This is a genomic window from Aliikangiella maris, assembly GCF_040719265.1.
GTDB classification, from domain to species: Bacteria; Pseudomonadota; Gammaproteobacteria; order Enterobacterales; family Kangiellaceae; genus Aliikangiella; species Aliikangiella maris.
In genome coordinates, this window is sequence record NZ_JBFDAH010000018.1 from 57,672 (window position 1) to 105,785 (window position 48,114).

32 protein-coding genes and 2 tRNA genes are annotated in these 48,114 nt (G+C 39.6%); 3 read left to right on the top strand and 31 right to left on the bottom strand.

Annotated elements, in window-relative coordinates:
* Positions 1–216: 216 nt before the first annotated feature.
* The 6 genes from ABVT42_RS15435 to ABVT42_RS15460 all read right to left on the bottom strand — a co-directional run bounded on the left by ABVT42_RS15435 (position 217) and on the right by ABVT42_RS15460 (position 4,870).
* The gene (locus ABVT42_RS15435) at positions 217–1,383 is read right to left on the bottom strand and encodes a lipase family protein (RefSeq protein ID WP_353896553.1); all 1,167 of its coding nucleotides are present in this window, start codon (positions 1,381–1,383) and stop codon (positions 217–219) included.
* Between the two features lie 27 nt (positions 1,384–1,410).
* The gene (locus tag ABVT42_RS15440; RefSeq protein ID WP_353896554.1) at positions 1,411–1,872 is read right to left on the bottom strand and encodes a DUF6795 domain-containing protein; all 462 of its coding nucleotides are present in this window, start codon (positions 1,870–1,872) and stop codon (positions 1,411–1,413) included.
* Positions 1,873–1,879: 7 nt separating this feature from the next.
* On the bottom strand, positions 1,880–2,404 hold the full coding sequence (locus tag ABVT42_RS15445) for a DUF6795 domain-containing protein (protein ID WP_353896555.1): 525 nt from the start codon (positions 2,402–2,404) through the stop codon (positions 1,880–1,882).
* Positions 2,405–2,482: 78 nt separating this feature from the next.
* Positions 2,483–2,944, bottom strand: coding sequence for a DUF6795 domain-containing protein (locus ABVT42_RS15450; RefSeq protein ID WP_353896556.1), 462 nt, complete (start codon positions 2,942–2,944; stop codon positions 2,483–2,485).
* 65 nt (positions 2,945–3,009) lie between these two features.
* On the bottom strand, positions 3,010–3,474 hold the full coding sequence (locus ABVT42_RS15455; protein ID WP_353896557.1) for a DUF6795 domain-containing protein: 465 nt from the start codon (positions 3,472–3,474) through the stop codon (positions 3,010–3,012).
* Between the two features lie 298 nt (positions 3,475–3,772).
* A complete protein-coding gene (locus ABVT42_RS15460; RefSeq protein ID WP_353896558.1) occupies positions 3,773–4,870 on the bottom strand; it encodes a hypothetical protein in 1,098 nt (365 codons plus the stop codon).
* Between the two features lie 410 nt (positions 4,871–5,280).
* Between ABVT42_RS15460 and ABVT42_RS15465 the strand changes: the two genes are divergently transcribed.
* A complete protein-coding gene (locus tag ABVT42_RS15465; protein ID WP_353896559.1) occupies positions 5,281–5,955 on the top strand; it encodes a nitroreductase family protein in 675 nt (224 codons plus the stop codon).
* Positions 5,956–6,347: 392 nt separating this feature from the next.
* Here the strand turns inward: ABVT42_RS15465 and ABVT42_RS15470 are convergent, their stop codons facing one another.
* From ABVT42_RS15470 to purL, 4 genes are all read right to left on the bottom strand, one after another.
* Positions 6,348–6,917, bottom strand: coding sequence for a MarR family winged helix-turn-helix transcriptional regulator (locus tag ABVT42_RS15470; RefSeq protein WP_353896560.1), 570 nt, complete (start codon positions 6,915–6,917; stop codon positions 6,348–6,350).
* Between the two features lie 123 nt (positions 6,918–7,040).
* Complete coding sequence (locus ABVT42_RS15475) at positions 7,041–8,648, bottom strand: protein adenylyltransferase SelO (RefSeq protein ID WP_353896561.1); 1,608 nt, start codon at positions 8,646–8,648, stop codon at positions 7,041–7,043.
* A gap of 16 nt (positions 8,649–8,664) precedes the next feature.
* A complete protein-coding gene (locus ABVT42_RS15480) occupies positions 8,665–9,570 on the bottom strand; it encodes an ATP-grasp domain-containing protein (protein WP_353896562.1) in 906 nt (301 codons plus the stop codon).
* Positions 9,571–9,735: 165 nt separating this feature from the next.
* Positions 9,736–13,629 carry a phosphoribosylformylglycinamidine synthase gene (gene purL / locus ABVT42_RS15485; RefSeq protein WP_353896563.1) on the bottom strand — a complete coding sequence of 1,298 codons (3,894 nt, stop codon included), beginning with the start codon at positions 13,627–13,629 and terminating at the stop codon, positions 9,736–9,738.
* A gap of 524 nt (positions 13,630–14,153) precedes the next feature.
* On the opposite strand from purL, the gene mltF reads away from it, so the two are divergent.
* Complete coding sequence (gene mltF / locus ABVT42_RS15490) at positions 14,154–15,641, top strand: membrane-bound lytic murein transglycosylase MltF (RefSeq protein ID WP_353896564.1); 1,488 nt, start codon at positions 14,154–14,156, stop codon at positions 15,639–15,641.
* A 283-nt stretch (positions 15,642–15,924) separates the two neighbouring features.
* Here mltF and ABVT42_RS15495 read toward each other — a convergent pair whose 3' ends face one another.
* From ABVT42_RS15495 to ABVT42_RS15585, 19 genes are all read right to left on the bottom strand, one after another.
* Complete coding sequence (locus ABVT42_RS15495) at positions 15,925–20,919, bottom strand: NAD-glutamate dehydrogenase (protein WP_353896565.1); 4,995 nt, start codon at positions 20,917–20,919, stop codon at positions 15,925–15,927.
* Between the two features lie 317 nt (positions 20,920–21,236).
* Positions 21,237–23,552 (bottom strand): efflux RND transporter permease subunit, encoded by a 2,316-nt coding sequence (locus ABVT42_RS15500; protein WP_353896566.1) that lies wholly within the window; start codon positions 23,550–23,552, stop codon positions 21,237–21,239.
* Between the two features lie 26 nt (positions 23,553–23,578).
* Entirely contained in the window at positions 23,579–24,562 is a 984-nt protein-coding gene (locus tag ABVT42_RS15505; protein WP_353896567.1) for a WD40/YVTN/BNR-like repeat-containing protein, read from the bottom strand.
* A 280-nt stretch (positions 24,563–24,842) separates the two neighbouring features.
* Complete coding sequence (locus tag ABVT42_RS15510; protein WP_353896568.1) at positions 24,843–26,210, bottom strand: DUF1329 domain-containing protein; 1,368 nt, start codon at positions 26,208–26,210, stop codon at positions 24,843–24,845.
* Positions 26,211–26,236: 26 nt separating this feature from the next.
* Positions 26,237–28,075, bottom strand: a complete 1,839-nt coding sequence (locus ABVT42_RS15515) for a DUF1302 domain-containing protein (RefSeq protein ID WP_353896569.1) — start codon at positions 28,073–28,075, stop codon at positions 26,237–26,239.
* Positions 28,076–28,321: 246 nt separating this feature from the next.
* The gene (locus ABVT42_RS15520; protein ID WP_353896570.1) at positions 28,322–28,558 is read right to left on the bottom strand and encodes a DUF2835 family protein; all 237 of its coding nucleotides are present in this window, start codon (positions 28,556–28,558) and stop codon (positions 28,322–28,324) included.
* Between the two features lie 471 nt (positions 28,559–29,029).
* Positions 29,030–29,106, bottom strand: a tRNA-Arg gene (locus ABVT42_RS15525).
* Positions 29,107–29,245: 139 nt separating this feature from the next.
* Positions 29,246–29,337: transfer RNA gene (locus ABVT42_RS15530), tRNA-Ser, on the bottom strand.
* Between the two features lie 118 nt (positions 29,338–29,455).
* A complete protein-coding gene (gene csrA / locus ABVT42_RS15535; protein WP_353896571.1) occupies positions 29,456–29,641 on the bottom strand; it encodes a carbon storage regulator CsrA in 186 nt (61 codons plus the stop codon).
* 165 nt (positions 29,642–29,806) lie between these two features.
* Complete coding sequence (alaS, locus tag ABVT42_RS15540; RefSeq protein ID WP_353896583.1) at positions 29,807–32,398, bottom strand: alanine--tRNA ligase; 2,592 nt, start codon at positions 32,396–32,398, stop codon at positions 29,807–29,809.
* A gap of 116 nt (positions 32,399–32,514) precedes the next feature.
* Complete coding sequence (locus ABVT42_RS15545) at positions 32,515–33,027, bottom strand: regulatory protein RecX (RefSeq protein ID WP_353896572.1); 513 nt, start codon at positions 33,025–33,027, stop codon at positions 32,515–32,517.
* Positions 33,028–33,211: 184 nt separating this feature from the next.
* A complete protein-coding gene (locus ABVT42_RS15550; RefSeq protein WP_353896573.1) occupies positions 33,212–33,826 on the bottom strand; it encodes a DUF4136 domain-containing protein in 615 nt (204 codons plus the stop codon).
* 883 nt (positions 33,827–34,709) lie between these two features.
* Entirely contained in the window at positions 34,710–36,155 is a 1,446-nt protein-coding gene (locus ABVT42_RS15555; RefSeq protein ID WP_353896574.1) for a bifunctional 2-methylcitrate dehydratase/aconitate hydratase, read from the bottom strand.
* Positions 36,156–36,241: 86 nt separating this feature from the next.
* On the bottom strand, positions 36,242–37,396 hold the full coding sequence (gene prpC / locus ABVT42_RS15560; RefSeq protein WP_353896575.1) for a bifunctional 2-methylcitrate synthase/citrate synthase: 1,155 nt from the start codon (positions 37,394–37,396) through the stop codon (positions 36,242–36,244).
* 1 nt (position 37,397) lies between these two features.
* A complete protein-coding gene (gene prpB / locus ABVT42_RS15565) occupies positions 37,398–38,288 on the bottom strand; it encodes a methylisocitrate lyase (protein WP_353896576.1) in 891 nt (296 codons plus the stop codon).
* A gap of 26 nt (positions 38,289–38,314) precedes the next feature.
* Entirely contained in the window at positions 38,315–39,634 is a 1,320-nt protein-coding gene (locus ABVT42_RS15570; protein WP_353896577.1) for a pyruvate dehydrogenase complex dihydrolipoamide acetyltransferase, read from the bottom strand.
* 16 nt (positions 39,635–39,650) lie between these two features.
* Positions 39,651–42,005 (bottom strand): transketolase-like TK C-terminal-containing protein, encoded by a 2,355-nt coding sequence (locus ABVT42_RS15575; protein ID WP_353896578.1) that lies wholly within the window; start codon positions 42,003–42,005, stop codon positions 39,651–39,653.
* The gene (locus tag ABVT42_RS15580; RefSeq protein ID WP_353896579.1) at positions 41,992–42,537 is read right to left on the bottom strand and encodes an OsmC family protein; all 546 of its coding nucleotides are present in this window, start codon (positions 42,535–42,537) and stop codon (positions 41,992–41,994) included. The genes ABVT42_RS15575 and ABVT42_RS15580 overlap by 14 nt, the downstream gene beginning before the upstream one ends.
* 14 nt (positions 42,538–42,551) lie before the next feature.
* Positions 42,552–43,853: a trans-sulfuration enzyme family protein gene (locus ABVT42_RS15585; protein ID WP_353896580.1), complete on the bottom strand. Its 1,302-nt coding sequence runs from the start codon at positions 43,851–43,853 to the stop codon at positions 42,552–42,554.
* Between the two features lie 236 nt (positions 43,854–44,089).
* On the opposite strand from ABVT42_RS15585, the gene ABVT42_RS15590 reads away from it, so the two are divergent.
* A complete protein-coding gene (locus ABVT42_RS15590) occupies positions 44,090–45,646 on the top strand; it encodes a sigma 54-interacting transcriptional regulator (RefSeq protein ID WP_353896581.1) in 1,557 nt (518 codons plus the stop codon).
* A gap of 39 nt (positions 45,647–45,685) precedes the next feature.
* Here the strand turns inward: ABVT42_RS15590 and ABVT42_RS15595 are convergent, their stop codons facing one another.
* Together ABVT42_RS15595 and ABVT42_RS15600 are read right to left on the bottom strand one after the other, a co-directional pair.
* Positions 45,686–46,984 carry a DUF2931 family protein gene (locus tag ABVT42_RS15595; protein ID WP_367024060.1) on the bottom strand — a complete coding sequence of 433 codons (1,299 nt, stop codon included), beginning with the start codon at positions 46,982–46,984 and terminating at the stop codon, positions 45,686–45,688.
* Positions 46,974–48,114 (bottom strand): T6SS phospholipase effector Tle1-like catalytic domain-containing protein (locus ABVT42_RS15600; RefSeq protein WP_367024062.1); only part of this gene is annotated, 1,141 nt, incomplete at its 5' end. The genes ABVT42_RS15600 and ABVT42_RS15595, both read right to left, overlap by 11 nt.

Consider the following 48,114-nt stretch of genomic DNA (forward strand, 5'->3'; position numbering starts at 1 on the left):
GGGTTATTTTTTTCTGGCTTATAATTCAATTACTCGTACTTGTTTAATCATACCAGTTGAATGATAACCGGCTAAATTACAACCCCATCAATTATGCCATTCTCTTTTCAATCAGACATTTGCTTTTGCAGCAGCAAATGTGAATAAATACTCTTGAATAAATACTCTTAAAATTATCTTGAGCTAATAGTCGCGAGTAACCCCTTTGACTTAACTCTAATGTGCGGCGTTCATTGCCAATCGAGCCATACCATTTAATAACCGAATTAAAGTGCGAAAAGCATGATAAATTGAAGCAAGGGTTAAAGTCGGTAACGCCAAGCCAGAATAACCACATATTCTTAACACATAGCTAACAATTTTGGCGACTAGTCCTTTATTTTCGGTAGAAACATGCGCCGCTTTATCTAATAAATAAGAAATCTGATCTAAAGGTGTCATGACGCCCATTCCTGCCGTAATAAATGCCTGAAAACTGAGCTTAAATACTTTACGCGACATATAATTGAGAGCCACATTTAAAATCGATAATTTGGCTAATGAAAGACCACCGCCACCGGCATTTTCCATCGCCTTTACCCAACCTTGATAACGACTATTCCAGGTTGGATGCGGACGCTTTAAATCAAGCCATGTTTTTCCACTCACACTCTTTGCATATTGCAGCATTGAATGTTTCATTGGATTAAAAGCAAATCCATCACAACCAATATAGCACTCTCCAGTAGGTAACGGCACATGTACAAACGGCCATAACGGCAGCATAGCTACCGGATCACTGGAATGATAAACACGATGAATATTATCTTTACCCAATAAACGATGGCTACTGAGTTTTTGCGCAAAGCCCTGGGTGCCCACGCGTGGGCAACCAAACGTATAAAGTACCGTTTGTGTAGCTTGGCTGCTATGTATAATACTGTCAGCTGCTAGTGTCGCGAGCGCGCCACCTAAGCTATGCCCAACACAATGAATCACCTCGGGGCGGTGTATGCTAATAAAGCGGTGAATATTACTTTTAAATGAGGCAAAGTTTCTGACAAAACCACTATGCGCAACCGAACCCGTCCCCGTACCACGTGGTGATGGATTAAGATCGGTAAGTACGTCCTGAAAAGTAGCAGTGCCACGACAAGCTAATAATGCTTGATTTTCAAATCGGCCTTTGCCCATTGCCAAAACGCCAAAGCCAATTGAGGTTTTAAAGCCGAAGGCCCCCGCTTTTCCAGAAAATAATTCACTACTATTATGATCCGACCTAAATAACTCCGAAATTTCATATTCTTGATATACACTAAATAAATCATTACTTCCCCTAAATTCGTATGCCGTTCGTGCTGCATTTGCTGCTTCGTTCGGTTTTAGTAATGTTTTTACCATCATCTAACTCCTTAATTATTCAAATAGATATTAATCTTTAGTTTTAACACCTAAAATAGTTGCTATTCCTCGAAATAAACGACTAACTTCTATACCCAACATTATTCTTTGCTGCTTCTCTTCAGGTTCAAGCCAATTGCAATTCACTTCGATAGGTGTCATTTTTGCATCCTCTTCATAGGCAATTTCACAGCCATGACATAAACAATCTTTTGTTAATTTCCACGCCAATTTTTCTTCGCTTTGATATTCGATTCTAATTTCTTGAAATGAACGCGGCTCCATAAATGGACGAAAAATCCAGATTTTCATCGGTGAAAATTCAAATTGTCCGTCATCATCAGTAATCGTATAATCTTTATGAACTTTATCAGTAGCTAGATCATGTGCGGTTCGAATCAACTTTGCCCCCACCAACGGTGTACCATTATCATGCACCCGCCCCTTAACCGCAGAAAACAAATAAAACTGAAAATAATCTAAAAAAGCCATCTATCATTTACCTAAATACTTGTACTAATTTTATATTAAAATATATCATTTTTAATACTGCTACCGTTTTGGTTGTTGTTGCGTTTTTTTCTAAAATAGTAGCAATACCAAAACTAACAGCATATACTTTTCTTTCCTTAATAATTTTTTGCTTTTTATCTTCCGAGTTTTTCCAATCACAATCTATTTCAATAGGTATCATCTTTGCATCTTCTTCGTATGCTATTTCTCCATAATGATGTAAGTTATGCTTAGTCATATCCCAAGCCAACTTTTTAATACCTTTATATTCAACCTCTATCTTTTGAAATACGAGAGGCTCTAATAAAAGTCGAAAACCCCAGATTTTTATGAATGAAAGCTCAAATTGCCCTTCACTATCGGTATAAGCATAATCTGTATAAGTTTTACCATTAAATGCATCCTGCGCTGTGCGAGTGAGTTTAGCCCCCACCAACGGCGTACCATTATCATGCACCCGCCCCTTAACCGCAGAAAACAAATAAAACTGGAAATATTTAAAAAAATTCATGCCATATTTATTTCTTACTAACAAAACCACATTATTTTTATTGATTCGTATGCAACATACGCCGCCCAACCATTCGAACTAATCTTTATTTTTAACATTTAAAATAGTAGCAAAACCTAATAGCAAAGTCGTTGCATCAATACTCAAAAGGATTTTTTGAATCTTATTTTCAGAAGAGCTCCAGTTACAATCTACTTCAATCGGTGTTGTTTTAGCTTTATGACTAAAAGCAATTTCACAGCCATGCGTAAAGTCTCGTTTTGTCATTTCCCAAGCTAATTTTTCTTTTCCTTGATATCTAACTTTTATTTCTTGAAATGAACGAGGTTCAATAAATGGTCGAAATATCCAAATTTTTATCGGTGCAAACTCAAAATAACCGTCGTCATTGGTATAAGCATAATCTGTATAAGTTTTACTATTAAATGCATCTTGCGCTGTACGAGTGAGTTTAGCCCCCACCAACGGCGTACCATTATCATGCACCCGCCCCTTAACCGCAGAAAACAAATAAAACTGAAAGTAATCTAAAAAAGCCATTTTTCTTTTATTTATAAAATCAAAAAATTAGTATCTTTATTACTCATCATATTGCTAATATTATTTCAATTTATTTTCATCGGCACACCTAATAATGTTCCTATACCTATAAAATATTTTGAAACTATTTTCTTTTTTATAATACTTTGCTTTTTATCTTCAGAATTTTGCCAATTGCAATCAACTTCAACTGGTGTCATTTTTGCGTCTTCTTGGTAAGCAATTTCACAACCATGACATAAACATCCCTTTGTTAACTTCCATGCCAGCTTTTCTTCACTTCGATATTCGATTCTAATTTCTTGAAATGAGCGTGGCTCCATGAAAGGACGAAAGATCCAGATTTTCATCGGTAGAAATTCAAATTGTCCGTCATCATCAGTAATCGCATAATCTGTATAAGTTTTACCATTAAATGCATCCTGCGCTGTTCGAGTGAGTTTAGCCCCCACCAACGGCGTACCATTATCATGCACCCGTCCCTTAACCGCAGAAAACAAATAAAACTGAAAGTAATCTAAAAAAGCCATAGCAAAGTTATCAGACTAAAAGCCAATTAAGTGATATTAAGTATAATAAAAGAAGGGCGTTAATCAGTAATCAAAGAAAAGAAAGACAGCTACAACAATAGCAAAAGTAATAACTATAAAAAGTCCAGTTGTATCCCGATTCCATTGAGATTAATCCCTCATTTTAAAAATCCTCTGAATAAGTATTTATTTATATGCTATTAAGTAAACTGGTACGAGCTTACGCGAATCAAACATAAAAAAATAAGAAATGGTTCACAAAATAGCATAGTTTCGGTTAATGAAATATGTTAATGACTTAGTCTTCAAAACGAATTTCAAATCGAAAAATAACGCCCGGCGTCATTTGCTTACGAATTTCGCCAGGAAGTGGTTTCCAACGCACTTCTGGTTCTATTTCTAAATATAACCACTTTACCGGTAACTGACGTCGATAGCGTATTGCCACTCGATATTCATCAATTTCATACTCAGCTTGCGTTTTTCCCTTGACAGAAAAGTCATATGAAGTCCAGCTTTCGGCTGCGGCATGATTAATAATTGAAAATTGACTGCGCCACTCATTGCCTTCACTTTTTTCAGCTCTTAATATTGAATACTTCCAGCGCATTAAATTATTTGTATCCATAATTTTATCCATCTCTAATTTAAATCGACTGCCATAACCCAGTGAGTCTTGCCAAAAGACAGAGGTTTCATTTTTTAATAATAAAGATGGCGTTTGCAATAATCGATAGACATGACGAGCGCGAACAAAAGGTTCAACACCAGAAGTAATACCTATTCGCATATCATAACTGGAACGCTTATTTGCAACCGCTTCATAATTTAATGCGGCCGATGATTTTTCTTCTTTACCTTGGGTATTAAGCCAGCTATCAAGGCTATCTTGTGAGCCATCAACAATACTTTCATCTTGTTCTGAAAAAATTAAGCTCAATCGCTTATTAATTTTTGGCAGATGAACTTTGGCTTTTAATTTAGCAGAAAAATCCATCGTATTGGTTTTCTGCCAATGCGATTGACTAACTAACCTTAAGTAATCATAGCTGGCTCTGTCTAACGCTTCACTTTGTCCAAAAAATTGATCAATAAAGTTAGCAAATTCAACCGCCGATTGATAAATAACTTCACGACTATCTTGTTCTTCTCGTTGCTTTTGCTGTTGTTCATCTTGCTGTTTGCTTTGCGGTTTGACGACGGTTGCCTGATTATTTATTAGCACAGTTTCAGCATGATTTTCTGCTCGCTTAATCTGTTTTTGCTCAGCAAGTTTTCTATCCTCAAAACCGTTACCACTATTAATAAAGTCAGTTTGCACCGATGACTCATACGTCCATCCAGTCAAAGGAAAAACGATAGAGATAATCCATAAAACAAATAATCTGTTTATCAAGCCTAATTTTTTCCTACTTTTAAAGTTATTCATATTGTTAATTTAAACGTTTTTCAAAGTAACGACTTTGTCCATCTTAAAACGGGTTAAGTTGCCATTTTGTTAAACCACAACCTGGTCAATTTAAGCTTCAATATCTATGCGCTTTAACATTCATTTACGTCATATGAGTTTCAGCGTTCAACCGACTTTGCTTTACCGACTCATTAACCTACCCTATTTTTCGCTTTCCTTACCATTTGTCTGCTAGCATCAAGTCAAATCGGCCAAAATATAGTTGATTTATTATTATTGCTTATGCAACAATATGCTAGATAGTTGAATTGGCCAATTCCTGGCTTTGCGCACAAAATAAACAGCTAGAAACAATAATAACTAAATTAATGAAATAATAAACATAAGGGTAAGCCATGCAAGAACATGACTCAAGAGCACTGCCTGATTATATTGAATATCCACCGCAAGAAATGCTGCAACGCTCTGCTAATTTTTATCAGGAAATAAAACGCCGTCATACTGTTCGAGAATTCTCTGATCGACCGGTTGAAAAAAGTATTATTGAAAACTGTATTAAAGCCGCTGGAACAGCACCAAGCGGTGCTAACCATCAACCCTGGCATTTTTGTGTGATTAGTAATCCACAAATTAAATCAGCTATTCGTGAAGCCGCAGAAAAAGAAGAAGTAGCTTTTTATGAGGGACGCGCGGGAGAGGAATGGTTAGATGCACTTAATCCATTGGGTACCGATGCCCACAAGCCTTATTTAGATAAAGCGCCTTATTTGATTGCAATTTTTGCTCAACAGCGCGGAGGTGTGAGCGTTGAAGATGATCGCAAAAATTATTATGTGCGTGAATCTGTTGGCATAGCGACCGGATTTTTAATTAATGCACTCCATGCCAGCGGTCTGGCAACACTAACCCATACGCCAAAACCAATGACATTTTTAAATGATATTTGTCAAAGACCAAAATCAGAGAAAGCTTATATTTTGTTAGTAACCGGTTATCCGGCAGAAAGTGCAACCGTGCCAGAACATGCCTTAATCAAAAAATCACTTGATGAAATCGCCAGTTTTATATAACTGAATAAGGTAATTTTGATAAATTAATCTAAAGAACAATTAGTCAAGTAAATACGCCGTTTGTTAAAAGACTAATTGTTCTTAGTTTTTTAAAACCAATGCAGATGCTTATTTTATAATCTACAACGGCTTTGATACTTTATTTGACTTTACTAATGCTTTGCTTACTTAAGTTTACTATTTTTAATGATTAACTTTTAAACAACATATCAAGTCGCTGAATACCCCACAGTTGAAATAACAACAATTTTGTCAACAAGGTTAAACAAAAGCATCTAGGTAGTACTCTCAATTAAAGTTATATAAGGCTTTTGCAACAAAAATACAGTTTCTTTAAACTTCATTCAAAAGCGATAAATAAACACAAGCAAAAAAATTTCATTATTAATCTCTTAGCCACGCTTTGACCAACGAATAATTTCTTTTTGATCTGCAGGAATCGTTCTGCCTTTTTCTAATTCTTTTATTGCAGTTGCAGCTAACATACTCTCAGCTTTATCTTCAATTTTTGCTAGCAGCTCCATCAGCAATGCTTTTTCATCTTCATTAATCGCAGCTTCTAAAATTTTTGTGCGCCGATTAATTACTTCACATAGTTGTTGATAAACCGCTTTTCCAGTATCAGTAAGCACTAAAAACTTAACCTTTTTATTCGACTCATCTTGCATGACATCAATCATTTTTAAATTTTTTAAAACTTTTACGGCGCGGCTAATCGTGTATGAGTCAAGTCTGGATTGATAGGCAATATCAGCAGCTTTTATTGGCATATACGAACCAATGTTTAGAATAACTCGTAGTTCGCGCGGATCGAGCTCGACAATTTCACGAATAGCTAAGTCTCGATTAAGTTGCAGTAAGTTGCTTACCACCGCAATTTGAAAAGGTAAGTGTTCGTACAGATCTAGCGGATCATTTATTTTGTCTGTCAAAACAAATGCCTGTTTTCTGTTTCGTATCATTCGATATTTTTGCATATTTAAATGGTTGCTCTTGGTTATTTTTGGTTGATTGTTTAATGTTTTTATTATTTTTCCTTTTATTATTCTATTTATTGAAAGATAAAATCAAGCATTTGTTAATAATCAAGAGCTACAAGAGAGCATCGAGCACCCTGCTTTTTGTTTTGCCCAGTCAGGTCTCTTTTTCGCATAAGCAACATTTTCCGGTTGTTCATCATATGGCTTTTGCATTATTTTTAGCAACTTTTCAATTTCAGAGTAATCACCATTGGCTGCTTTATCGATTGCTTGTTGCGCCAAATAATTGCGTAAAACAAACTTGGGATTAACCTGATTCATTTGCGTCTGGCGTTGTTCATCAGTTATAGGCTGTTGATTTATTTGTTTAATATAGCCGCGCATCCACTCATTTAAAGATTCAAGGGCATTGTCTTTAAAATGTATTGGCTGATAAATAGCTGCCTCGAAAAAATCCATCCAGTTAGCATGATTGTCTGTAAAAGACTCATCCATATTTTGACTAATCCCTGACAGCAGGCGAAAGAAAATCGTCATATCTATTTCTGAAAGCGTTAATATATCCAACAGTTGAGAAATGAGTTCACTTTGTTGTTTATGCTCAACAGCTTGCTCCGCAACCACTGATAAACCTAGTTTTTGGCAATACATCGAGTGTGAAAGTTGCGTATATAAGACGCCAAATTCTTGTAATGCTTCTTCTAACGCATCGGCTCTGCCAATGACAGGGGCGATTGCGTTGGCTAATTGAAATAGGTTCCATTGTGCAATGCCAGGTTGATTGCCAAAACTATAGCGACGCCCTTTGGCATCAGTGGTATTTGGAGTCCACTGTGGATCGTAGTTTTCAAGCCAGCCATAAGGTCCATAATCAATCGTTAACCCCAAAATAGACATATTGTCAGTATTCATTACACCATGAACAAAGCCAACTCTCATCCAGTTAACAATCATCTGCAAAGTTAACTGACAGATTTCACGAAACCATTGCTCATAAACTTCTATGTCTGGCGCTCCCAAATGTGGAAAATCGTAGGAAATTGTATAATCCATTAATTGCTTAAGTAATGATTGTTCTTGTCTGGCAGCAAGGATTTGAAAATTACCAAAACGCACAAATGACGGTGCAACTCGGCAAACAATCGCTCCAGGTTCTTGTTGAGGATTGCCATCGTAAAACATATCTCGCCATACTTGCTCTCCGCTGAGCATTAAACTTAATGCACGAGTAGTAGGCACACCTAAATAATACATGGCTTCACTACACAGAAATTCTCTGACAGATGAGCGCAGTACAGCCAGCCCATCAGCCGTTCGAGAATAAGGAGTCAAGCCAGCACCCTTTAATTGCAACGTTTGATTTTTACCGTGAATATCGACAACTTCTGCCAGATTAATCGCGCGACCATCGCCTAACTGTCCAGCCCAATGACCGAACTGATGACCGCCATAACACATGGCGTAAGATTTCATTTGAGGTAATAATTGATTACCCGAGAACGCCTGTAAAAACCACTCACTTTGGGTTTCAGTGATACTCATCCCCAATAATTCAACAACATCAGGAGAGACACTGATTAATTGTGGATTACAGACCTGAGTTGGTTTTACCCACGAAAAACAGGCTCCACTTACTTGCCGCACAAAATTGGATGTTTCGCTATCGGCTGGTAATTGTTGAGTAAATCGGTTGTTAAATTTTAAAGAAGACATAGGCAATATGACCTGTTTAGGAAGAGATATGTAAATTAATATTTGGCGACGAATGACTACGATTAAAACGACGTTCCATTGCTTCAACAAAACGTATTGTCGCATTTGGATCCAAATTAAAGTACAGCGACGGTTCAATGAGTTCGGCTTCCATTAGCGCAAACTTGTTTTGCCAGCGTACAAAATCTAATCTTGCATATAAAGGGATTTCAGGTAATAAAGCCATCACTTGTTCAGCTTGTTTTAAAAGGCTTTCATCTGGTGTTATCAGCGATAACTGTCCACCATGCTCTTCCTGAACGCGAAAATCATTCGCCTTTGGTTTTTTTAATACGCCATGACTAAATTGATTGTCAAAGAAAAATAATGAGAACTCCCCTTCTGCAATAATATTTGCCGCAAAGGGCTGAACCATAAAAGGTCTTTGATAAAATATTTTTTGAAATTGTTTTTCACTATTTTTAGCAGAGTTAACATCGATACGAAAAGTATCAATCGCTCCGAGACTGACACAGGGCTTGATGACGATTTCATCTGTTTGAAATTGTTCAAAACACATTGTCAAATTGGCCTGACTAAAACAGTCAAACCACAAGGTAGGTATAATGGGTATTTGCTGCTCAGCCAATTGTCTTAAGTAATGTTTATTGATATTCCACGCCACTAGTGAAAGACTATTTTCTAATCTAGCACGAGAAGCATCAATAAGTTTTAAAGTTGCTAAAAATGCAGCAATATCCTGCTGATAATCCCAAGTAGAACGAATAATCACTTGATCAAAGCGAGACCAGTTGACGTTCGTTTGACGCCAGGAAATAACCTCATACTGCCAGCCGGCATTTGTTAGTGGCGTAAATAACAAATCATCGTATACACAATGGTTTGATAAATCATCCATTGATAATATCGCACAAGATTTCATTGACACTCCTATTTGCATTTTAAAAATTTACTTATCACTTATTACTTATCACTTATTACTTATTACTTATTACTTATTACTTATCACCAGCAATAAAATATTTATTTTTCTCCATAACAAAAAAGCCGAACTAAACAGCTCGGCTTTGGCAACATTCCTGCAGTGTTATCCAACCCACACTCTGGCATTTCGAAACATTCTGGTCCAAGGGCCATCTTCACCCCATTCAGCTGGAGCGTAAGAGTTTTGCACCGTGCGTGCTACCCGCTCAGGATGTGGCATCATAATGGTCACTCGGCCATTTTCATTAGTCAGTCCGGTAATACCAAACAATGAGCCATTAGGATTACTTGGGTAATGTGTTGCAGTTTGACCATAATTATCAATAAATCGCACTGTGACCAATCCCGACTGGTTGGCAGCTTGAGCAGTTTGTTCATTGTCATACTCTGCCCGCCCTTCGCCATGAGAAACAGCAATAGGAATTCGAGAACCTTCCATGCCACGCATAAATATTGATGGACTAGGCATCACTTCAACCATTGAAAAACGCGCTTCAAACTGTTCTGATGCGTTTCTGACAAAATGCGGCCAATGTGATGTGCCAGGAATAATACTGCGCAGATTTGACAACATTTGACAACCATTACAAATGCCCAATGCAAAAGTGTCTTCACGCTCAAAGAACCGGGTGAATGCTGTTTTCAATTGTTCATTAAATAAAATAGATTTTGCCCAGCCTTCACCTGCGCCAAGTACATCACCATAAGAAAATCCGCCACAGGCAACTAAACCAATAAAGTCATCAAGATTTACTCGGTTAGCCATTAAATCGCTCATATGAACATCGATAGCATTAAACCCTGATTTAAGCAATACCGCGGCCATTTCCAGATGGCTGTTAACGCCTTGCTCACGTAATACTGCTACTTTAGGTTTATTTGTAAGATTCAAATAAGGAGCCGCAATATCTTCAGCAGTATCAAATGTCAGCTGAGGATTAATTCCCGGATTATCCGCATCGAGTCGTAGTTCCTTTTCTTCTTGCGCGCATTGCGGATTATCACGCAATGCTTGCATTTGATAGGTCGTTTCAGACCATACCGCTCTTAAATCCATTAACTTTCGCTCAATCCAGGTGCGGTTTGAATGAGTCACTTTAACACTTAGCTTTTCATTAGGCTGACCAATAATAAATGATTCATCTGCCAATCCAAATTGTTCAAGCGTTTGCATCACTTTCTCGCTATGCTTTTTATTCACTTGAATGACACAACCAAGCTCTTCATTAAACAAGACAGATAACGCATCATTAGCCAATGCCGATAAATCAATTGATAACCCACAGTGGCCGGCAAATGCCATTTCAATTAATGTTGTTACTAATCCGCCATCAGAACGATCATGATAAGCCAAAAGCATATTTTCGTTATTTAGATGTTGAATCGCTCGGAAAAACTGAGTCAGTTTTTCTGCCGAGTTAACATCCGCACTCTCACTGCCAAGTTGACCAAAAACTTGTGCCAGTGCCGTAGCACCAAGGCGGTTTTTACCTTGTCCCAGATCGATAAAGATCAGCTGCGAATCAATCCCGGTTTTTAATTGCGGTGTCAGTGTTTTACGAATATCGGTAACCGGCGCAAAAGCGCTGACAATCAACGAAAGCGGCGCAGTTACGCTTTTTTCTTGCTCGCCATCTTGCCAGACAGTACGCATCGACATGGAGTCTTTTCCAACTGGAATTGCAATACCTAGTTTTGGACATAAATCAATACCAACCGCTTCGACCGCTTCGTAAAGGCCAGCATCTTCACCAGGCGCCCCGCACGCAGCCATCCAGTTTGCTGATAGTCGAATCATGCTAATTTTATCAATTTTGCTGGCAGCAATATTGGTAATGGCTTCAGCAACTGCCATGCGCGCTGAAGCGGCATAGTTTAAATTGGCAATTGGTGTACGCTCGCCCATTGCCATCGCTTCACCTGTGGTCGAATTTAAGCTGGACGCCGTAACCGCACAATCGGCAACTGGCACTTGCCACGGTCCCACCATCTGATCACGATGGGATAATCCACCAACAGTTCGATCGCCAATCGTGATTAAAAATGTTTTATCTGCAACCGCAGGCAAACTGAGTACGCGATTGAGGACCTCCTCAATTTCTGCATCAATGGCCAGTTCATGACCGATAACCTTGGTTGAGCTAACATCACGGTGCATTTTAGGTGGTTTGCCGAATAACACATCCATCGGTAAATCAACAGGTTGATTTTCAAAATGTTCATCATTCAACGTTAGATGTTTTGCCTCTGTCGCTTCACCTAAAACAGCAAACGGGCATCTTTCACGCTGACAAATGGCTTCAAATTGCGCGAGTTTTTCAGGTGAAACTGCCAATACATAGCGTTCTTGCGACTCATTACACCAGATTTCCAGAGGGCTCATGCCTGGTTCATCATTGGGAACCCGACGCAATTCAAATTGCCCTCCACGGCCACCATCATGTACCAGTTCGGGGACAGCATTAGATAAGCCGCCAGCCCCAATATCATGAATAAATTCGATCGGATTATCCTGTCCCATTGCCCAGCAAGTATCAATAACTTCCTGACAACGACGTTCCATTTCGGGGTTTTCTCTTTGGACCGAAGCAAAGTCCAAGTTTTCATCACTGGTTCCACTAGCCATTGAAGAGGCAGCACCACCGCCTAATCCAATCAGCATAGCCGGCCCGCCTAGCACAATGACATGATAACCGGGTTCGATGGCGGCTTTTTGTACATGTTGTTCGCGAATATTGCCTAGTCCACCCGCAATCATGATGGGCTTATGGTAGCCCCTGACTTGCGAGCCATAATCAAACTCAACAGCTTGTTCGTAAGTACGAAAATAACCACATAAATTAGGTCGCCCAAACTCATTATTGAATGCCGCACCACCTAACGGACCGTGCACCATAATATCAAGCGCCGAAACAATTCTTTCAGGTTTGCCGTAAGTGTTTTCCCAAGGCTGGCTAAAACCGGGAATTTCAAGATTGGATACACTGAAACCGGTTAATCCCGCTTTTGGTTTACCGCCTCGCCCGGTAGCACCTTCGTCACGAATTTCGCCACCAGAACCGGTTGAAGCCCCAGGAAAAGGAGAAATTGCTGTTGGGTGATTATGTGTTTCCACTTTCATTAAAATATGAATCGGCTCAACATGATAGTGGTATTCACCTGAATCCTGCTCTGCCCATAGCCGGGGCTGGTTGAACCCTTCAATTACGGCGGCATTATCTTTATAAGCCGATAATACGCCATCGGGTGAAACTTTGTGCGTATTACGAATCATGCCAAATAGTGAGTTTTCTTTTTGCTGGCTATCAATTGTCCAGCTAGCATTAAAAATCTTATGTCGGCAATGTTCAGAATTTGCCTGCGCAAACATCATCAGCTCCACATCAGAGGGATTGCGTTGCAGTTCAGTGAACCTTTCCACCAAATAAACAATTTCATCATCTGCCAGTGCCAATCCCAAACTTTGGTTAGCCGCTTCAAGCGCAACCTGCCCGCCACCTAAAATATCAACACTTGTCATTTCTGCAGGTTGAGCACGCTCAAATAAAACTTCAGCTTCTTTAAGTGCCGCAAAAATACTTTCCATCATTCGATCATGGATTAAAGGGAATAATTGCTGCATATCACTTTCGGACAAATCCTGACCTTCGACATCCTGGCAATACCAGCTGACGCCTCGTTCGATTCGATTAATTTCGTGTAACCCACAGTTATGCGCAATATCCGTCGCTTTTGACGACCAAGGTGAAATAGTTCCTCGGCGTGGTGTCACTAATGCAAAAGCACCTTTTGTTTCTTTTATGGTTTTACGTGAGCCATAAGTCAACAATTGCTTAAGTACAGCTAGTTTTTCATCAGGCAATTCTTGGTTAAGGTCGGCGAAATGGACATATTCAGCATAAACTTGACCCAAATGAGGGAGTATTTTTTGGCCATTTTCGAGTAATTTTTGACTTCTAAATTCAGATAATGCGGGTGCACCACGAAGAATAAGCATAAATATTCAAACTCAGGGGGGTTATCAATCAAGGCGCAATAATACGCTAAATCTTAAGAATAATGTACCCAAAAATCATTAAAAAGCGGGCAAATTAGGCGGGCCAGTTGAATCTTCGCCAGCTAAAGAACAATTATTGATAACATCAATTAAATCAAATATTGATTGTTTATATATCTGCCTTAGCTAACCGAGCTACAGGCCGCGAAATCACTAACTTTTCTCACACTCATCAATTTGCAGACATATTTTTTTTACAAATTTGCCGTTTTTTGGAACTTGCTAAACGCAGATTAAACAACGATAATCGTTTAAAGTGTTTTAAAATCAATCAATTGTCTGGATATTGATGGATAACGAATTTACCGTTAGTAATTAACCACCAACTCTCTCAAATAGCATCTACCAATTCCAACTAACTTTATGATTTTTAAAACGAATGCAATTTTACTGCGGTTATTTTATTAATATCGACACTGACACTAATGAATAACTTTTGAGCAATTATGCAAGGCTAAAAATTCATGATTCAACGTTGGCAACAATCTTTTCACTTCACTGCAAATCGGTATGTACACCGATTGAAGTTGATCGGATTATTGTTAACTGTGAGTCTGTTAAGTGCCTGTGCCGATAATCAGCTTTCACATCTTGAAAGAATACAACAGAAAGGCAAATTGGTTGTCGTGACACGTAATAGCCCAACAACCTATTATGAAAGTGGAAATGGACCAACAGGTATCGAATACGAACTTGTTTCCCGCTTCGCAGATTCACTCGGTGTTGAGCTGGAAATCATTGTTAACGATAACATCAAAGAAATTATCGAGCTGCTCGCCAGTGGCAAGGCAGATGTTGCCGCTGCAGGATTAACCATTACACCTGAGCGTGAAAATCAATTACGTTTTGCACCAGCTTATCAGCAAATTACCTCGAAACTGGTGTTTAAACAAGGCAAACGCTGGCCTCGTAACATTTCCCAACTCGATGGCGAACTGCGTGTAATTGCCCACTCCTCTTATTCTCAAGAGTTACTCAAATTAAAAACAGATAATCCAGAGCTTCATTGGTCAGAAACCACCGAACTCACTAACGAAGAGCTGTTAATGATGGTACTCGATGAAACTATCGACTACACCATCGTTGATTCGACAGAACTGGACTTGAATCGTCGCTTTCACCCTGAACTGGCGGTGGCTTTTACTGTTGGTAAGCCACAAAGTCTTGCCTGGGCTCTACCTAAGACAAATGATTATTCACTGTTTTCAAAAACCATTGAATTTTTTGGTCAACAAAAAATCGAGGGCCAGTTAGCTTCACTAGTTGAAAAATACTATGGACATGTACAAAAGTTTGATTATGTCGGTGCTCGCAGATTTCATCAGGCAACTCAGGAAAAATTGCATCAATATAAAGATTTATTCGTTGATTCAGCTAAGGATGATCTCGACTGGCGTTTACTCGCAGCAGTCAGTTACCAGGAATCCCATTGGTATCCCAGAGCAAAGTCGCCTACTGGTGTGCGCGGAATGATGATGTTGACTCAAGTAACGGCTCGACAACTAGGTATCAAAAATCGACTGGATCCAAAACAAAGTATCAACGGTGGTGCACAATATTTACGTAAAATTCTCGATCGCGTCCCCGATAGTATTCAAGATCCCGATCGAACCTGGTTTGCTCTGGCAGGATATAATGTCGGCTGGGGTCATGTTGAAGATGCCCGAGTGATTACAGAAATGCAGGGCGCAAATCCTGATAAATGGTCTGATGTTAAAGAGCGTTTACCTTTATTACAAAAGAAACGCTGGTACAAAAAAACCAAATATGGTTATGCCAGGGGTGAAGAACCGGTTAAATATGTGACCAATATTCGTCGCTATTATGATGTTTTAGTTTGGCAAGATGAAGAACAACAAGCACCGCCAGAGACGCCAGCAGAAAATCCATCCAAAACATTAATTGCCGCAACAAAAGAAGCAGAAAAGCAAGCCGAAGTGACACCGGATTGAGCAAAACCAAATCATTAAAATACACCAAGTTCTTTGTACCTACCACGACACATTTCAAACAAACCAACATAAATTGAGCTGTGGATTTTAGAGAAAATTCAACGCTAGACTTAAAATAAGATCTTTAAAAAAATTATTCTTTCTAAATAAAAAGACAGCAATAATTGCTGTCTTTTATGGAAGATTTAACAATAAATAATGATAAATCGAATTCGAAAAATTAATCAGTTAACGCACCTAAAATAAATCGATTTTACTTATCTGATGCGTTAATTGTGTTTACTTAACTTTCTTTTACCTTACGCTTTTTTTCATCGTTTTTACTCATACTAGCTTTGGGTACTTGGCCAGTTTTTGTTTCAGTAACCTTTGCTTTAACGGTAGGCTTATCTTTAATATTACTTTGACTCACCAAATCTTTTTCTCTGGCAGTTGCTGCCGCTCTGACACTGCTTTGCACCAGTATCAACAACTCCCTCAATGCCACAGAGAACTTAGCAAACTCGTGGCGACTGCTCGAACGGAAATCGGCCAACATTTGTTGCCAACGAGACAGCAAGTCAGCATTTTTGATAACCCAGTTAATAATCCGTTCTTCAGCAGAAGCATTCCGCTTTGACATATGTAGCACAGCGACCGTTAAACTGCGTTGTTGCCAATCTAAGTCTTCGCGGAATGACGCCCGTGCAAATGCCTGCCAATGGTTATCAACCGGCTGTAAATTAATTTGTTCCAGGAACCAGTGCAATTCAAGTTTAGCACCTAGCTTAAAGTAAACCTCCGCAACCATCGCAATATTCAGGCCAGTTAACTTTGACATTTCAATAATATCCAGTGCCGAGAATAAAGTACTTAAATAACCAATTCGCTCAGCAAGCAATACCGGAACACCTTGATGTGTCCAATTATCAATATCTTTACGAATCGATTTATTTTCTTGCTTATCTAAAATTTTGTGAATTGATTTTTGTAGTTCGCAAACACCATCTTTAAAGTATTCAATGCCACTTTTAATATCAAGATTTTTAGGTCGATGGCGCAAAAACCAACGTGTACAACGACGAATCATGCGTTGAGTCTGATAGATCATATCATGCTTGATCGTGGCGGGAATTGAATGGTCGAGAGATTCAATCTGCTTCCACATTAATGGCATTTCAAATATTTCTTTTGCCATAGTATAGCAATTAGCCACATCGGAAGAATTGGCTCCGGTTTCATCCATAACACGAAAAGCAAAATTACTCCCCAGATAATCAACCATTTCATTCGCTAATTTCATAGCAATAATTTCATCTTTAAGTGGATGCTGTTTGGTTTGTTCAGCATACTTATTGCGAATAGGTTTGGGAAAATAGTTAATCAGTACATCATGATAATAAGTTTCTTCTGCTATTTCAGGTGTTCTTAAATCTTCTTTAAGTACCATTTTGCCATAAGCAGTTAGTACCGCAATTTCAGCTCGCGTTAAACCTTCACCTTGTGCCAGTCGTTCCAACAATTCTTCATCATTCGGTAAAAACTCAAGTTCACGGTTGAGCTTACCTTCTTTTTCAAGCCAGTGAATAAAGCGCATCAATTCTTTAACCATTTTTGATGAACGCTCTTCACTCGTGCTGATAGATTGAGCTTGCAAGAAATTTTCTCGCAATACAATTTCAGCGACTTCATCCGTCATAGCAGCTAAAATTTTGATCCGCTGTTTCTCAGTCATTTCACCGGCACTGACAATTTGATTAAGCAATATTTTAATATTAACTTCATTGTCAGAACAGTTTACCCCACCCGCATTATCAATAAAGTCAGTGTTGGCTTTTCCGCCACTACGCATGTATTCGATACGCCCTAATTGGGTAACCCCTAAATTTCCACCCTCGCCAATAATTTTGCAGCCAAGTTGGTTACCATTAACACGTAAAGAATCATTCGCACGATCACCTACATCGCTGTGAGTTTCGCGAGTCGCCTTAACATAAGTACCAATACCACCATTCCAAAGTAAATCAACTTTGGCTTTTAATATGGCATTAATTAATTGATTAGGCGATAAAGAATCATTGTCGACACCAAGTAACGATTTAATTTCAGGACTTAAAGGAATCGACTTTGCATCTCGTGAAAAAATACCCCCACCTTTAGATATTAAATCGCTGTTATAATCGGTCCAGCTTGAACGAGGCAAATCAAATAACCTTTGGCGTTCTTGATAACTTTTTTCAACATCAGGATCGGGATCAATAAAAATATGCAGGTGATTAAATGCGGCCACTAGTTTAGTCATTGGCGAGCATAGCATCCCATTCCCAAAAACATCACCGGCCATATCGCCAATACCTACTGCGGTAAAACTGGTTTTCTGGCAGTCTATACCCAGCTCCATAAAGTGACGTTTAACCGACTCCCAGGCACCTTTGGCAGTGATCCCCATTTTCTTATGGTCATATCCAACGCTACCACCAGAAGCAAATGCATCCCCCAGCCAGAAGTTATACTCATTAGAAATGCCATTGGCAATATCTGAAAACGTCGCAGTTCCTTTGTCGGCGGCAACGACCAGATATGGATCATCTTCATCCAGTCTGACTACATCAACCGGAGGTACTAATTGGCCATCCACCAGATTGTCAGTGATATCTAATAATGCACTAATAAAGATTTTATAGCAGGCAATTCCTTCCGCCATAAATTCCTCGCGAGATAAACCAACCAGGCTACGCTTACAAACAAAGCCGCCTTTGGCTCCAACAGGCACGATAACAGAATTTTTAACTTGCTGTGCTTTTACCAGCCCTAAAATTTCAGTACGGAAATCTTCTCGTCTGTCAGACCAACGCAATCCTCCTCGCGCAACTTTTCCACCACGCAAATGCACGCCTTCTACTTTAGGCGAATAAACAAAGATTTCAAACATGGGCGCCGGTTGAGGCATGTCTGATATTTCAGAAGGTTTTAGTTTAATTGAAATATAGGTTTTATAGTTGCCATCGGCATTTTTCTGGAAAAAGTTTGTACGAATTGACGCATCCATTAATTCCAAATAACGATTTAAAATTCTATCCTGATCCAGAATGGCTACTTTATCGAGCGCCTCAATAATCTTTTTACGAATTCCGGCCAGTTTAGTTGAACTTTGTTTTAACTCTGGTGAAAACTTTTGGTAAAAATAACTGACCAGCAAAGTAGAAATTTTAGGATAGGCGGTTAAGGTATCCTCAATATAGTTTTGAGAAAAACTCGAACCGATTTGCCACATATATTTCGCATAAGCGCGTAGCATCGCGATTTCACGCCAGTCCAGCTGTGCCGCTAAAACTAATCGATTAAATCCATCATTTTCAGCATCATTCAACCATATTTTACTAAACGCTGTTTGAAATTTATCTTTAAGCTTTTCCAAGTCGAGCATAGTGCCATCTGGATGTTGCATCGTAAAATCACTCATCCAACGTTCGGTGCCATTGTTAGGATGAATACGATGAGGATTTTCTGCAATAATATTTAGCCCCATATTTTCCAGCATGGGTATAACATAAGACAATGGCTTTGGCTCATTACGATAAAACAGTTTAAATCGAATGCGATCTTGCGCATCTTCTTGCGAACGATACAACAACATACTCAAAGGGTTTTCGTCAGTTAACGACTCTAGATGTTGGATATCAAGCACCGCAGTTTGAGTGATTGATTGTTCTTGATAACCCACCGGAAAACGCTCTAAATAACGCTTTACTAATCGATTTCCTTCTGATTCACCAAATTCACTGATTAACGATTCTTTCAAATTATCTTGCCAGGAACGTGTAGCCTGATGCAGATTCTCTTCAATTTCTTTTACGTTGTATTTGATTTCTTCAGCGTTTTCTACTGGAACAATATAATGAATTCTAGCTAGTATTGATTCCGAAAAGCTGGTTGTGAATTGGGGCTCTGAAATGGCATTCAGTGAATTTTTTAAAATTTCGGTGATTTTAACGCGGATTTTGGTGGTATAAATTTCACGCGGCACATACACCAGACACGAGAAAAAACGCCCATATGGATCCGGCCTGATAAATAGTCGAATAATAGGACGTTCTTGAATTTGTAAAATCCCAATGGTGGTCTCATATAAATCATCAACTCGGGTTTGAAAAAGTTCATCACGTGGATATGTTTCCAATATATTTCTAAGTACTTTAAGGTCATGCTCTAGTGGCGTCAGTCCAGAACGTTCTTGTACAGTTTGAATTTTTTGTCTTAATACTGGAATACTCATTGGATTTAAATTGTATGCGGCTGAAGTATACAAACCAATGAAACGATCTTCTCCAATAATCTCGCCTTCTTCATTGACTCGTTTCACACCTATATAGTCAATATGTGCCGGACGATGAACCCGACTCACCGCACTCAATTTAGTTAGTACCAGTAAGTTTTCACTGTTTAAAATCAGGTTACGCGCGCCGCTGGGCAAATCATTTAAAGAGTAGGCTTTAGGTTTCCAAATATCTTTAGTTTTTAATCCAAGACAAGACGCATCATCAGGAACCAAACGGTAATCCTTCTTTACTTGCTCTAAGGAGTAATACGCATAGCCCAGCAAGGTAAAATGGTTTCCGCTAATCCAAGCTAAAAAGTCGCGACACTCTTTATTACGTTCGTTAACTAATTTAGCCGGCAAGTCATTGAGCCGCTCAATCACTTCTGCTAACTTTTTCTTCATAGGTTCCCAATCCGAAACAGTCACTCTCACATCTGAAAGCACTTCTTCAAGATTAAGTTTAATTACTTCCATTTCGCCTTCATCCAATTGGCGATCAATTTCAAGGTACATGGGAGTCAGGCTTGTATATGGAGAATTGGGATCGGGTCGGGAAATATAAGAAATTTTGCTGTCTTTATCGCGCTTTAAGTCGAGTGGAATATGAATGTGCAAATGTATATTAATTCCCATTCGATTCAGCTCCATTCGAACTGAGTCCACTAAAAATGGCATATCTTTATGTACTAATTCAATAATTGAATGACGTGATTGCCAGCCATTATTTTCCAGGCTAGGTGTATAAACCCGGACATTTGATTCTTCTTTACATGACTGCATATAGTTCCAAAGGCTGACTATCGATGCATACAGTTCATTCTCATTTTTAAAATCAAAGTCGGTGCTGGATATGCCTGCGCAAAAGTAATGCGCAAACTTACCAACCAGCTCAGCCTGTTTTTTTGAAAATTTATTATTGATCAGCTGAATAACATTTTTGAATAGTATTGATTCGTACATTTTTTGTTCGATAGTCATAACGATTCCTTACCAAATTTGAACGATTTGGTTTTACTATGCTCATTTATTATTAGGTTATTAGTACACGGCCCGAAAATGTCAACGAATATAACGAAAAAGGCGATTAACAAGTAAATATATATGGTTGTCATTTTGCAAAAATGCTATCGCAATCGGGCTTATTTAGATGTCGTTTGTGGATTATGGCAATTGTAGGATAAAGCGAATCGTTTAGCACTAATTAGATCCACTTTTTATCCGCTTTTTGGATATTTATTTAAGTATTAATACATAAAATGATGAATTAATTTTTTATATATCCCCGCAAAATTTGATTAACGTCGATAAAATAATGCAGCCAGTGCTGGTAATAAAATAACTGCACCTAGCATATTAAATAAAAACATGAAGGTTAATAAAATGCCCATATCAGCCTGAAACTTTAGTGCAGACATTAGCCAGGTACTAACACCAATAGCTAAAGTTATTCCAGTAAAGAAAACCGCATTTCCTGTAAGATTGAGAGTTTTTAAAAAAGCTTCTGCAATACTTTCCCCCGCTCTAATGAAAACCAGCATTCGAGAAAAAATATAAATACCGTAATCTACGCCAATACCAACCCCCAACGCAACAACCGGTAGTGTCGCAACAGTTAATCCAATATCGAGCAGAGCCATTAACCCTTGTGCCATTATGGAAACAATTGCAAGCGGTATAACTATGCACAAAGTCGAACGTATTGAACGAAAGCTTACAAGACACAGTAAAATGACCGCCAAATAAACCCAGACAAGCATCGGTAATTGAGCCGCAGAAACCGCCTCGTTGGTTGCAGCCATTACCCCAACAGGTCCGGTCGCCAATTTAAAAGTTACATTTTCGGTAGGATTATTCGCAATATACTGTTTCGCTTCACTGACAACTTGCTCGATCGTTTCTGCTTTGTGATCTTTGGTAAAAATCAATATGGGAATCACGCTACAATCAGTATTAAATAGTCCACTGCTGGTTTCCAGGTAACGAATCGACTGTACTAGCGTTGCTTGCTCTGTTGGTAATATGCGCCACTGCAATGCGCCCTCATAGAATCCAGCATTTAGTATTTTTGAAACTGTTGGTAGACTTATGGCTGATTGAACTCCCGGTAGATTTTCCAAATGCCATTGAAATTGATCAATGGCATTCATAATATTAAATTGGGTACAACCATCGGGTACTGTTTCGGTGATAATAGAAATCATATCAGTCCCGATGGAAAAGTTTTCAGTTATAAAACGAGTATCCTGATTATAGATCGAGTCATGTCGTAACGCCGGAGCGCCTGCTTGCAAATCCCCCACCTTCATTTCGCGCGCAAATAGTCCAGCAACAATCACAATAACCACTGCAATTAAAATGGTACGCAAAGCCATTCGCTTTTCGGCAAATCCGGCAAAATAACGCCAAAGAATTGCCTGTTTTTGATTGGCTTGCTCAACCTTCTTAGCAAAATTGGCTGGAAATTTCGCATAAGACAATAAAATGGGCAATAAAATCAGATTTGTAATAATAATTACCGCAACACCCAAACTAGCGGTAATCGCAAGTTCTTTTATAATATCGATTTTGATAAATAGTAAAGTTAAAAAACCAATCGTATCGCTCAACAGAGCGATCATTCCAGGAACAAACAAACGACAACAGGCTGCATATGCCGCATCATAAGCACTGACACCCGAGGCAACATTTTTACCAACAGCGTTGATCATTTGCACGCCATGACTGACGCCAATTGCAAATACCAAAAATGGCACGAGAATAGACATCGGATCAATGCCAAACCCAAGCCATGTCAATAATCCAAGTTGCCAGATAACCGCAGTGACCGAACACAATAAGGGGAGTAAAGTTAAAATAATTGACTTAGCATACAAATAAACCATTATTGCGGTAATTAACAATGCAAGTCCAAAAAATAGCACAACCTGTTTGGCTCCCTCGCTGACATCGCCAATCATTTTTGCAAAGCCAATAATGTGCACCGTAATGCCATCATATTTTTTTTCAATTTGCTCGCGAATTTGTTCTAAGTGAGTAGCAACTGCAACCAAATCGGTTTTTGCCTTTGTATCAGGATTAATTGATAGCAGTTGTGCGCTAACCATAGCCGATGCAAAATTATTGGCAACCAATCGACCAACCAGCCCGGCTTTAAGAATATTGTTTTTTACCAAAGCTAACTGCTGCTCACTGCCATCAAAACTGGCAGGGATCACTGGACCGCCGACCATGCCATCTTCGACAGCTTCAACAAATCGTGTGTTGGGGGTAAATAAAGAGCTCATTAGTGGTTCTGAAACACTTGGCGTGGTGGCAACCAGGTTAGTCGTTTCTGCGAGTGCATCAAAAAATGTTGTATTAAAGATATCGCCAGAACGATCTTCCAATACAATTAAAATACGATTAGCTCCACCAAAATGTTCTTGATGCTTGATATAGGTTTGCATGTATTCATGCTCAAGTGGAATATTTTTTTCAAAACTGGCATCGACTTTTAATTGAACCGCAAAATACAGCATCACAATTGTTAATAGAGCCAGCAACCCTAAAATCATTTTGCGCTGTTGAAAAATTAGTTTTTTAATTAAATCGTCCAGATTCATCCGGTTCATATAATACTTATCCACATTTTGTCTTTTTATTGTTCAAGCGGCATAATTCCTTCAACACCGACCAATAGTATTTTTCCATCTAGGGTTTTTAGTGCATGGGCCAAATGTACTCGGTCTGAACGCTGTCTTAGCTTAAAGTTTTCGCCAACATCATCGCTAATCAACAGTGTGCCATCAGAACCAACAATGATAATTTGCTTGTCATCGAGCTGCGTCAATTCCTGTAATCCCGATATTGTATTAGTTTCAATAGGCTGCCAATTTTCTCCTGAATCTGTCGAACGAAACAAATGGCCTCGTAATCCCATCACCATTAAATGTCCATTTTCAAGACTGGCAATATTAAAAAATGACCCATGATAAGGGCTTGTTAGCTTTTCCCAAGTTTGTCCTTTATCAATCGATTTAGCCAGAAAGCCAAGCTCTCCTGCCATAAACAATTGACGAGTTTGCTTATCATAACTAATCGAATAAAAATGCGGTAACCCAATCTCGTCATCAGCTAAACGTTCTTGATAAATTGGCTGCCAGCTTTGACCACCATCTTCTGTTGCCAAATAAAGTCCATAAGCCCCAACAGCAAAACCATTTTGCTCATCGCTAAACCACACATCGAATAATGCTGGTTGCGACACATCATTTGCAGTGTGTTGAATCTGCCAACTCTCGCCACCATCTCGACTAACCAGAATAGTTTGTTGATGGCCAACAGCCCACCCCAGCTTTTCGTTAACAAAAAATAATTTAGTTAATAGTGCCTGAGTGTGAACTGTTTTTTGCTGCCAGCTATTACCTTGATCATCAGAGACAAGAATGTGTCCACGTTCTCCAACAGTAATTAGACGTCCACTAGCAAGCTGCTTGATATCCATTAGTAGCCGCTCTTTGGCTTTTGGTGCCGCAAAGCTGGATTTATCTTGAGCTTGATCAGCAAAAGACTCAAGGGTTATAACCCCTATAATAATCATTATAAATACGCGTAAGAGATGGCAGGTTAATTGTGCTAGCATAATTCGGTATTCCTATTGACCAATACTTAATACTCCAAACAAATAGTCCAGACAGTCTTCATTTTCTGAAGTACCCGATTCGCTATCCTCTCTATATATTATCCAAAGACTATCAGAAATAAATAATAATTCGATTACGATAACTTAATGATAAAGTTATATAAGACGAAAAATTAGCGAATCTACTCGGTGTTTCTACCATATCAGGATCGGCAAATAAAAAAAAGACCGGGAGAACATACCGGTCTTTTTATTATTTTAGTTTAAATATTAATCGAAACTATTTTTTGCCTGCTCTTTGTAACGCTGCTGGCATAAAATCTTGTTTAGATAAGCTAACCGAAAAATCAAAAACCTTTTCTTCGTTATCTAAACCTAATGCCAGATAGCGCCCTGATTTCAGGTCATGATAAACATCTAGCGTAGTCCACAATGCAGGAACTTCATAATAATTTACCGCGTGAGACATACCGACTCGCCATAAAGTATCCTGATTGTCATAGGTATCAGTCGCTGCAATTTGCCAACTATCTTCGTCAAAATAGAAAACCCGTTTTTTATACTGGTGACGGGTATCAGGTTTAAGATTTGCCTCGACAACCCAGACTCGGTGTAGTTCATATCGAACTAATTCAGGATTGATATGACCAGCTTTTACAATTTCATCATAGGTAACACTACCTGAATGCAGTTTATAGCTATTGTAAGGAATATAAATTTCCTTCTTACCTAGAAGTTTCCAATCATATCGATCAGGCGCACCATTGAACATATCAAAATCATCTGTGGTTCTTAAACCATCAGCGGCGGTTCCCGGTGCATCATAGGCAACACTGGGTGCTCTTCGAACCCGACGTTGGCCGGTATTATATGTCCATGCCAAGCGAGGTTGCTTAATTTGATCTAATGTTTCATGGACTAGCAATGCGGTACCAGAAAGTCGCGCCGGAGAAGTTACCCATTGTTTAAAATAAAACAGCATATTATTTTCTTCTAAATCTTGTGGATTCGTCCCCTTTTTCGCATAGTGCTGGTCAAGTTCTTCACGGAATTTAACCAATGTATAACTACCATCTCGCAAAGGTGTTACTTGACCGATAAAACGCGCTACAGCTTCGCCTCGATATCTGACAATGTGATTCCAAATGACTTCCAAACCGCTCTGTGGAATGGGAAACGGAAAACCAACCGCGGCATTTTTCATACCATTTCCGCCTTCAACTAATTCGGCTCTGGTTGCATTCTTTTTTGTTTCGTCATACACATGCTGTGGATAAGATGCACTTCTGTGAGTGGGATAAATATTCATTTTAAAAGTGTCAGGGTAGGCTTTGAATAATGCTTTTTGTCCTTCCGTTAATTGCTCCTGATACTGTGAAAAATTACTCGCAGTAATCGTTAGTTTAACTTTATCTCCAGCAAATGGATCAGGATGGAAATCGCCAGGTTTGTAGCCACTTGGCACGGTGGTAATTCCACCTGTCCAGGCAGGAATTGTACCGGCAGCATTTGCAGCTTTTTCTGCACCAACCGGGGTCAGATTTTTTCCCAGTTCGGCGGCTTTTTCTGCGGGCACTTTGGCCATAGCAACACCAGCGAAAACCGTCATACTAACTGCTGTTGCAACTACTGAATTAATTAATTTCATATTGAGTTCCTATGGTTTAGCGCGGTTTAGAAAGAATAACTGATATTGGCAGCAATAAAGTCTTTATCGCCCATTAAGTTTGCCGTTCCTGCACCAAAAAATGCAGTGTAGCCAATATCTGCTTTCCAGACAGCTTGCTTATCGAAACCAACACCAACGGTTACTCCCTTGCGATCTTCAACAAAATTGCTGATAGGTCCAGGTGTCGTCCCGCTGATATCATGCTGATAAACCACTCTTGGTGAAACGTTCCAGCCAGAAAATACATCAGCGTAATCCCACTTACTGACAACTCTTACGCCCCATGAAAAATCATCGGCAAAAGGATTAGTCTCTACCCCTTCACACTCAACTTCATAACCACCTGCGCGGCAAGGCGACCCTGGAGACAGGAAACCTAATCCACGCCCAGCTCTGGCAACATTGCCACTGCGCACTGTTCCCGGTGCATTGAAGCGTAATTCATCCTGACTGGGCATATCGAGAATTTTATTCGCGCCAACTTCCGCTAATAATACCCATTGTTCGGCCCCCCAAGTAGGCCCCATAAATTTGGTAAACGTGGCCTGATACTGAACCGTGTCAAATAAGCGATAAGCTGAAATCTCTTCACCCAGAGCTGCGCCTCCAGGAATTTGTGATGTACCACTGGGAATTGCACCTATTGGCTCCAGTGTTGCATAGAGTAATTCAACATCGTCAATCTGTAATGGCTCATCAACTCGATAGGTCAACTCACCAGCAATCGAAAACCCACTTTCAGTAGAGGTATTAAAACTAAAACCAAACATCTGAATATCTTCCAAATATTCAAAAAAACCAGTGACTTCAATACCATCATGTGCGCGACCTGTAATCAAAGGCCGTTTGTTATGGTAATTAACAAAATAAAAACCAAACTCGGTATAATTCCAATCTTCAGCTAACCAAGATAACTTAATGCCATATTGTCCGCTGTCGCTGGCATCTCTATCAGCCGTACGTCTTGCAACCGTCCCAATGGTTCCCTCACCTGATTGCGAAAATCCAAGATGAATATCCGTTCCTGTCTCACCAGTAAAATCTCTTGTCGAGAAATATGTTCCTGGCTCATCGGTACGAAAATGTTCCCATTCAAACTGCACGTAAGCTTCCATATTAATCGTATCAGTCAGACCTAATGAGGCCCAAAGTGTATTTACCGGTATCAGTGCTTCTTTGATTTCTGCACCGGGAACACGCAACTTGGTGATATCAACAGCATTAATTTCTGACAAGCCATGCTGAATAAAAGTGCTCTCTCCCCAGCTAACAACCTGCTTACCAAGTCTTGCTTGCAGCGTTCTTTCACCTAAATCCCAAGTATCGTAGATATAGGCATCTAACAGGCGGTAATCTTCTCCCTGATAATCTAATGCACGTTTTGAGATAGGCTTGACTCTTTTCTCAGGATCGTCATTGAGTTCAAAATCATAAAATCCGGTTCCGCGAATAAAAAAACCGAAGCCACTGGTATGTTCCATACCGACTTCGGTGGTTATTTTTATCGCATTTGAAACGATATCACCTTTATCAAAATTCAAGTTACCATCATCATTATTGTTAGACCAAGCGCCCGTCAATTCAATATTTGAACCTGGAAGAACTGGGATTTCTCCTGCTTTGAGATTCAATAAATTGGTATGTCCAATACGTTTATCATCACGCTCTTCAACGCGCCAGCTGGTCCCTAAAGAAATTGTCGTATCCCAGCTGCCTTGCCAGTTTCTTGTACTAAGCTCAATAGCATTAACCATTGAGCTTGAGCAAAGTGCCATACCAACAGCCAGTGTACTGGCTGCTAATTTGGTACTTTTGGGTAAACTTAGTGTTAATTGTTTCTTCATTTGAATACCTTCCCCGCTTATCCTACGGCTTACCTGTTAGTTATTTGTAACCAAGTCATTATCAGACAAAATTATTTCTTTGAAACTTTCAAACCAGTCAAAGTTAGGTAATAACGAATAAAATCCTATTATGAAAAATCATCCGACCAGTATAAAGATCTTTTTTGAAGTTTTTTTAAGTTATAAAAATCAATACCTTATACCTATTTTGATTTTCTGCAACGCATCAAAATGGTAATAAAACAACTAAAGCTTAATGAGTTCTATTGCTTTTCCTGAAGCAAAATAGCGTAATCTGTACTTGCCAATCACTCCATCACGGGTGATATGGTTCACTAACAAATTTGCTGGAAACTGAACCTTTTTGCCACATAGGCTGGTTACATGCACCCATTTTACCTGTCCACGATAGTAATCCAGATAGGCATCGGATGAAATATTTAGATAAAAATCGACCGACTTAACTAAATCGTCTTGTCCCATTCCAATTCAATTAATCAATTAGTGATTCGAACTATTACGATTCTCCAGCACGCTATTATGACTGGATATCCTAAAATAAACTTACGCAAGTATATAACCATTTTTTCAGAATGAAATACTTATTTGATGAAATACAATTTTAAAAACCCTAATCGGTTAAAAAAAGAACCAATTAATAATCCTTTCATAATATCGGTTTACTCTTCGTAGCTTCAACAATGGCACAAAAACAAGATCTGTCATGCCAGTATAACTTTGACCAGAAATAGTCGCTAAAGCGCTTTAGCGGATTGATATTGACGGTATTAACTTGCGTATTAATAAGGATAGTTAAACAATAATGCGCAGGAGATTATACTAAGCCTGCTACACGTTTTTCTGAAGATTACGGCTCGTTGAATTATTCAGGAAAGAAAACAGAAAGTTGTACTAATAAAAAAGCCGAACACAAGGTTCGGCTTTTAAATGATATGGCGCGCATGGAAGGAGTCGAACCTCCGACCGCCTGGTTCGTAGCCAGGTACTCTATCCAGCTGAGCTACATGCGCGTAATTTTCACATCCTGTGAAAGGAGCGGTATTATCCTTGCAGTGATTTGTAATGTCAATGAGATTTAAAAATAATTTCTCTTTAACTAAACCACTTGGTTTTAACCGCATTTGCATACTGACAACAAAATAAAGTCAGTGGCGGAGAGAGAGGGATTCGAACCCTCGATGGGCGATAAAACCCATACTCCCTTAGCAGGGGAGCGCCTTCAGCCGCTCGGCCATCTCTCCATAATAAACTAAATCTTGCTGCGTTTTGCGGGGGTGAATACTACCTGATTAAATGTAAAAAGCAATCATTTTTTACAATAAAATCAGACTCATTTATCTAGATATGAATAACGTTCAATTATTCATCAGATGACATTTCTTTTTCGCGTTGAATTCGCATATAAATTTCTTCTCGATGAACAGAAACTTCCTTAGGCGCGTTAACACCAATTCGAACTTGGTTGCCCTTAACACCCAGAACAGTTACTGTAACTTCATCACCAATCATTAATGTTTCGCCAACACGACGAGTTAAAATCAACATTGCCAATCTCCTCAAAAATTTGGCTGTATTTAAAAACGCGTCCTACTAGTATTTGGTTCCCTATCTAAAAGGTGCGCAATTATAACAATAGACTATTTCATAGTCACTGTATTATTTTATTTGCTGAAAAATCTATTAAAAACAATATCTCACTGAATTTCAGTGCTATTGTTCACTAACCCAGCGTTCAACCCAAGCAAGTGCTTCATCGAGTTTAGCCAGGTTATTTCCACCACCTTGGGCCATATCGGGTCTACCCCCACCACGGCCATCAAGCATGGCTGACAGTTCTTTCATCAAATTTCCAGCATGATAACGGGGTGTCAAATCTTTTGTTACTCCGGTTATCAGGCTTAGCTTACCTTCTAATTCAGCAGCAAGAACAATTATGCCACTACCTAATTTACTTTTGAGTTGATCACTTAAGTCTCGTAGACCTTTTGCATCAACACCGTCAACTTTTACAGCTAGTAGCTTTACTCCTACAACATCTACTGCACGGCTTAACAGATCACCGCCTTGAGAAGCTGAAATTTTAAGCTTCAATTTATCAATTTCACGATCTTGCTTTTTAGACTTTACGATTAATTGTTCTACTTTTTCACTGAGCGATAATCGATCAGTTTTAAGTGATGACGCCAATTGATTAATTAGCCACCCTTGTTTTTGGGTATATTCAACTGCGCTGTCCCCAGTAATCGCTTCAATTCGGCGTACGCCAGAAGCAATTCCCTGCTCGCCTATCACTTTAAATAATCCGATATCTCCGGTTTGCTTAACATGTGTTCCGCCACAAAGCTCTACCGAAAAATCTGCCATTTTTAGAACTCTGACAGTTTCTCCATACTTTTCACCAAACAACATCATGGCACCAAGTTTTTTTGCCTGATCGATAGAGGTCAGTTGTGTTTCAACGGTATGATTTGCTCTAATCTGCTGATTGACAAGTTGCTCAATTTTAAATATTTCTTCCTCAGTTACCGCAACTGGATGCGAAAAATCAAAGCGCAATCGTTGACTATCGACCAAAGAACCTTTCTGCTCAACATGTTCACCAAGAATTTGTCTTAATGCGGCATGTAATAAGTGTGTCGCTGAATGATTAAGCGCAATTTCCTGTCTTTCGTGCGTATTTATTTTAGCACTTAAGGACTCACCTCGTTTAATCGTCCCTCGTCTGACAATACCACGATGTAAAAAAGCGTCTCTCAGCTTGATTGTATCAATTACTTCAAACTCGCTATCACTACCAAACAAAATACCTTTATCACCAACTTGTCCACCTGACTCAGCATAAAAAGGCGTTTTGTCTAATACAATTTCGGCTTTAGTATCCTGAGTAATCGCATCAACTAATCCACCTTCGACAATGAGCTGTTGAACAACAGCCTGACCTTCGATTTGTTGGTATCCCAAAAACTCAGTCTGCTCATTTAAATTAAGACTTTCATTATAGTCAGTAATAAATTGATTTTCTTCACGTCCTCGACGTTTTTGCTCTTCCATGCAAACATCAAATCCAGCTAAATCAACAGTTAAACCTTTTTCACGAGCTATATCGGCCGTGAGATCAATTGGAAAACCATATGTGTCATAAAGTTTAAAGAGGGTTTCACCTTGGATTTCACTCCCCTCAAGATGAGCAATATCTTGCTCAAGTATTTTCATACCTTGTTCAAGTGTTCGCGCAAACTGTTCTTCTTCTCGAAGCAAAGTCTCAGAAATAATTGACTGTTTTTGTCTCAACTCAGGATATGCATCTCCCATTTGTTGGACAAGCCCTTCAACCAAGCGATGAAAAAAGCTACCTTGTACGCCTAGCTTATTTCCATGACGAATAGCTCGTCGAATAATGCGTCGTAATACATAAGCACGCCCTTCATTACCCGGCATAACACCATCTAAAATCAAAAAAGAGCATGAGCGAATGTGATCTGCAATAACTCGTAAAGATTGATTCGTTAACGATTTAACCTCGATAATGTCAGCAATATAACGGATTAAATTATCAAATAAGTCGATCTGGTAATTATTATGAACATGCTGCATAACGGCAGCTATCCGCTCCAGCCCCATACCCGTATCAACCGATGGACGGGGTAGCGGCGCCATGCTGCCATCTTTGCTCCGGTTAAATTGCATAAAAACCAGATTCCAGATTTCGATATAACGATCACCATCTTCTTCGGGGCTGCCAGGTGGTCCACCTGCAACCTCTTCACCATGATCATAAAATATTTCGCTGCAAGGACCACAAGGACCAGTATCGCCCATTGCCCAAAAATTATCTTTGTCACCTAAACGAGAGAACCGGGTTTGATCAATTTTGATTTCGTTAAACCAGATGGCCTCTGACTCTTTATCATCATCATGAACCGTTACCCAAAGTTTCTCTTTTGGCAGCTTTAACACTTCAGTTAAAAATTCCCAAGCAAATTGAATTGCTTCTTTTTTGAAGTAATCACCAAAACTAAAATTACCCAGCATTTCAAAAAAAGTATGGTGTCGTGCAGTATAACCAACATTTTCTAAATCGTTATGTTTTCCACCAGCCCTAACACAGCGCTGTGAACTGGTAGCACGAGTGTAATTGCGCTTTTCAGTTCCCAGAAAACAATCTTTAAACTGCACCATCCCTGCGTTAGTAAACAACAATGTAGGATCATTGGCAGGTACGAGTGAACTCGAATCAACACGCTGATGCCCTTTACTTTCAAAAAAGGCTAAAAACGCTTCTCGAATTTCGCTGCTGGACATACTCACTGAAATTTCTCTCTACCTTTTGTTTAATTTTTAATATCAAAAACGGGTTAAATTTAACCCTGTTAAAGACCGCTCTTTTTAGCTTACACGATTATTAAGTTTAATTTCAGTTAATCACTGAGTTTATTCTTAAAGTGATGCATTGATACTTTAATTTGCTCACCAGAATATCCGCGATATCTTAAAAACCGTTCAATTTTTTGTTTGTCGCTCAGGCTATTTAAAGCTAACCCAGTGCTGAGTTTCTTTTTCATGGCACTATCACAATGTTGCTGCCATTCGATCTGCAAGGTATCGATTGTCTCGTTAATCAACTCATCCGACAATCCTTGCTGTTTTAACTCATAGCGAATGCGGATTTCACCAATACCTTTAGTCGATTTTGAGCGAAGATAAGCTTCGCAAAATCGCTCATCGCTGAGCCAATTATTTTCTAGTAAAAATGTAACGATCTGCTGAGTGTGTTTGGCAGAATATCCCTTTTGCTTAATTTTTTCAGCAATCGATTTTACTGAATATTCCCGTATACCAAGAAGTCGACAAGCATAGCCGATTCCTTTATTAATAACATTATCCGAAAGTGGTAGCTCTTCGCCTGATTGAGCGCTGTCATCAAATGCCACTGTTTAACACTCGCTCAGTAGCGGAAATATTCTAAAAGACATCTTAATCATAGGGCTATTCTAATCGATGAAATGTGAATCATCTAGTACCAATTTATAGCAATATCAATAATTTAAAGTAAAATTGATAGTAAATAGCTATAAATGGTTTAATTAGTAATCAAATCTATTTACCTGTGGCCAACTATTGTACTAACTGGCCTGGTGGAAACTTTTCGAGTAAGGCCTGTGCTTGGTTAAGTGCAAAAGTCATTCTTTCTTCAGGTGTATAGTTCTTGTAAATTTCCACTGGACTAGCCACTGTTCCTCGCCAAATAACCTGCTTTTTCTCTGGATCGACAATATCAAGCACTAAAGTTCCTATTTGTCTTTCGGTAACAACAGTAGTTGAACTATGTGGCAAACCATAAAAATAGGGATGAAAATCATCGGTGTAAAAAAATGGGCGATATCCCCAAGTATGATAAAAACGGTCTACATCAACTTTTTTATCCGTCACCATATGAGTCTTGAGCAGAAAATCAGCACTTTCAACACTTTCAGCCTTTTGAAAACCTCGTCGATTTAAAATTGTCTCAATGGCATTAGCCTGACGCTTGCTCTGTAGTGTCATAACCGGTTCTGACTTCATTGCTTCAGATTCGGGCTGGTTATCATTCTGAGCAACTATCCAAGCGTAGCTTTTCAAACTGGTAAAATCATAAGCAGTATCATAATCAGTAGTTACCCGCGGTTTAATGGCACAACCTGCGGTAAACATAAGTAGACTGATAATCAATACACTCTTAATTTGAAACATATTTTTTATTACCAAATTTATCTGATAGCTAAAATTTAATCGATACACAGTTACCTCACTTAAACGAATACTATTCGTGTTATGGTAGCTTATAAATATACTTACCCCTATTAGATAAGATTAATCCCTAAAACACTACTCTAAATGTGGATAAATTTAAATATTACAACCCTAAGTTGTATAATTCGGCAAAATTCACAGTTATTCCCTTAATTTTACGATCATTCCCTTATTTTTTAGCGCTGCCAACGATTAAATTCATCAGAGTACTGAGATAGCGATTCACAACGCTATTAATCTATTAGCCAACAGAACTATTAATGACTAACAGCGATTAATGCCGAGATCACAGCGGGCCCATTAACCTCAATGGCATTTTTCTAATTGCTTAAAATCAGGATATATTCAATAAACCGCTATTTATTAATAAATATCAAAAACTTAGTCATAACGTACTCAATGGGAGTAAGGCGATAAATTGAGCATCGTCACTGGTAAGGATATTTCGACAGGATAAATCTACCTATATTTATTTGCATATATTTATCCACCAATATTATCCAACCAAGATAGTTTCAGTTGTACAACCACTCTATGTCATTGAGCGTTAATCTTTAATCGGGCAAGTTTATCAGATTGGGCAGAAACAAATATTGAATGCTTGAGTTTACCCAAACAAATCAATCAAAGTGAGAATTTGGTCGCGATTTTGAATTAAAAACAGATTTAGATTTTAAGCTCACGACGATAAAGCAGCTTCAGTATCAATAAAAAAAGACCACTCAAAGAGTGGTCAAGGTTACTAGACTACTAGTTCTAGTAAAAGACTATCCATCCTTAGATAACCAATAAATCAAACAACCAGTTCAACTTGATAACGTAATTAAATTACCAGCAAAGACATAAACTCATTAACCGGCATTGCTTCAAATGCCGCTTTGTCATTACATAGACTAACAATTTCATCAGCATGTTTAGCAGGGAAGCGAGTTTTAACATTGCGCTCAAATTTCGCTTGAAGTACAGGTATGCCCTCTTCACGGCGGAATTTATGGCCAATTGGATATTCAACTTCAACCTTGTCAGTTGATGAACCATCAGTGAAGAATATTTGAATCGCGTTGGCGATACTGCGTTTTTCAGGATTTAAATAGTCCTCGGTATAACGCTTATCTTCTTCAACCATCATTTTTTCACGTAATGCATCAATTCGTGGATCAGCAGCAACATTGGCTTCATAGTGATCGGCTTCTAATGCGCCAAAAATTAAACCAATAGCCACCATGTATTGTAGGCAGTGATCGCGATCAGCCGGATTATGCAGCTCGCCTTTTTTACTGATAATGCGAATTGCAGATTCATGTGTTGTTAATTCAACACGCTCAATTTCATCTAATCGATTAGCAACTTGGGGATGCAGCGTCATTGCGCACTCAACCGCAGTTTGCGCGTGGAATTCTGCTGGGAATGAAATTTTAAACAAAACATTATCCATTACATATTCGCTGTAACCTCGTTGGAATTTAAACTCATTACCGCCGAATAAAACATCATAAAAACCCCAGGTTTTCGCACTCAATACCCCAGGGTATCCCATTTCACCAGTTTGGGTAATTAACGCCAGTCTTACCGCTCGACTGGTTGCATCACCCGCAGCCCAAGATTTTCTTGATCCTGCATTTGGCGTGTGACGATAGGTACGCAAGCTTTGACCATCGACTAAGGCTTGTGAAACGGCATCCATAATCATGTCGCGATCACCGCCTAACATTTGTGCAACAACGGCCGTTGATGCCAATTTAACTAAAACAACATGATCCAGACCAACACGGTTGAAGCTGTTTTCAAGTGCCATAACACCTTGAATTTCATGCGCTTTAATCATTGCCGTTAACACATCTTTCATAGTTAGTGGTGCTTTACCATTTGCAACAGCTTGACGTGATAAATAATCAGCTACAGCTAAAATCCCCCCCATGTTATCTGAAGGGTGTCCCCACTCGGCAGCAAGCCAGGTATCATTGAAATCTAACCAACGGATAATACAGCCAATATCAAATGCCGCTTTGATTGGATCCATTTCAAACTGTGTTCCTGGAACTCGCGCACCATTAGGTACAACAGTGCCTGGTACAATAGGTCCTAAATGCTTAGTACATTCAGGATATCTTAATGCCAATAAACCACAGCCTAAAGTATCCATTAAACAATAACGCGCAGTATCATAAACATGATCATTTTCAATAACATAATCGGTGACATAAGCGGCAATATCTTTGATAGGCTGATCGTAATCGGGCTTAATATTCGACTCTACATTTGCACTCATTAATTAGTACTCCAAAATTCAAAAAAATATATCCCGTACTTTGAGAAGAGCATACGGGATAAAATAAAAGTAAAAGAAAAAATCGATTAACGATCGCTGATTGGTATCCAGGTTTTATTTTCTGGACCGGTATAATTAGCACTGGGACGAATAATTTTGCCATCAACACGCTGCTCCATGATGTGCGCAGCCCAGCCTGTAATTCGTGACATAACAAAAATTGGAGTGAACATTGCCGTAGGAATGCCCATCTGGTGATAGGAAACAGCAGAAAACCAATCCAGGTTAGGGAACATTTTTTTCTCATTCCACATAACACTTTCTAATCGCTCAGCGATATTAAATAAGTTCATATCACCTGCAGTTTCAGACAACTCTTTAGCAACTTGCTTAATCACTTGATTTCGCGGATCGGAAACCGTATAAACCGGATGACCAAATCCGATCACAATTTCTTTTTTCGCTATGCGAGCTTTAATATCAGTTTCAGCTTCATCTGGAGAGGCATATCGCTTTTGAATTTCTAACGCAACTTCGTTTGCGCCACCATGCTTTGGTCCACGTAATGCGCCAATTGCACCACTAACGGCTGAATATATATCAGATCCCGTTCCAGCAATTACTCGTCCAGTAAAAGTTGAAGCATTAAACTCATGCTCAGCATATAAAATTAGTGAAGTGTGCATTGCACGTTCCCACTGCTCACTAGGCTTTTCACCATGTAATAAATTGAGGAAATGTGCCCCAATTGAGTCATCATCTGTTTCAACATCAATACATTTACCATTGTGGCTGTAGTGATACCAAAACAATAACATTGAACCAAATGATGCCAGTAAGCGATCAGAAATATCTCTGGCATCAGCTGCCGCCTGCTCTTCTTTTTCAGGTAAAACAGTACCTAATACGGAACAACCCGTACGCAATACATCCATTGGATGAGCCGAAGCAGGGATTGCTTTTAACACGGTCTGTACCGCTTGTGGTAAACCGCGCATAGATTTTAATTTACGCTTGTAATTTATTAATTCAGCTTTGCTGGGTAGGCGGCCGTGAATTAACAAATGGGCAATTTCTTCAAATTCAGCAGTTTCAGCAAAATCTAAAATATCATAACCACAATAGGCCAAATCATTCCCTGAACGACCAACCGTACATAAGGCGGTATTTCCTGCAGCTACACCAGATAATGCAACCGATTTTTTCGGTTTGGGTAATTGAGTTTGGGTTGATTCAGTCATATTATTTTTCCTTATTGTTTGCAAATAATTGATCAAGTTTTTGCTCGTACTCGTGATAATTTAAATAATCATACAATTCTTCACGGGTTTGCATAATCTCAACGACATTACGTTGATGGCCATCATTGATCAAAGCTTGATAAAAAGTTTCTGCGCCTTTGTTCATTGCGCGGTAAGCACCACAACAATAAAGCACAATATCAACACCCACTTCGGCCAGTTCAGGTGTTGAAAAAAGTGGCGTTTGGCCAAATTCAGTGATGTTGGCTAAAATTGGTGCATTAACCGCTTGTTTAAAAGCCGCGTATTGTGACAGCTCACTCATGGCTTCTGGAAAAATCATATCAGCTCCAGCCTCCAGACAAGCATTTGCTCTATCAATCGCAGACTGCATACCTTCAACCGCCAAAGCGTCAGTACGCGCCATAATGACAAAACTTTCATCGGTACGTGCATCAACAGCCATCTTGACCCGGTCGACCATTTCCTGCATTGAAACAATTTCTTTTCCAGGACGATGACCGCATCGCTTGGCGGCAACTTGATCTTCAATATGACAACCCGCAGCACCAAACTTAATTAATGAACGAATCGTTCGCGCAATGTTAAATGCACCACCAAATCCCGTATCAGCATCAACCATTAAAGGCAGATCGCAAACATCGGTTATACGTCGTACGTCAGTCAACACATCATCAATGGTGCTGATGCCTAAATCAGGCATCCCCAAAGAATTGGCAGCAACACCGCCACCCGATAAATAAATCGCTTTGTGTCCCGATTTTTTTGCCATGTGCGCAGTAAACGCATTAATTGTACCGACCAACTGGAGTGGCTGACTTTCAGCAACTGCTTGTCTAAACTTACTACCTGGGCTCATAGAATTTTTCATAAAAATTCGCCTCCTATTGATTAAAACTAAAGCATCAACTCAAGTGGATTTTCTAAAATATGTTTAATTCGATTCACCAATTGAGCACCAGTAACACCATCAACACATCGATGATCCATTGCCAATGTTATGGTCATCATGGTTTTGATAACAACTTCACCATCTTCAATCACCGGTCGCTGATCAGCAGCACCTACCGACAAAATGCCTGACTGCGGTGGATTGATGATAGAAGTAAATTCTCGAATACCAAACATCCCCAGGTTAGAAATGGTGAATGTTCCCCCCTGAAATTCATTAGGTTTTAAACTACCTGACTTAGCTTTATTAACTAAATCGCTACAGTCTTGACTAATTTCGCGCAATCCTTTTTTCAAACAAGATTTAACAACTGGGGTAATTAATCCACCATCGATTGCAACCGCGATTGAAATATCAACATCAGAAAATTTTAAAATTTTATCGGTATCCCACATAACATTAGCATCGGGAACCTGTTTAAGTGCTAAAGCGACCGCCTTAATAACAAAATCATTAACAGTGAGCTTTTTCTCATTTTCATTTTGTGAATTAATTTGCTGTCTTAAAGCCAACAATCCATCAAGCGCACAATCAACCGACATGTAAAAATGTGGAATGTATTGGCTTGATTTTGACAATCGATCGGCAACCGTGCGACGCATACCCGACAACGCAACTTCTTCAAACTCAGGCAACAATTCACGTGTGACATCAAACTGATAATCAGCGGCCACCGCAGTCGTAGCAGTTACAGTCGCAGGCTCAGTGATTCCAAGTGCTTTGCGAATGTCTTCTTTAGTGATTTCACCGCGTTCACCAGTCCCGCTAATAGCAGCCACATCAACACCAGATTGAAATGCCATGCGTCTGGCAATCGGTGAAATTTTAGTATCAGCTTTAATTTCGCGAACTAATCTTTCAGCAGGTTCTTCTTTAACAGCAGGCACAGCAGCCATTAAATTTTGCGGCGCGCTAGTTGCTGTTTGTTCAGACGTTTCAGCTTGTGTAGTAGTTGCGGCAGGAGCTGTATCACTACCAACAACTTTTAATTCAGGTACAGATTGAACTTTCTCAACGCTTTCACCTTCTGCCGCCAAGGTAGCAATAACGCTACCAACCGCGATATCACCAGTGCCGTCAGCAACTAATAATTCTTTAATCACACCAGCAACGGGGGATTCAAATTCAACAGTGACTTTATCCGTTTCGATTTCAGCAACAATGTCGCCAACCTGAACACTATCTCCCACAGCAACATTCCAGCGAGAAATCATTCCCGCTGTCATGGTTGGAGATAATTCAGGCATTAAAATTTCATTTGACATAAGTTATCTCCTCAATTTATTTCAAATAGGCTCGAGCACAAGCATTCAAAATTGCTTCGGCATCAATTTGATAATGACTAAACAGATCAGGAATATCACCAGACTGTCCAAACTTGGTAACACCCAGGCTTTGTGCTCGATGTCCATGAACACTGCCCAGCCAAGAAAGTGTGGCGGGGTGAGAATCACAAACACTAACAATCGTGGCATGGGGTGATAATGGCGCCAGTAATGACTCGACTACGGATGGTTGCGCAGCATGTTCCCGGATATTTTGCTGCCATTGATTATATAAACGATCAGCCGAAGTAATCGCCAATAAACCTGCTCCTGGTATATCTTTAACCAGTTCATCAAATGCAGCTATTGCTTCAGGTGCAACCACACCGGTATAGGCAATAATAATTGATGCATCATCAGCCGGTTTTCTTAACCAATATCCGCCATCAATAATGCCTTGCTTTAATTCCGCCGACATTTCTCGTGGTTGTTGATCAATAGCCCGCGTTGATAAACGGAAATAAATGGAGTGGCCATAGGCCTGCTGAACAAAATCTAATGAATAGTTCATTAATACGGTTAGTTCATCGGCAAAAGCAGGCTCAAAGTAAGTCAACTTATCTTGTGCCATGGCAATCATTGGCGTATTGAATGATTGATGCGCACCACCTTCTGGCGCTAATGCAATACCTGATGGCGTTGCGGCCAAAATAAAGCGCGCATCTTGATAACAGGCATAATTCAGTGCATCCAGACCACGGCAAATAAACGGATCGTACAAAGTACCAACCGGAATTAATTTACAACCAAAATGACTCGCCGTTAAACCCAATGAAGCTAAAATGGTAAACAGATTGCTTTCTGCTATGCCCAGTTCAATATGTTGACCTGAAGGTGACTGAACCCACTTTATAGGCGAAGGGACTTTTTCATCTTTGAAAGTATCTTGCTTATCATTGGTATGATAAACCCCTCGTTTATTTAACCAGGCGCTTAAATTAGTTGATGAAGCAACATCGGGTGAAGTTGTTACCACTCGATTCGCTAGTTCATCTTTACTGCTTGACAGCTCCTGCATTAATTTACCAAACACAACTTGCGTTGAAACTTTGGCCCCCGATGGCACCTTTAAGTCGGTTACGGGTAATACATCGTTTACTGCATCAAATTTTTTGCGTTGTAAAAATTCAACATCAGCAAAATAAGTTTCGATTTCTTTTTCAGAAATGCTCATACCGGCAAACTTATCCCACTCGTTGCCTTCTGCAATATTTAACTGCTCTTTAAACTGCTGAATTTGCGGCGCTGTCATTTGGCCTGAATGATTATCTTTATGTCCAGCAAGTGGTAATCCCCACCCTTTCACCGTATAGGCAATAAAACACACCGGCGTTTCATCGGTATTTTTTTCAAACTCTTCAATCAGGTATTCCAAATCATGGCCGCCCAGATTAGTCATTAAAGCCTGTAACTGCTCATCCGTATGACTTTTTAAAAACTGAGTTAATCCCTTAGTACCTTTTAAATCTTGTTCCAAGCGTGCACGCCATGCATCACCACCTTTAAAGGTTAAGGCTGAATATAACTGATTAGGACACTCATCAATCCATTTTTTTAATGCATTACCAGCAGGGCCTTCAAATGCTTTTTGCATTTTTTTACCATATTTTAAGGTAACAACCCGCCAGCCAACACTGTTAAAGAAGTCCTGTATGCGCTGAAACAACTCATCATTAATCACACCATCTAGACTCTGTCGATTATAATCAACAATCCACCAGGTGTTTTTTAAATCTTTTTTCCAGCCTTCCAACAGTGCTTCATAAATATTGCCTTCATCCAGCTCAGCATCGCCCAACAGAGCAATCATTTTGCCTTTGCGCTGTTCACTATCAACTAATCCATGATCAAACAAATAGTCTTGCGCAATTGACGAAAACAACGTCGCAGCAACACCCAGTCCAACAGAGCCAGTAGAAAAATCTACATCATCCTTATCTTTAGTTCGCGAAGGATAAGACTGAGCGCCACCAAATGAACGAAAGTTTTCTAACTGCTCTAAAGACTGGTTGCCTAATAAGTATTGAATAGCATGAAATACGGGAGAAGCGTGCGGCTTAACCGCAACTTTATCTTCCGCTTTTAAAACATGAAAATACAATGCTGTCATAATGGTAACCATCGAAGCCGACGAAGCCTGATGGCCGCCGACTTTTACGCCGTCGCGTGATGGTCGAATATGGTTAGCGTTATGTATCATCCAACTGGCTAGCCATAAAACTTTTTTCTCCAGTTCAGACAAAACATTTAAATCTAATGCTTTGGCCTGAGGAGCTGTTTTGGTAGCCGTATTTTGCTTACGATTCGCCAATTTTTAAACTCCCCCGAATTTCAACATTATTTTTGATTGTCATTGCATTAGGGCTATAGTTAACCGCTTTTTGACGCAGTTGTTCAAACTGCTCAGGCGTGCCATCACCAACAACTTCAATTTCATATTCAATTTTTTCAAACGGAATGGGGGCACCTTCGCGTGCATTCAAAAATCCCGCTAAATCCAGCTTGCCTTTTACCGACACCTTAAGCGACTCTAATTGAATTTCCATCACTGATGCGCCAACAGTAAAACCAACTAAAATACAAGCGCCCATACCTGACAGTAAATACTCCTGTGGGTTTGGCGCATGATTAGTTCCTAATAATTGACGTGGCTCATCAATTGTCCAACTAAAGTCTCGACTAACTTTATGTGGTCCAATTTCCATAGGTAAAGTTCTAACTTTAGATCGTGTTCCACTTTGCCAATCGAGTTCGACACCATAACTGGCGATACCTTCTTCAGGTGAGTTTTTAACTTCGTTGACAAATTCACTGAGTGCTGAGACCGAAATGTTATTACGCATTGGTTTACTCCTAATTATTCTGCTATTTTCGCTAATGCTTGTTCAAAGTCGTTAATTAAATCCTGGGGATCTTCAATGCCAACTGATAGGCGAACACATCCGGGATAAATACCCATTTTTTCTCGCTGACTGCTAGTAAACGAAGCCTGCGAAGAGTTGAACGGTAAACTCACCAATGATTCAACACCGCCAAGGCTAGTTGCTGACTTCACATACTTTAAATGTTTTAATAAATTCAATGCCGCCTGATCACCGCCATCAACAACAAAAGAAATCATGCCACCACCGAGTTTGAGTTGTTTGAGTGCCAGTTCAGCATCGGGATAAGAAGCCAGTTTGGGGTAAATCACTTGCTTGATTTGTTTATGATTTTCAAGATACTGCGCCAACGCATAAGCCGACTCTTCATGCGCTTTCATACGAATGCTTAAGGTTTTTAAACCGCGTTCTAACAGGTAACTGGCATGAGGGTCGAGATTGCCACCAAAGTTCAGCAGCTTGGGCCAAACCATATCGACTAATTTACGGCTGCCGACCACAACACCGGCTATCAGGTCACTATGGCCGTTTAAATATTTTGATGCCGAGTGGACCACCAGATCAACCCCCCAGTCCAGCGGGCGACAAGAAATAGGTGTAACAAAAGTCGCATCAATAATGACACGTAGATTATGCTTTTTACCAAGAGCAACTAACTTTTCAAGATCGGTCAGTTTCAATAATGGATTAGTCAGTGCTTCAAAGTACAATACTTGCGTATTGGGTTGAATGGCCGCTTCAATCGCCTCAAAATCTTTCGGATCAACATAAGTTGTCGACATTCCCCAATTAGGAAAATCAGAATTGAATAAGCTATGTGTACCACCATAAAGCTCATTTGAAGCCACCACATGGCCGCCACGATCAACCAATGCCATTACTGCAGCGGTAATTGCAGCCATACCAGAACTAAACACCAATGCAGACTCGGCATTTTCAAGTGCTGCAATTTTTTGCTGTACCGCCCATTGATTTGGGTTGCCATAACGCGTGTAAATGAAACGATCACGCGCATGACCCTCTTCGATAGATTGGTATTGGTCTTCATCTAGCAAAAAAGTCGATGTTTGATAAATTGGTGTACCAACAGCACCTGTTCGCGGATCATCCGTTGTTCCGGCATGAACAGCCTTGGTTGAGTCACCTGTTTGAGTAAAACTTTTTTCATCTAAACCAGGTCCTGCTTCGCGTACCCGTTTCAGGTTTCCCACCCAGTTCAGGTCCTCAGTCAAAGCGCTCTGGCTACGCTTATCGCCTCTTACATTATTATTTGTCACGAAATAATACCTCATTTATTGGTTATGAGGCATATAAAGCAATTAACAGGCCAACTTTATTTTTACTTTAAAATCAATAAGTTAAAAACAAAGTAAAATTAAGCTGAATGCGTTATGTAATATAATTATTACACTCCGACAGCCTAAATTGCGGTTAACGCAGAGAAAATAAGGCTTGCACAGGCGATTAGTTTATCAGTACTATATGTAACACATTTGTTACGCGTAATGTTTTTATGACAAGCTATCAGACAATCGATGTTCAATCAGAAAACAGACTAGGGATAACTTACGAAATTCTCAGCGTTTTTGCCGAATTAAATATTGATTTAATCGGTTTAGAAATGCAAACCTATCATACCTTTTTGCAGTATCACAGTCACGAAACAGATCTGAATACCATCCAGATAAAACAAAAAATATTACAAATACCGGGGGTAAAAAAGATTGTCGATATTGAGTTTTTACCCAGTGAAGCCAAGCGATTGCACCTCGATGCCCTACTCTCAAACTTACCCGATCCGTTATTTGATATTGACGAGTCTGGACAAATACTCAAGGTAAACCATGCAGCCGTTGAGACACTTGGATTGAACGAATCAGAAATTTATCAACGAAATATTACTGATTTTTTCTCAGAGTCCATTGAAAGATTACTCCACGCAGACAATGCTTCTATTGAACTAACTTGTATGGATACCAACTATTTTGCCGAAATTATTCCCATCATTTCGCAATATAATGAAAAAAAACAGGTTAAAGGTGCGGTCATCACTTTAAAGCGACCTGAACGCTTAGGTTTAACCATTTCATCCATGCAACAAAACCGCTTTCAAGGCAGCACTATCGTTGCGCAATCCAATGAAATGCTCGATATTCTTGCCAAAGCCAAACGCTTTTCAGAACTCGAATTACCTATATTAATTACGGGTGAAACAGGCACAGGAAAAGAGATCCTCGCTAAATCCATTCACGAAAACAGTTCACGTAAACAAAACCCATTTTTAGCCATCAACTGTGCAGCCTTGCCAGAAAATCTGCTAGAAAGTGAACTCTTTGGTTACTCTTCGGGGGCCTTTTCAGGTGCATTAAAAAGCGGTAAACCCGGTTTATTTGAGCTAGCCAATGGCGGCACATTGTTTCTTGATGAAATTGGTGAAATGTCACCTTATTTGCAAGCGAAATTGCTGCGATTTTTACAAGATTATACGTTTCGGCGTTTAGGTAGCAACAAAGAAAGAACCGTTGATGTGAGAATTATCAGCGCAACTCATCGCAAGCTTAATACTTTGTTTAAAACCAATCAGTTTCGTGAAGATCTTTACTATCGACTAAATGTGCTCAGTATTATTATTCCACCACTTCGCGAAAGAAAAGGTGATATAAAACTACTCGCCCAGCATTTCGTAAAACTGGCCGGCATTCAGGTTAACCGCAAAAACTGTAGTATCAGTGAACAGGCAATTAAGCGACTAGAGGCGCACCACTGGCCCGGTAATATTCGTCAATTGCAAAATCTGATTTTTCGCTCCGTTGCTATTTCAAATAGCAATTTACTCGGCGCTGAAGATTTATTATTTAATACCGCCAAAACCCAAGCCTCAAACCAAAGTCTGGCAAACCAAAGCCTAGAATCGGAAATTACCAGTTTAAAACAAGCCACCGAAGACTTTGAACGAAATCTGTTATCTAAAATGATGGAGCGCTATCCTTCAACTCGCAAATTAGCCGAAAGACTTGATGTGTCACACAACACTGTTGCACTTAAAATGAAAAAATATCGATTGCGATAGGGCACGAATTAATAAAATAACTCGTGCCCGTTCATCCCGCTACTTTTCCTTATCCTGATAAAAATAATCTTTTTTATCTAATGAGGCATTAGAAATATACTGATGTACCGTTGCTTGCTTTAAGGGCAAAACCGTCTCGCCATGCTGCAGGCTCAATAATACCTGGCGCTCATCGGGTGCCTCATCAATGGTAATGTTTAACCAAATCGGATTATTGGCGGTGGCGGGTGCTTGCGCATGTAGTTGCTCAAAGAGTGGAATAATTTCATTCGATTCCAAAAACACTTCGTGCAATGCCGGTTCGCCATAAGGCGGCATCCATGTGTAACGAAACGTCACCGGAACCACACGCGTTTGCTCGGCGATTTCTGTCGATAAAGGGTAGAAAAAATAATCCATTTCTCCATTAAAATACTCAATCGAGTTCATCAACTTGGGGACCCGATTGGGGATAATAAAACGCGGCTGCCAATGATAACGTCGCTGATAACGTGACCATAAACCCAGTGGAACGCCATAGTGTTTTAAATAGTCGCGTTGTGCTTCGTTGGTAGTTTCCTCAATGATGTTATTAATATAGTCTAAACGACCACTCTCATCCGTTTTTGACAGTGCCGACCAAGGCAAATCAACCTTGTCAGCCTGACCAAAAAATACCTGGGTAATTTTATCAGCCCCCTGCAACCAAACAGCAACCTCTCCACCAGGAGCAACCCCTAAATTAATCTTTCGATAGGTTTCTTGTCGCTGACCTTTTAAACTATAAAAACCCGCTTGAAAATAAGCCAGTATTTCATCATAAGGCAGCGCAAAGCGCCCTTGGTAAAACGCATCTTCCGTATAAGAGTAAAAACGCACCGACACATGCGTGGGCAAAGCTTTATAATCGGCACCAACAACATGGGTTGATTGACCTGGGCCCCAACCTCTTCTTANTTGGTAAAACGCATCTTCCGTATAAGAGTAAAAACGCACCGACACATGCGTGGGCAAAGCTTTATAATCGGCACCAACAACATGGGTTGATTGACCTGGGCCCCAACCTCTTCTTAATACACGGCGATCTGGAATATACAACGAACTGCCATCTACCAGTTCAAAGTCTCCTTTAATAATTTGCATCGGAAACCCTTTCGGCCCGCTGTCTGAGGCCAGCCAGTTAAATTTTGTTTTTTTCATTGGTGTTTCTCCACAACCCATTAAAATAAGTAAAATAACCCCCACCCAACGTCTGTAATGTCGCGCCAGCCAGCCAATACACCGGATTCCATAAGCCGGTTGTTGATTTTCTTTTAGCAATAAAGTCATGCCTAATGCTATTACTTGCCTAACCCGCATATATCTTTCGCCCTCGCTTGTTGCCTTTTATATTGGGCTTATTTGCCGCAATTAATCCGCCAACCAGCGTATAGTGTGCCGAATAATGACAATAATCATGGCGCAGCCAGCGCAGCCAGTCGGGATTATTCCGCTGAAACCAGTGACTTAAGCAAGAATGATTATTTTGCGCATAACTTAATAGCGAATCATACACAGGCATTAAACGAGAGGGAATTGACTCTTCTTGTATACTTGATAAAAACACCATGCCCGCTGCTTTAGCAAATTCGGCCATAATATGCAGTGGAATTTTATCATAGTCATGGCGGATGTGGCGGCGTGTCACCAATAGCTTATTTTTAGCAGGCGGCGGCGGGATCCCTTGATGATAACTCATTGGTGACAGATTATATTGAGGCGGCGAGCTGATAGCGATTTCATTGGGATAATACCAGCCTTCATCAATGAGTTGAGCGCGATCTTGCTCTAGCGCAGAGTGACTATATGCATGATTAATTTCTAATTCAACTTCATCACTGCTGGGGGCATAACTGCCACCAATATCCGAATGCACGCCGGGCAAAAATATCTCTTTGCCCCGGCTACCCGCACTTTTTATATTGGTGAGGGAAAAATTAGCGCGGTGCTCATCGGCCGCCACCAGATGTATCACCTTTTTAACCGCCACATGGCTAATGGCATCGAGCTTTAATGAACGCGTGTCATTGGCATGTGACAAACCTTCGGAGGCCACCGTATCGTATAATCCCACAAAGGCAACACTTAAATTAGCGGTAGCTATTTGGTAACTTTCGGCTCTTAGCCGATGTAACAGCTTTTTAACCACCACCGCTTGATAAATATAATAACGCGCCGCCGCCGCGCCGCGACTAAAGCCAAAAACATCAATCACCAGTTTATCAATTACCGTCTCTTCTTTAACAACGCTTTTAATCTCTTCTAACGTTTCAGTAATCCCTTTTTCAACCTTTTTTTTCACCCCGGTACTTTGCGTGCCAAAGGCATAACCCACCGTACTGTCTTTTTCTAAATCTCGAGTACCAATTCCTTCAATATAAACACTTAAACTATGTTCAAATTTAGGTGAGACATCGACATAATGTTCCATTTTAGCCACATTGGTTATT

Bases quoted from the DNA above. Each gene is read 5' to 3' on its own strand.
- ABVT42_RS15465 (WP_353896559.1), top strand. From the start codon at position 5,281: ATGCAAGAACATGACTCAAGAGCACTGCCTGATTATATTGAATATCCA.
- ABVT42_RS15455 (WP_353896557.1), bottom strand. From the start codon at position 3,474: ATGGCTTTTTTAGATTACTTTCAGTTTTATTTGTTTTCTGCGGTTAAG.
- ABVT42_RS15470 (WP_353896560.1), bottom strand. From the start codon at position 6,917: ATGATACGAAACAGAAAACAGGCATTTGTTTTGACAGACAAAATAAAT.
- ABVT42_RS15570 (WP_353896577.1), bottom strand. From the start codon at position 39,634: ATGTCAAATGAAATTTTAATGCCTGAATTATCTCCAACCATGACAGCG.
- csrA (WP_353896571.1), bottom strand. From the start codon at position 29,641: ATGTTGATTTTAACTCGTCGTGTTGGCGAAACATTAATGATTGGTGAT.
- ABVT42_RS15505 (WP_353896567.1), bottom strand. From the start codon at position 24,562: ATGCTAGCACAATTAACCTGCCATCTCTTACGCGTATTTATAATGATT.
- ABVT42_RS15435 (WP_353896553.1), bottom strand. From the start codon at position 1,383: ATGATGGTAAAAACATTACTAAAACCGAACGAAGCAGCAAATGCAGCA.
- mltF (WP_353896564.1), top strand. From the start codon at position 14,154: ATGATTCAACGTTGGCAACAATCTTTTCACTTCACTGCAAATCGGTAT.
- ABVT42_RS15450 (WP_353896556.1), bottom strand. From the start codon at position 2,944: ATGGCTTTTTTAGATTACTTTCAGTTTTATTTGTTTTCTGCGGTTAAG.
- ABVT42_RS15495 (WP_353896565.1), bottom strand. From the start codon at position 20,919: ATGACTATCGAACAAAAAATGTACGAATCAATACTATTCAAAAATGTT.
- ABVT42_RS15445 (WP_353896555.1), bottom strand. From the start codon at position 2,404: ATGAATTTTTTTAAATATTTCCAGTTTTATTTGTTTTCTGCGGTTAAG.
- alaS (WP_353896583.1), bottom strand. From the start codon at position 32,398: ATGTCCAGCAGCGAAATTCGAGAAGCGTTTTTAGCCTTTTTTGAAAGT.
- ABVT42_RS15590 (WP_353896581.1), top strand. From the start codon at position 44,090: ATGACAAGCTATCAGACAATCGATGTTCAATCAGAAAACAGACTAGGG.
- ABVT42_RS15475 (WP_353896561.1), bottom strand. From the start codon at position 8,648: ATGTCTTCTTTAAAATTTAACAACCGATTTACTCAACAATTACCAGCC.
- ABVT42_RS15550 (WP_353896573.1), bottom strand. From the start codon at position 33,826: ATGTTTCAAATTAAGAGTGTATTGATTATCAGTCTACTTATGTTTACC.
- ABVT42_RS15515 (WP_353896569.1), bottom strand. From the start codon at position 28,075: ATGAAGAAACAATTAACACTAAGTTTACCCAAAAGTACCAAATTAGCA.
- ABVT42_RS15440 (WP_353896554.1), bottom strand. From the start codon at position 1,872: ATGGCTTTTTTAGATTATTTTCAGTTTTATTTGTTTTCTGCGGTTAAG.
- prpB (WP_353896576.1), bottom strand. From the start codon at position 38,288: ATGAAAAATTCTATGAGCCCAGGTAGTAAGTTTAGACAAGCAGTTGCT.
- ABVT42_RS15500 (WP_353896566.1), bottom strand. From the start codon at position 23,552: ATGAACCGGATGAATCTGGACGATTTAATTAAAAAACTAATTTTTCAA.
- ABVT42_RS15480 (WP_353896562.1), bottom strand. From the start codon at position 9,570: ATGAAATCTTGTGCGATATTATCAATGGATGATTTATCAAACCATTGT.
- purL (WP_353896563.1), bottom strand. From the start codon at position 13,629: ATGCTTATTCTTCGTGGTGCACCCGCATTATCTGAATTTAGAAGTCAA.
- ABVT42_RS15510 (WP_353896568.1), bottom strand. From the start codon at position 26,210: ATGAAATTAATTAATTCAGTAGTTGCAACAGCAGTTAGTATGACGGTT.
- ABVT42_RS15580 (WP_353896579.1), bottom strand. From the start codon at position 42,537: ATGCGTAATAACATTTCGGTCTCAGCACTCAGTGAATTTGTCAACGAA.
- prpC (WP_353896575.1), bottom strand. From the start codon at position 37,396: ATGACTGAATCAACCCAAACTCAATTACCCAAACCGAAAAAATCGGTT.
- ABVT42_RS15555 (WP_353896574.1), bottom strand. From the start codon at position 36,155: ATGAGTGCAAATGTAGAGTCGAATATTAAGCCCGATTACGATCAGCCT.
- ABVT42_RS15520 (WP_353896570.1), bottom strand. From the start codon at position 28,558: ATGGGACAAGACGATTTAGTTAAGTCGGTCGATTTTTATCTAAATATT.